At 68.2% G+C, this 53,910-nt stretch carries 60 protein-coding genes (2 of these 60 cut by a window edge); 33 read left to right on the forward strand and 27 right to left on the reverse strand.

From position 1 onward, the window contains the following. The 6 genes in view from panD to DELCS14_RS23775 are tightly spaced (at most 31 nt apart) and all read left to right on the forward strand, a layout consistent with a single transcriptional unit that may run on beyond the window. Window positions 1-264, forward strand: partial view of an aspartate 1-decarboxylase gene (gene panD / locus DELCS14_RS23750; protein ID WP_012203760.1) — the 3' portion only. It extends 117 nt beyond the left edge of the window; 264 of the gene's 381 nt are visible here — the last part of the coding sequence; its start codon lies beyond the left edge, outside the window; its stop codon occupies window positions 262-264. Between the two features lie 27 nt (window positions 265-291). Continuing rightward, complete coding sequence (gene bioA / locus DELCS14_RS23755) at window positions 292-1,614, forward strand: adenosylmethionine--8-amino-7-oxononanoate transaminase (RefSeq protein ID WP_013803909.1); 1,323 nt, start codon at window positions 292-294, stop codon at window positions 1,612-1,614. Continuing rightward, complete coding sequence (gene bioD, locus DELCS14_RS23760) at window positions 1,611-2,312, forward strand: dethiobiotin synthase (RefSeq protein WP_013803910.1); 702 nt, start codon at window positions 1,611-1,613, stop codon at window positions 2,310-2,312. Before bioA ends, bioD begins: the two co-directional genes overlap by 4 nt. Then, complete coding sequence (gene bioF / locus DELCS14_RS23765; RefSeq protein ID WP_013803911.1) at window positions 2,309-3,526, forward strand: 8-amino-7-oxononanoate synthase; 1,218 nt, start codon at window positions 2,309-2,311, stop codon at window positions 3,524-3,526. Before bioD ends, bioF begins: the two co-directional genes overlap by 4 nt. A gap of 31 nt (window positions 3,527-3,557) precedes the next feature. Beyond that, the gene (locus DELCS14_RS23770) at window positions 3,558-3,917 is read left to right on the forward strand and encodes a 5-carboxymethyl-2-hydroxymuconate Delta-isomerase (RefSeq protein WP_012203756.1); all 360 of its coding nucleotides are present in this window, start codon (window positions 3,558-3,560) and stop codon (window positions 3,915-3,917) included. A 15-nt stretch (window positions 3,918-3,932) separates the two neighbouring features. Next, window positions 3,933-4,571: a tRNA-uridine aminocarboxypropyltransferase gene (locus DELCS14_RS23775; RefSeq protein ID WP_013803912.1), complete on the forward strand. Its 639-nt coding sequence runs from the start codon at window positions 3,933-3,935 to the stop codon at window positions 4,569-4,571. 48 nt (window positions 4,572-4,619) lie between these two features. Here the strand turns inward: DELCS14_RS23775 and DELCS14_RS23780 are convergent, their stop codons facing one another. The 5 genes from DELCS14_RS23780 to DELCS14_RS23800 form a co-directional block, all read right to left on the reverse strand. After that, complete coding sequence (locus DELCS14_RS23780; protein ID WP_013803913.1) at window positions 4,620-5,603, reverse strand: tripartite tricarboxylate transporter substrate binding protein; 984 nt, start codon at window positions 5,601-5,603, stop codon at window positions 4,620-4,622. A 138-nt stretch (window positions 5,604-5,741) separates the two neighbouring features. Next, window positions 5,742-6,377, reverse strand: a complete 636-nt coding sequence (locus DELCS14_RS23785) for an aminotransferase class IV (RefSeq protein WP_013803914.1) — start codon at window positions 6,375-6,377, stop codon at window positions 5,742-5,744. A gap of 14 nt (window positions 6,378-6,391) precedes the next feature. Continuing rightward, on the reverse strand, window positions 6,392-7,561 hold the full coding sequence (gene pabB / locus DELCS14_RS23790) for an aminodeoxychorismate synthase component I (RefSeq protein ID WP_013803915.1): 1,170 nt from the start codon (window positions 7,559-7,561) through the stop codon (window positions 6,392-6,394). Window positions 7,562-7,750: 189 nt separating this feature from the next. Further along, the gene (locus DELCS14_RS23795; protein WP_013803916.1) at window positions 7,751-8,062 is read right to left on the reverse strand and encodes a DUF4148 domain-containing protein; all 312 of its coding nucleotides are present in this window, start codon (window positions 8,060-8,062) and stop codon (window positions 7,751-7,753) included. A gap of 222 nt (window positions 8,063-8,284) precedes the next feature. Then, entirely contained in the window at window positions 8,285-9,010 is a 726-nt protein-coding gene (locus tag DELCS14_RS23800) for a Crp/Fnr family transcriptional regulator (protein WP_013803917.1), read from the reverse strand. Window positions 9,011-9,175: 165 nt separating this feature from the next. On the opposite strand from DELCS14_RS23800, the gene DELCS14_RS23805 reads away from it, so the two are divergent. From DELCS14_RS23805 to DELCS14_RS23825, 5 genes are all read left to right on the forward strand, one after another. Continuing rightward, window positions 9,176-10,405, forward strand: a complete 1,230-nt coding sequence (locus tag DELCS14_RS23805) for an ABC transporter ATP-binding protein (protein ID WP_013803918.1) — start codon at window positions 9,176-9,178, stop codon at window positions 10,403-10,405. Window positions 10,406-10,408: 3 nt separating this feature from the next. Then, window positions 10,409-11,971: a hypothetical protein gene (locus DELCS14_RS23810; protein ID WP_013803919.1), complete on the forward strand. Its 1,563-nt coding sequence runs from the start codon at window positions 10,409-10,411 to the stop codon at window positions 11,969-11,971. Window positions 11,972-12,058: 87 nt separating this feature from the next. Then, entirely contained in the window at window positions 12,059-12,940 is an 882-nt protein-coding gene (gene panB, locus DELCS14_RS23815) for a 3-methyl-2-oxobutanoate hydroxymethyltransferase (protein ID WP_012203749.1), read from the forward strand. Between the two features lie 65 nt (window positions 12,941-13,005). After that, window positions 13,006-13,857, forward strand: coding sequence for a pantoate--beta-alanine ligase (gene panC / locus DELCS14_RS23820; protein WP_012203748.1), 852 nt, complete (start codon window positions 13,006-13,008; stop codon window positions 13,855-13,857). A 45-nt stretch (window positions 13,858-13,902) separates the two neighbouring features. Next, window positions 13,903-14,115 (forward strand): DUF3079 domain-containing protein, encoded by a 213-nt coding sequence (locus DELCS14_RS23825; RefSeq protein ID WP_013803920.1) that lies wholly within the window; start codon window positions 13,903-13,905, stop codon window positions 14,113-14,115. Window positions 14,116-14,137: 22 nt separating this feature from the next. On the opposite strand, the gene DELCS14_RS23830 is transcribed toward DELCS14_RS23825, so the two are convergent. Next, window positions 14,138-15,067 carry a LysR family transcriptional regulator gene (locus DELCS14_RS23830; RefSeq protein WP_013803921.1) on the reverse strand — a complete coding sequence of 310 codons (930 nt, stop codon included), beginning with the start codon at window positions 15,065-15,067 and terminating at the stop codon, window positions 14,138-14,140. Between the two features lie 102 nt (window positions 15,068-15,169). Here DELCS14_RS23830 and lysA point away from each other — a divergent pair, with 102 nt between their 5' ends. Next, a complete protein-coding gene (lysA, locus tag DELCS14_RS23835; protein WP_013803922.1) occupies window positions 15,170-16,423 on the forward strand; it encodes a diaminopimelate decarboxylase in 1,254 nt (417 codons plus the stop codon). 178 nt (window positions 16,424-16,601) lie between these two features. Here lysA and DELCS14_RS23840 read toward each other — a convergent pair whose 3' ends face one another. From DELCS14_RS23840 to DELCS14_RS23855, 4 genes are all read right to left on the reverse strand, one after another. Continuing rightward, window positions 16,602-17,612, reverse strand: coding sequence for an NAD(P)H-dependent glycerol-3-phosphate dehydrogenase (locus tag DELCS14_RS23840; protein ID WP_013803923.1), 1,011 nt, complete (start codon window positions 17,610-17,612; stop codon window positions 16,602-16,604). A 120-nt stretch (window positions 17,613-17,732) separates the two neighbouring features. After that, on the reverse strand, window positions 17,733-18,188 hold the full coding sequence (gene secB / locus DELCS14_RS23845; RefSeq protein ID WP_013803924.1) for a protein-export chaperone SecB: 456 nt from the start codon (window positions 18,186-18,188) through the stop codon (window positions 17,733-17,735). A gap of 129 nt (window positions 18,189-18,317) precedes the next feature. Beyond that, a complete protein-coding gene (grxC, locus tag DELCS14_RS23850) occupies window positions 18,318-18,575 on the reverse strand; it encodes a glutaredoxin 3 (protein ID WP_013803925.1) in 258 nt (85 codons plus the stop codon). Between the two features lie 88 nt (window positions 18,576-18,663). Beyond that, the gene (locus DELCS14_RS23855) at window positions 18,664-19,071 is read right to left on the reverse strand and encodes a rhodanese-like domain-containing protein (RefSeq protein ID WP_013803926.1); all 408 of its coding nucleotides are present in this window, start codon (window positions 19,069-19,071) and stop codon (window positions 18,664-18,666) included. 98 nt (window positions 19,072-19,169) lie between these two features. Between DELCS14_RS23855 and gpmA the strand changes: the two genes are divergently transcribed. The 4 genes from gpmA to DELCS14_RS23875 all read left to right on the forward strand — a co-directional run bounded on the left by gpmA (window position 19,170) and on the right by DELCS14_RS23875 (window position 22,818). Next, a complete protein-coding gene (gene gpmA / locus DELCS14_RS23860; RefSeq protein ID WP_012203740.1) occupies window positions 19,170-19,913 on the forward strand; it encodes a 2,3-diphosphoglycerate-dependent phosphoglycerate mutase in 744 nt (247 codons plus the stop codon). A gap of 121 nt (window positions 19,914-20,034) precedes the next feature. Continuing rightward, on the forward strand, window positions 20,035-21,471 hold the full coding sequence (locus tag DELCS14_RS23865; protein ID WP_013803927.1) for a S41 family peptidase: 1,437 nt from the start codon (window positions 20,035-20,037) through the stop codon (window positions 21,469-21,471). Between the two features lie 76 nt (window positions 21,472-21,547). Next, entirely contained in the window at window positions 21,548-22,300 is a 753-nt protein-coding gene (locus DELCS14_RS23870) for a HesA/MoeB/ThiF family protein (RefSeq protein ID WP_012203738.1), read from the forward strand. A gap of 119 nt (window positions 22,301-22,419) precedes the next feature. After that, the gene (locus tag DELCS14_RS23875) at window positions 22,420-22,818 is read left to right on the forward strand and encodes a response regulator (protein WP_013803928.1); all 399 of its coding nucleotides are present in this window, start codon (window positions 22,420-22,422) and stop codon (window positions 22,816-22,818) included. An 88-nt stretch (window positions 22,819-22,906) separates the two neighbouring features. On the opposite strand, the gene DELCS14_RS23880 is transcribed toward DELCS14_RS23875, so the two are convergent. Continuing rightward, window positions 22,907-23,539 (reverse strand): response regulator transcription factor, encoded by a 633-nt coding sequence (locus DELCS14_RS23880; protein WP_012203736.1) that lies wholly within the window; start codon window positions 23,537-23,539, stop codon window positions 22,907-22,909. Window positions 23,540-23,682: 143 nt separating this feature from the next. Here DELCS14_RS23880 and DELCS14_RS23885 point away from each other — a divergent pair, with 143 nt between their 5' ends. The 5 genes from DELCS14_RS23885 (at window position 23,683) to DELCS14_RS23905 (ending at window position 27,772) form a co-directional block, all read left to right on the forward strand. Further along, on the forward strand, window positions 23,683-25,062 hold the full coding sequence (locus tag DELCS14_RS23885) for a CHASE3 domain-containing protein (RefSeq protein ID WP_013803929.1): 1,380 nt from the start codon (window positions 23,683-23,685) through the stop codon (window positions 25,060-25,062). Between the two features lie 360 nt (window positions 25,063-25,422). Continuing rightward, window positions 25,423-25,584, forward strand: a complete 162-nt coding sequence (locus tag DELCS14_RS30220; RefSeq protein ID WP_013803930.1) for a DUF1328 domain-containing protein — start codon at window positions 25,423-25,425, stop codon at window positions 25,582-25,584. A 111-nt stretch (window positions 25,585-25,695) separates the two neighbouring features. Then, the gene (locus DELCS14_RS23895) at window positions 25,696-26,085 is read left to right on the forward strand and encodes a hypothetical protein (protein WP_013803931.1); all 390 of its coding nucleotides are present in this window, start codon (window positions 25,696-25,698) and stop codon (window positions 26,083-26,085) included. Between the two features lie 72 nt (window positions 26,086-26,157). Then, window positions 26,158-26,478 carry a BON domain-containing protein gene (locus tag DELCS14_RS23900; RefSeq protein WP_013803932.1) on the forward strand — a complete coding sequence of 107 codons (321 nt, stop codon included), beginning with the start codon at window positions 26,158-26,160 and terminating at the stop codon, window positions 26,476-26,478. Between the two features lie 172 nt (window positions 26,479-26,650). Then, window positions 26,651-27,772 carry a putative zinc-binding peptidase gene (locus DELCS14_RS23905; protein ID WP_013803933.1) on the forward strand — a complete coding sequence of 374 codons (1,122 nt, stop codon included), beginning with the start codon at window positions 26,651-26,653 and terminating at the stop codon, window positions 27,770-27,772. Between the two features lie 117 nt (window positions 27,773-27,889). On the opposite strand, the gene coaD is transcribed toward DELCS14_RS23905, so the two are convergent. From coaD to DELCS14_RS23925, 4 genes are all read right to left on the reverse strand, one after another. Continuing rightward, on the reverse strand, window positions 27,890-28,390 hold the full coding sequence (gene coaD / locus DELCS14_RS23910; RefSeq protein ID WP_013803934.1) for a pantetheine-phosphate adenylyltransferase: 501 nt from the start codon (window positions 28,388-28,390) through the stop codon (window positions 27,890-27,892). Window positions 28,391-28,521: 131 nt separating this feature from the next. Beyond that, window positions 28,522-29,232, reverse strand: a complete 711-nt coding sequence (rsmD, locus tag DELCS14_RS23915) for a 16S rRNA (guanine(966)-N(2))-methyltransferase RsmD (protein WP_012203729.1) — start codon at window positions 29,230-29,232, stop codon at window positions 28,522-28,524. After that, complete coding sequence (locus DELCS14_RS23920; protein ID WP_013803935.1) at window positions 29,229-30,590, reverse strand: pitrilysin family protein; 1,362 nt, start codon at window positions 30,588-30,590, stop codon at window positions 29,229-29,231. Before DELCS14_RS23920 ends, rsmD begins: the two co-directional genes overlap by 4 nt. 26 nt (window positions 30,591-30,616) lie before the next feature. Further along, the gene (locus DELCS14_RS23925) at window positions 30,617-32,095 is read right to left on the reverse strand and encodes a pitrilysin family protein (protein WP_013803936.1); all 1,479 of its coding nucleotides are present in this window, start codon (window positions 32,093-32,095) and stop codon (window positions 30,617-30,619) included. A 28-nt stretch (window positions 32,096-32,123) separates the two neighbouring features. Here DELCS14_RS23925 and ftsY point away from each other — a divergent pair, with 28 nt between their 5' ends. Both ftsY and DELCS14_RS23935 read left to right on the forward strand, forming a co-directional pair. Next, window positions 32,124-33,344, forward strand: a complete 1,221-nt coding sequence (gene ftsY / locus DELCS14_RS23930) for a signal recognition particle-docking protein FtsY (RefSeq protein WP_013803937.1) — start codon at window positions 32,124-32,126, stop codon at window positions 33,342-33,344. Window positions 33,345-33,580: 236 nt separating this feature from the next. Continuing rightward, window positions 33,581-34,570, forward strand: a complete 990-nt coding sequence (locus tag DELCS14_RS23935; protein WP_013803938.1) for a tripartite tricarboxylate transporter substrate binding protein — start codon at window positions 33,581-33,583, stop codon at window positions 34,568-34,570. Here DELCS14_RS23935 and cutA read toward each other — a convergent pair. The 8 genes from cutA to DELCS14_RS23975 form a co-directional block, all read right to left on the reverse strand. Continuing rightward, window positions 34,557-34,955: a divalent-cation tolerance protein CutA gene (gene cutA / locus DELCS14_RS23940; RefSeq protein WP_013803939.1), complete on the reverse strand. Its 399-nt coding sequence runs from the start codon at window positions 34,953-34,955 to the stop codon at window positions 34,557-34,559. The two genes, DELCS14_RS23935 and cutA, sit on opposite strands and share 14 nt — an antisense overlap. Window positions 34,956-35,007: 52 nt before the next feature. Next, window positions 35,008-36,033 carry a 2-dehydropantoate 2-reductase gene (locus tag DELCS14_RS23945; protein WP_013803940.1) on the reverse strand — a complete coding sequence of 342 codons (1,026 nt, stop codon included), beginning with the start codon at window positions 36,031-36,033 and terminating at the stop codon, window positions 35,008-35,010. An 18-nt stretch (window positions 36,034-36,051) separates the two neighbouring features. After that, complete coding sequence (locus tag DELCS14_RS23950; protein WP_267233498.1) at window positions 36,052-36,891, reverse strand: class II aldolase/adducin family protein; 840 nt, start codon at window positions 36,889-36,891, stop codon at window positions 36,052-36,054. Continuing rightward, window positions 36,884-37,417 (reverse strand): MarR family winged helix-turn-helix transcriptional regulator, encoded by a 534-nt coding sequence (locus DELCS14_RS23955; RefSeq protein WP_013803942.1) that lies wholly within the window; start codon window positions 37,415-37,417, stop codon window positions 36,884-36,886. Before DELCS14_RS23955 ends, DELCS14_RS23950 begins: the two co-directional genes overlap by 8 nt. A gap of 150 nt (window positions 37,418-37,567) precedes the next feature. Further along, a complete protein-coding gene (locus DELCS14_RS23960; protein ID WP_013803943.1) occupies window positions 37,568-38,803 on the reverse strand; it encodes a dienelactone hydrolase family protein in 1,236 nt (411 codons plus the stop codon). Between the two features lie 59 nt (window positions 38,804-38,862). After that, window positions 38,863-39,390, reverse strand: a complete 528-nt coding sequence (locus DELCS14_RS23965) for a flavin reductase family protein (RefSeq protein ID WP_013803944.1) — start codon at window positions 39,388-39,390, stop codon at window positions 38,863-38,865. Window positions 39,391-39,404: 14 nt separating this feature from the next. Then, the gene (locus DELCS14_RS23970; protein ID WP_013803945.1) at window positions 39,405-40,688 is read right to left on the reverse strand and encodes a styrene monooxygenase/indole monooxygenase family protein; all 1,284 of its coding nucleotides are present in this window, start codon (window positions 40,686-40,688) and stop codon (window positions 39,405-39,407) included. 36 nt (window positions 40,689-40,724) lie between these two features. Next, window positions 40,725-41,516 carry an SDR family oxidoreductase gene (locus tag DELCS14_RS23975; RefSeq protein ID WP_012203717.1) on the reverse strand — a complete coding sequence of 264 codons (792 nt, stop codon included), beginning with the start codon at window positions 41,514-41,516 and terminating at the stop codon, window positions 40,725-40,727. A 192-nt stretch (window positions 41,517-41,708) separates the two neighbouring features. On the opposite strand from DELCS14_RS23975, the gene DELCS14_RS23980 reads away from it, so the two are divergent. After that, window positions 41,709-42,716, forward strand: a complete 1,008-nt coding sequence (locus tag DELCS14_RS23980) for an AraC family transcriptional regulator (RefSeq protein ID WP_013803946.1) — start codon at window positions 41,709-41,711, stop codon at window positions 42,714-42,716. Between the two features lie 18 nt (window positions 42,717-42,734). Here the strand turns inward: DELCS14_RS23980 and DELCS14_RS23985 are convergent, their stop codons facing one another. From DELCS14_RS23985 to DELCS14_RS24000, 4 genes are all read right to left on the reverse strand, one after another. After that, on the reverse strand, window positions 42,735-43,505 hold the full coding sequence (locus tag DELCS14_RS23985) for an SDR family oxidoreductase (RefSeq protein WP_013803947.1): 771 nt from the start codon (window positions 43,503-43,505) through the stop codon (window positions 42,735-42,737). Window positions 43,506-43,643: 138 nt separating this feature from the next. Next, complete coding sequence (hpaH, locus tag DELCS14_RS23990; RefSeq protein ID WP_013803948.1) at window positions 43,644-44,447, reverse strand: 2-oxo-hept-4-ene-1,7-dioate hydratase; 804 nt, start codon at window positions 44,445-44,447, stop codon at window positions 43,644-43,646. Window positions 44,448-44,457: 10 nt separating this feature from the next. After that, on the reverse strand, window positions 44,458-45,144 hold the full coding sequence (locus DELCS14_RS23995) for a flavin reductase family protein (RefSeq protein WP_013803949.1): 687 nt from the start codon (window positions 45,142-45,144) through the stop codon (window positions 44,458-44,460). A 39-nt stretch (window positions 45,145-45,183) separates the two neighbouring features. Further along, a complete protein-coding gene (locus DELCS14_RS24000) occupies window positions 45,184-45,642 on the reverse strand; it encodes a VOC family protein (RefSeq protein ID WP_013803950.1) in 459 nt (152 codons plus the stop codon). Window positions 45,643-45,805: 163 nt separating this feature from the next. Between DELCS14_RS24000 and DELCS14_RS24005 the strand changes: the two genes are divergently transcribed. The 9 genes from DELCS14_RS24005 to DELCS14_RS24045 form a co-directional block, all read left to right on the forward strand. After that, window positions 45,806-46,378 carry a MarR family transcriptional regulator gene (locus DELCS14_RS24005; RefSeq protein WP_013803951.1) on the forward strand — a complete coding sequence of 191 codons (573 nt, stop codon included), beginning with the start codon at window positions 45,806-45,808 and terminating at the stop codon, window positions 46,376-46,378. Between the two features lie 267 nt (window positions 46,379-46,645). Continuing rightward, window positions 46,646-47,461: a MetQ/NlpA family ABC transporter substrate-binding protein gene (locus DELCS14_RS24010; protein WP_013803952.1), complete on the forward strand. Its 816-nt coding sequence runs from the start codon at window positions 46,646-46,648 to the stop codon at window positions 47,459-47,461. Window positions 47,462-47,508: 47 nt separating this feature from the next. Then, window positions 47,509-48,315 carry a MetQ/NlpA family ABC transporter substrate-binding protein gene (locus DELCS14_RS24015; RefSeq protein WP_013803953.1) on the forward strand — a complete coding sequence of 269 codons (807 nt, stop codon included), beginning with the start codon at window positions 47,509-47,511 and terminating at the stop codon, window positions 48,313-48,315. Between the two features lie 23 nt (window positions 48,316-48,338). Continuing rightward, window positions 48,339-49,529: an ATP-binding cassette domain-containing protein gene (locus tag DELCS14_RS24020; RefSeq protein WP_013803954.1), complete on the forward strand. Its 1,191-nt coding sequence runs from the start codon at window positions 48,339-48,341 to the stop codon at window positions 49,527-49,529. Further along, a complete protein-coding gene (locus DELCS14_RS24025; protein WP_012203707.1) occupies window positions 49,501-50,163 on the forward strand; it encodes a methionine ABC transporter permease in 663 nt (220 codons plus the stop codon). Before DELCS14_RS24020 ends, DELCS14_RS24025 begins: the two co-directional genes overlap by 29 nt. Window positions 50,164-50,246: 83 nt before the next feature. After that, a complete protein-coding gene (locus tag DELCS14_RS24030) occupies window positions 50,247-51,539 on the forward strand; it encodes an SfnB family sulfur acquisition oxidoreductase (protein WP_013803955.1) in 1,293 nt (430 codons plus the stop codon). A 5-nt stretch (window positions 51,540-51,544) separates the two neighbouring features. Next, on the forward strand, window positions 51,545-52,822 hold the full coding sequence (locus DELCS14_RS24035; RefSeq protein ID WP_013803956.1) for an SfnB family sulfur acquisition oxidoreductase: 1,278 nt from the start codon (window positions 51,545-51,547) through the stop codon (window positions 52,820-52,822). A 25-nt stretch (window positions 52,823-52,847) separates the two neighbouring features. Beyond that, complete coding sequence (locus DELCS14_RS24040) at window positions 52,848-53,672, forward strand: MetQ/NlpA family ABC transporter substrate-binding protein (RefSeq protein WP_012203704.1); 825 nt, start codon at window positions 52,848-52,850, stop codon at window positions 53,670-53,672. Between the two features lie 25 nt (window positions 53,673-53,697). Further along, on the forward strand, window positions 53,698-53,910 hold the start of the coding sequence (locus DELCS14_RS24045) for an LLM class flavin-dependent oxidoreductase (protein WP_013803957.1). The gene runs 1,152 nt beyond the window's last position; the window shows 213 of its 1,365 coding nt (coding positions 1-213); its start codon is at window positions 53,698-53,700; the stop codon falls past the right edge of the window.

A 53,910-nucleotide genomic window follows, 5' to 3' on the forward strand; every position in this document is an offset into this window, starting at 1 on the left:
GAGAACGAGCAGGTCCACATCTGGAACATCGACAACGGCGAGCGCTTCGTCACCTATGCCATCAAGGGCCAGCGCGGCAGCGGCATGATCTCGGTCAACGGCTCGGCCGCGCGCCGTGCTGCCGTGGGAGACCTGCTGATCATTGCCTCCTTCGCCCAGGTGCATGAGACCGACGTGGCCACGCACCAGCCGCAGTTGGTCTTCGTGGACGATGCCAACCGCCAGGTCGAACTGCGCCACCACGTTCCCACGCAGCAGCTGTGAGCTGCGCTGCGGTGTGACAATCGCGCGATGACTCAATCGCTTGCCGCCCGCAGCCTTGCGGCTGTGTGGCACCCCTGCACCCAGATGAAGCGGCACGAGGCCGCACCCCCCATCGCCATCGCCCGCGCCCAGGGGCCCTGGCTCCACGACACCGAAGGGCGCCGCTACCTGGATGGCGTCAGCTCCTGGTGGGTCAACCTCTTCGGCCACAGCCATCCGCACATCCAGGCCGCGCTCACCGACCAGCTCGCCAGGCTGGACCATGTGATGCTGGCCGGCTTCACGCACGCGCCCGTGGTGGAGCTGTCCGAACGGCTGGCCACGCTCACCGGCCTGGGCCATGCCTTCTACGGCAGCGACGGCGCATCGGCCACCGAGATCGCCCTCAAGATGAGCGCCCATTACTGGCGCAACCTGGGCCGCCCCGCCAAGAGCCGCTTTGCCGGCCTGGCCGGCGGCTACCACGGCGAAACCGTGGGCGCGCTGGCCGTGACCGATATTCCCATCTTCCGCGAAGCCTATGCGCCCCTGGTGCGCCTGGCCGACACCGTGCCCAGCCCCGATGCACGCGGCGCGCAAGGCGGCGAAAGCCCGGCCGATGTGGCACGGCGCGCCGCCGAAGGCCTGCGCCAGTGGCTGGAGCAGCACCACGAGACGACGGCCGCCCTCATCGTCGAGCCGCTGGTGCAGTGCGCGGCCGGCATGGCCATGCACGACCCCGAATACCTGCGCCTGGCGCGCGCCCTGTGCGACCGCTACGAGGTGCACCTGGTGGTGGACGAGATCGCCGTGGGCTTCGGCCGCACGGGCAGCATGTTCGCCCACCAGCAGGCCGGCATACGGCCGGACTTCATCTGCCTGTCCAAGGGCCTGACGGGCGGCACGCTGGCCCTGTCGGCCGTGCTGACCACCGAGACCGTCTACGCCGCCTTCTACGACGATTCCGTGGCGCGCGGCTTCCTGCACTCGCACTCGTACACCGGCAACCCGCTGGCCTGCCGCGCGGCCCTGGCCACGCTGGAGCTGTTCGAGCAGACCGATGCCATCAACGCCAACCTCGCGCTGGCGCAAAGGCTTGACGGCGCCTTCGCCCCTTTGAACCAGCACGCCCGCGTGCGCCACGCACGGCGCCAGGGAATGATCTGGGCCTGGGATGTGCAGACCTCGCTGCCCGACTTCTCGCGCCGCTACAGCGCAGCCGCACTGGAGCGCGGGCTGCTGCTGCGCCCTATCAGCAACACCCTCTACGCCATGCCTCCCTATTTGCTGGACGAAGAGGCCGTGCAGCACCTGGCCGCCAGCGCGCTGGCCGCCCTTGAAGACACCCTGGCCCAGGAGAACCGTTCGTGAACGCCCACCGCACCATTGGCTGCTTTGTCACCGGCACCGACACGGGCGTGGGCAAGACCCTGGCCTCCTGCGGGCTGCTGCATGCGCTGGCCCGCCACCATGCCCGCGTGGTGGGCATGAAGGCCGTGGCCGCAGGCGCCGAGCCCGACGGCCAGGGCGGCTGGGCCAACGAGGACACGCTGGCGCTGCGCGCCGCCTCCACCCTGACCGTGCCGCCCGAACTGGACAACCCCGTGCTGCTGCCCGATCCCATGTCGCCGCACATCGCCGCGCAGCGCGCCGGCCGCTCCATAGAGATCGCACACATCGTGGACAGCTACCGGCGCCTGGCCGAACAGGCCGACGCCGTGGTGGTGGAAGGCGCGGGCGGCTTTCTCGTGCCGCTGTCCGACCAGCTCTCGGGCGCCGACCTGGCCTGCGCGCTGGACCTGCCCGTGGTCATGGTCGTGGGCCTGCGGCTGGGCTGCCTGAACCACGCCGCCCTCACGGCCGAGGCCATCCGCGCGCGCGGCCTGCGCCTGGCCGGCTGGATTGCCAGCCGCGTGGACCCCGCCATGCTGGTGCCCGAGGAAAACATGGCCTGGCTGCGCCAGCACCTGGACCGGCAACTGCAGGCACCGCTGCTGGCCGACATCCCCTTCCAGCAGCACCCCGACCCGCGCGCCACCACCTACACCCTGCCGGAGCAATGGCAATGAGCGGCTCCTGGCTGGACGACATCCCCGCGCGCATCGCCGAGCTCGACGCGGCCCACCTGCGCCGGCGCCGCCGCGCCACGGCGCCGCTGCAGGGCGCCGCCAGCGGCGCCCACATGGAGGTGGACGGCCACCCCATGCTGGCCTTTTGCAGCAACGACTACCTGGGCCTGGCCGGCCACCCCACCCTGGTGCGCGCCGCCTGCGCGGGCGCCCAGGCCTTTGGCGTGGGCTCGGGCGGCTCGCCCCTGGTCAGCGGCCACAGCACGGCCAACGCCGCGCTGGAGGAACAGCTGGCGCACTTCGTGCAACTGCCGCGCGCGCTCTACTTCTATGCGGGCTACGCCACCAATGCCGGCATCGTGCCGGCCCTGGTGGGTGCTGGCGATGCCCTGTTCTCCGATGCGCTCAACCACGCCTGCCTGATCGACGGCGCCCGCCTGTCGCGCGCCCAGGTCCACCGCTATGCCCATGCCGACCTGACCGATCTGGCCGCGCAACTGGCCGCCAGCACGGCCCGGCGCAAGCTGGTCATCAGCGATGCCGTGTTCAGCATGGACGGCAACGTGGCCGACATCCGCGGCCTGCTGGCGCTGTGCGAGCAGTACGACGCGCTGCTGCTGCTCGACGACGCGCATGGCTTCGGCGTGCTCGGCCCACAAGGCCGGGGCAGCCTGGCCGAGGCGGGACTGACGGGCGCAAACGCCTCGCCGCGCGTGCTCTACATGGCCACGCTGGGCAAGGCCGCTGGCGTGGCCGGTGCCTTTGTCGCGGGCAGCGACATGCTGGTCGAATGGCTGCTGCAAAAGACGCGCAGCTACATCTTCGCAACCGCCGCGCCGCCCATGCTGGCCAGCGCGCTGCAGGCCAGCGTGGCCCTGATCGAGGCCGAGGACGAGCGCCGCGAGGCCCTGGCCGAACGCATTGCAGAGCTGCGCGCCGGCCTCACGCCGCTGCTGGCGCGCACGGGCTGGCAGCTGCTGCCTTCGCGCACCGCCGTGCAGGCCCTGGTCATAGGCTCCAACGCCACGGCCCTGGCCGTGATGGAAGGCTTGCGCGAGCGCGGCCTGTGGGTGCCCGCCATCCGCCCGCCCACCGTGCCCGAAGGCACGGCGCGGCTGCGCATTGCGCTGTCTGCCTCCCACACGCGCATCGACGTGCAGCTGCTGCTGACGGCGCTGGACGAGGTCTCGCGCCTGGCCCCACCCCTCCCCTGAATCCCTCTTCACCACCGGAACGGAGACATCCATGCCCCATCTCTACGTCGAATACACCGACAACCTCGCCGGCCTGCCCGGCCAGCAACTGCTGACCGAACTCAATGCCTTCGTCTGCGGCCACCCCAGCATCCTGGACGAGGCCGACGTCAAGGCCCGCCTGCTGCCGGTCAGCCAGTTCGAGATCGGCTCGGCACCCGCCAACCGCGGCTTCGTCCACGTGCAGCTGCGCCTGCTGGCGGGCCGTACCGACACGGCCAAGAAGGAACTGTCCGAAGGCATTGCCGCGGTGCTGCGCCGCCTCACGCCCCAGCCGGCCGGCATGATGGTCCAGCTCAGCGTGGAAATCGCCGACATGGACAAGCCCAGCTACTACAAGGGTCGCCTGTAAGGCAGGCGCCGGGCCTTGTCCGCCGTGAGCACCCGCGCACGCTGCGCGCAATGCCTGCGCCCTGAGCGCACCTGCCTGTGCCCCCTGGTGCAGCCGGTGCCGCATGCGGTGCAGCTGCTGGTGCTCCAGCATCCCGAGGAAGAACTGCAGGCCAAGGGCACGGGCCGGCTGCTGCACCTGTGCCTGCCCGCCAGCCGCCTGGCGGTGGGCGAGGCCTTCGAGCCAGCGCAGTTGCAGGCACTGCTGCACGCGCCCTGGCAGGCCGGCGACGCCCCGAAACAGGCCGTACTGCTCTATCCGGAAACGCCGCACGGCGACCAGCTGGGCCTGGCCAGGCAAGCGCCCTGGCCGCAGCCCGCGCCATGCCCCGAGGACCTGCGCCTGGTGGTGCTGGACGCCACCTGGCGCAAGAGCCGCAAGATGCTCTACCTCAACCCCGGCCTGCAGGCCCTGCCGCGCCTGGCACTGCAGGGCGACCTTCCCGCCTCGCGCTACGGCGCCCTGCGCAAGGCCCATGCGCCGGGCCAGCTGTCCACACTGGAGGCAGCGGCCTGCGCGCTGCAACGGCTGGCGCCTGCCGGCCCGTCGCTGCAGCCGCTGCGCGATGCGTTCGAGGGGCTGCTGTCCCTGCATGCCCTGCACAGGCCCGAATGAAAAAACGCCTCGGGAAACGAGGCGTTTTTCATGGCGGCGGGCCGTGCTTCAGTTTTCCGGCGTGATCTTGGCGAACTTGACCAGTTCGGCGTACTTGCCCATGTCGGTACGGATGATCTGGGCCAGGTTTTCGTCGCCCGTGGGGGCAATGATGCCCGCCCCTTCCAGGCGCGCGCGCATCGCCGGATCGGCCAGGCCCGCCTTCAAGGCCTTCTGCAGGCTGGCCACCACATCGGCAGGCAGGTCCTTGGGTCCCGCCAGCCCGAACCAGCCGCTCAGCGCGTAGCCCTTGAGCGCTGCGTTCTCGCCCAGTGCGGGCACGTCCTTCATCATGGCGATGCGGTGGGCCGTGGTCACGCCCAGGGCCTTGATCTTGCCGCTCTGGATGAACGGAGCCGCCACCGAGGGAGAGACGATGGCGAAATCCAGGTTGCCGCCGGCCAGGTCGCTGGTCATCGCGGCCGATCCCTTGTAGGGCACATGGACGATGTCCACCCCGGCAATCTTCTTGATCAGCTCGCCCGAGAAATGCGGCGTGGACCCGATGCCCGGGCTGCCGTAGCTGTACTTGCCGGGATGGGCCTTGGCCAGGGCGATGAACTCGTCGATGGTCCTGGCCGGCATCTTGGTGCCGGCCACCCACAGGTTGGGCAGCACGCCGGTCAGCGCGATGCCGGTCAGGTCCGTGGCCGGGTCGTACTTCTGCGCGGCGTTGACGAACTTCGTGCCCGCCAATTCGTTGCTGGAGCCTGCGAGCAGGGTATAGCCGTCGGCCTTGGCACCGACCACGCGCTGCGCGGCCACCACGCCGGCGGCACCGGGCACGTTGTCGACCACGACGGTCGCATTGAGGTGCTTGGCCAGGATGTCACCCACCACGCGCCCCACCAGGTCGACCGAGCCGCCTGCCGCGTAGCCGACGACGACGCGAATGGGCTTGTTGGGATAGGTGGTCTGGGCGCACAGCGGGCCCGCCGCCAGGACAGCCGCGGCGCTGATCAGCGCGCGGCGGGAAATACGGAATTCATGCATGGATCGATCTCAGGGGAGACAGGTATCAGCCAACAATCAAAATGATATTGCTCAACAATATTCACCGATTGTCTGACATTGCCTTGTGGAATCCATCCCTGAAAACCATGAGTTCCGCCCGTGGCCCTAGCCTGCTATTCAGCGCAGAACCGCCGGCAGCCAGCCGCGCAGGCTGTTGACGAAGGCCCAGCCCTGCACGCGCGGCAGATCGTCCAGCCGCACCGGGTGCTCCACCACGCGGCCCTCGTCCAGCGCCACCGCGCGGCCCACGCCGGGCAGCAGGCCGCTGGACAGCGGCGGGGTCACCCAGCGGCCCGCCAGCAGCACGGCGATGTTGCCGCGCGTGCCCTCGGTGATCTCGCCGTCCTCGTTGTGGAGCACGGTGTCGAACACCGAGGCATCGGTGGGCTGCAGGCTGTCGTAGTGCGCGCGGCGCGAGGTCTTGAAGCGCACCCAGTCGCCATGCGCCACCGCATTGGCGATGGGCCGGCCGGCCAGCGCCAGCCGAACAGGCGTGGCGGAAGGCGGCAGCGGCGCCGCCTGGGTCTGTATCCGCCCCGTGGCATCCAGCGCCAGGCGCACGCGCCAGTGGCCGCTGGCGTGCGCCTGGCGCAGCTGCTGCAATGCCTGCTCCAGCACGGCATCCGTGCAGGGACGGCCGAAATGCCGCGCCGCGTCCTGCATGCGCGTCACATGGCGCTGCAGGTGGATGAAACCGCCATCCCGCAGGGCCAGGGTTTCCAGAATGTCGAAATCGAAGTCCGTATCCGCCATGGCTGCACGCCCTTTCACACCTTGTCCAGAAAAGCCCTCTTGTGGCGCCATTCCTGCCATTCGGCAGGCGCCTCGGCGCCCGAGGTGATGCCGCTGCCGATGCCGCAGCGCAGTTCCGTGCCACGCGCCACCACCGTGCGTATGGGCACATTGAAGGTGGCGTGCACGCGCCCCGCGGCGATGCCGGGCCGCACCACGCCCACGGCGCCGCAGTACACGCCGCGCGGACCCGATTCCAGTTCGTGGATGAGCCGCATGGCCTGGCGCTTGGGCGCGCCCGTGATGGAGCCGCAGGGAAACAGTGCCGCAAACACGTCCGCCAGGCCGGTGTCGGGCCGCGTGCGCGCCTGCACGTCGGACGTCATCTGCCACACGGTGGGCAGGGGTTCGGCATGGAACAGGCGCGGCACCTGGACGCTGAAAGGCTCGGCAATGCGCGAGACATCGTTGCGCAGCAGGTCCACGATCATCACGTTCTCGGCCCGCTCCTTGGGCGAGGACCGCATGGCCTGGACATTCGCCTCGTCCTGGGCAGGCGTGACGCCACGGGGCGCCGTGCCCTTCATGGGGCGCGTGAGGATGCGCTCGCCATCCCAGTCGAAGAACAGCTCGGGCGAGACGGACAGCACCTGCTCGTCCCCGCTGTCCATGCAGGCCACGTAGCCACCGGGCTGCGCGCGGCGCAGCGCGGCGAACAGCGATGGAATGTCGCCCAGCAGCCGGCCCATGAACTGGGCCGTGTAATTGATCTGATAGCAGTCACCGGCCGCAATCGCCTCGTGGATGCGCGCGATGGCGGCATCGAAATCGGCGCGCTCCAGGCCGGGCTGCCATTGCACCTGAGATTGCACCTGAGATTGCACCTGAGGGCCGGTATCGACTGCGTCCGCGTCTTCAGGCCAGGGCCGGGGGCCGTCGAAGACGGCAAACCAGGCCAGCGGCTCGCCTGGCGGCGTGGCATGCAAGGCGCCCGCGTAGGCCGCGTCAAAGGCCGCCGCCGCCTCGTAGCGCACCCAGCCCAGGCACCACAGGCCGGCCTGGGCGGCCTGCTGCACGGCGTCAAGCACACCGCGCACCTGCTCGGGCGCATGGGCTGCCAGGCTGCGCAGCGGCGGCCCGAAGCCATGGCGCAGCCGGGCGGCCGAACCGTCATGGGGGTTGGGAAAATCGATCAGAAACTTCACAAAACGGCCGTCAACGCATGCTGTACTTGCATCAGCAGCTTCGCTATCGATAGCAGCCACTGACACGGGGCCGCCCAGTGTAGAGCGAGGGAAACAAAAAAGCGCCCCGAAGGGCGCCAAACCAAGCGTCCCGAAAGGACGCTTTCCACCAACAGGCCCGGCACCATGCCGGACCCATATCCATTCACATCACTTCTGCGTGACGGTGTGCTGGCCTTCCAGGCGGGCCACGGCCTCGCGGTAGGCGGGGCCGCTGCGCAGTTGCTGGTAACGGGCCAGGCCGCGCTGGTATTCGGCCGAGTTGTAGCTGATGTCGCGGTCAGCCGAAGGCGAGGGCAGGTAGGTCATGCCCGCCTGGTGCCACATTTCGAGGTCGGCCAGCACTTCGGCACGGCTCAGGCCTGCGGTGGCGGAGGACGAGGGGGAAACGGCTTCTTGGGCCATTGCAGTGCCGGCGAGGCCCAGGGTCAGGGCGGCCAGTGCAGCGGAGAGGGTACGCATGTCAGATCCTTTCAAAAGGCCGCTCGGCATTCATTTCCTCACGGCATGGACGTACTATGCGGCGCTGCAGCATTCTTCGTCTGTGCGTTTTCTCACGTGTTTTCGCATCCGGGCTGGCCAACGTGCCGCCTTTTCCCCCGTGTTCCCCTCGACAGAAGGCCAATTCACGCGTTCTAGAAACAGTGTTTTTCGCGGCTTGAAACAGCCGCGGCAGGCAAAGGCTCAGCGCGCTTCCTCGAGCAGCACGCGCAGGCCTTCGACATGGCAGATGCGCAGGTTGCGGCCTTCGCGCCGCAGCAGGCCCAGGCGCACCAGGCGCGACATCTCGCGCGCCACTTCCTCGCGGCTGGAGCCCAGCATCAGGGCCAGGTCGGTCTGCCGGGGTGCGGGCGCCAGCAGGGCCTGCCCCTGGTCGATGCCCGCGCGCTCGGCACGTTCCAGCAACTGGGTATGCAGGCGGCTGCGCACCGACAGCGTTCCCAGATCCACCATGCGGCGCGCCAGCGCCACGGCCAGGTCGCTGAGCCGGCCGATGAAGGCGCGCAGGACCTGGGGCTCGTTCATGAGCAGGGCTTCCACATCCTCATGGGCCAGCGAGGCAATCAGGCTGGGGACGCCTGCCTCGACCACCAGGGGCATTGCCGTGCAACCCACCTGCTGCTGCGGCAGGCCGCCGAAGAACACGCCCTGGGCAATCTCGCCCAGCGTGAGCCCGCGCCCGTTGGGGGCATAGCTGCTGACGCGCAAGCCGCCCTGCACGAGCATGTAGAGACGCTGATCGGTGTACGCGCCCTCCAGCGTCTGGTGCAGCGCCAGATGCTGCCAGCGGCACTGCGCCGCCAGTTCGGCCAGTCGCTCGTCGGACAGGCTTTGCAGCACATGGACCTGGCGCAGGCCCTGCCAGGCCACGGCGGGAAGGAGCGGAGATGTCTGTAAGGAACCGGACATGGGGCAACACCGTTGAAGCGCATCCGCAGGGCCTGTACGGGCCCTGTCGTCCGTCGCGGGAAGTACAGCATAGCGGGATCGCATAGACTCGTCGCGCGCCGGGAATCGCACCGTCCGGCTCCCCGGATGGCCGCACCGCGCAGCACAGAAAAAAGGGAGGGCTTCATGGAATCGAGCATCGAATCGGCACGACCACCCGCGCGCCCGCAGGCCACCGTGGCGGCCTGGGCGCAATCCGTGGAACAGGCGATCGCCAGCCAGCAATGGCATGGCGCGTGGCGTGCACTCATAGACGCCGCCCTGCCGGCCGAAACCGCCGTGCAGCAGAGCCTGCTGACTGCGCTGGACGCCTGGGATGGCCTCGCTGCCGATTCCGGCGCAGAGCCCCGCCGTGCGCTGGTGCAGCAGGCCTTCGATGCCCTGCATGCCGCCCATGCTCCGGGCCAGGCGCTGCAGGCCGATTCCGCACCTTCCCGCGCGCACCGTGCGCACCGCGCGTACCGTGTACAGGGACGGCAACTGGTCAAGCGCTACCGGCGCGGCGGCTTTGCGCTGGGGCCGGTGGATGTGGCCGTGGAGCCCGGCACCATCCTGGGACTGGTGGGCGAGAACGGCAACGGCAAGACCACCTTGCTGCGCCTGCTGGCCGCCGATCTGGCGCCCGACGCAGGGCAGCTGGACTGGGGCGTTCCCGCCGCCGATGCCTACCTGCTGCGCACCCAGCTCGCCTATATCCCCCAGCGCCCGGCCGTCTGGGGCGGGCGCCTGATGGACCATCTGCAATTCGCCGCGCGCAGCCATGGCGCCGTGGGCCAACGCAACATCTGCCTGGTACAGCTGGTCATCGCGCAGCTGGGGCTGCGCGCCTTCCGGGGCCACCAGTGGAAACAGCTGTCCTCGGGCTACAAGATGCGCTTCGAGCTGGCGCGCGCCCTGCTCTGCCGGCCGCGCGTGCTGCTGCTGGACGAGCCGCTGGCCAATCTGGACATCAACGCCCAGCAGACCCTGCTGACCGATCTGCAGTCGCTGGCGCGCTCGCCCTGGCAACCCATGGCCCTGGTGCTGAGTTCACAGCAGCTGTACGAGGTGGAAAAGGTGGCCGACCAGGTGCTGTTCCTGGAGCAAGGCCAGCCGCGCAGCGTCCAGCAGAGCTTTGCCGCCATGGAAGGCTGTGCCATCGAGTTCGAGACCGGCTGGGCCATGGCGCAACTGAAACCCTGGCTGGACCGGCTGCCATCCCATACGCACCAGCTCAGCGGCCAGACCCACATCGTGAGCTTTCACGTGCCGTTCACGGCAGCGCAGTTCCTGGCGCAGGCCGTGCAGGCAGAGATGCCCGTGCGCTATTTCCGCGACATCACCGCATCCACCCGCCGCCTGTTCGTGAGGGACTGAGCCATGCCACGTTTTTCCGATATGACGAACCGCTGGGACCAATGGGTGCTGATGCGCTGCCCCCTGCTGTGGCAGCTGCGCCTGCACTGGTATCTGCCGCTGGCGCTGCTGTGGTGCGTGCTGGTGCTGGGCATCTGGATGCAATGGATGGCCGAACCCGCGCGCTGGATCGGCTCCCTGCCCGGCGTTGCGTCCACGGCCCGGCAAACGCCCGAGCAATTGGCACTGGACATCGGCTTCGTCGTGGCCTGGATCGTGGCGATCGGCCTGGCGCTGTGGTGGTTGCTGCGCGTGCGCATCCACAACCGCTGGCGCGAACACGCCCCCGTGGGCCGCTGGGGCCTGTGGTGGGAGTACCTGTGGGGAGCCTTGTTCCTATCGCTATTGTTCGCGCCTGCGATCGCCTTTTCGCCCATCTATGAAATGCGGATTCAGCGCCAATGGTCGGACACGGATGTCAGTGCACAGATCCAGACTGTCGAGCAAGTCGCCGCCCTGGAGGCGCTTGTCGCGCCACGCCAGGCGGCCATGCTCGTGGAATGGATACGTGTGCTGCGCGAGGAAGAGGTCGATCCGGCGAAGTACCCGAGCATCCAGGCCCTGGTCTGGTTGATGCGCGCAGACCAGGCCGCGATTGCCGCGACACTCGAGCGCTACGGCCAGCCATTGCAGGCCAGAGGCTATGTGCGCCAGTCTGCCAGCTCCGCCCAGGACGAGGCGGAGCACCTGCTGGCCAGCTACCGCAGCGCGCTGCAATCCCCCCTGGCCGAGGAATGGCGCGCCTACCTGGCCGCGAACCCGCAACCAGGGAATGGCGAGAGGGTATCCAGAGCGCAGAACTCCAACTGCAAACCAGCCCTGGGTCGCAGCAGGCCTTTGGATCTGGAGCCGGATCCGCGCAAATGCTTCGGTACCTATCTGGCCCAGAGCAACCGTGAGTGGCTCATGCTGCTGGAGATGTTCGGCAGCCGGTGGAGCCCGATGCAGCATGTGCAATGGAAGCACGCGCGCTACGGCCTCGCCCTGCCGGCCTACCAGGAAAGCCATCTGCGGCGCGCTGACAGGTCCCGCGACGACGAATGGCCAAGGATGTCCCAGTTGCTGGCGGCCGCCAGCGCTGGCTTTTTCCTCGCCTTGGCCCTGGTGCTGGTGCGCCTGATGCCTGCCATGCAGCTGGTGGCCTGGGGCGCATGCCTGGTCCTGACCATGCTTGGCAGCGTGCTGGCCGGGATGCTGGGAATCACCAACCTCTATGTGCTGGGGCTGTTTCCAGCCGCGCTGATATCGGTCGCCTGGCTGCGCATCCGTGTGCTCAAGCGCCCCTGGGCCGGCGCGGTCCTGCTGGCCCTGGGCATGTCGCTGGCCCTGATATGGCTCGCCGCCGCCTGGTCCAAGTGGTCCGCACTGCTGTTGCCCCAACCCGCCGGCAGCGCAGGCCCTTGGACGGATACCCAGCACTGGCTGGACCTGCTGATGGGCGCGCCTGCCGTGGCAGCCAGCACGGCCATGCTCGTGGCCCTGCTGTCTCCGCTGTGGCGCCGATGGCGTGGCCTGCCCGAAAGGTGACGGAAAAGCAAAGGACAGCTCAGGGACAGGTGCCCCCCGCGCGCATCGCATAGACTCGCGGCAATTCCATCCCCCTCCGAGCGCCCCATGACCCAAGCACCCGTCACCGCCGGCACGCCCTACGGCACCATCCCTCCCGCCTCGCCGCTGCCCCAGCGCCGCCCCGTGAGCCTTCCGCGCCTGGCGCAGATGCGCGAGGCCGGCGAGAAGATCACCATGGTCACCGCCTATGACGCCACCTTCGCGGCCGTGGCCGATGCGGCCGGCGTGGAGTGCATTTTGGTGGGCGATTCGCTGGGCATGGTCTGCCAGGGCCTGCACAGCACCGTGGGCGTGTCGCTGCAGGACATGTGCTACCACACCGCCAGCGTGGCGCGCGGCCTGCACCGCGTGCAGGGCACGGCCTGGCTGATCGCCGACATGCCCTATGGCAGCTACGCCGAAAGCCGCGAGCAGGCCATGCGCAGCGCCTGCGAGCTGATGCAGGCCGGCGCCCACATGGTCAAGCTCGAGGGCGGCGGCTGGACCGCGCCCACCGTGCAGTTCCTGGTGGAGCGCGGCGTGCCCGTCTGCGCCCACCTGGGCCTGACGCCGCAGACCGTGCATGCGCTGGGCGGCTACCGCGTCCAGGGCAAGAGCGACGAGGGCGCGGCCACGCTGCGCCGCCATGCGCTGGAGCTGCAGGATGCAGGCGCCTCCATGCTGGTGCTGGAGATGGTGCCGGCACAGCTGTCGCGCGAACTCACGGCCGAGCTGCCGCACTGCCACACCATCGGCATCGGCGCGGGCAGCGGCACGGCCGGCCAGGTCCTGGTGCTGCACGACATGCTGGGCGTGAACCTGGGCAAGATGGCCCGCTTCGTGCACAACTTCATGGCGGATGCGGGCAGCGTCAAGGGCGCCTTCGAGGCCTATGTGCATGCCGTGAAGAACGGCAGCTTCCCCGACGACAGCAAGCACGCCTGGTAGTCCGGCAGGCTGCACGATCCGTTTTTCCGCTTTCCGCTTCCCGCTTCCCGTTCCCCCGTTTTCCCATGCAAATCGTCCACTCCATCGCCGACCTGCGCGCCATCCTGTCGAGCAAGGGCCGCCCCGCCTTCGTGCCCACCATGGGCAATCTGCACGACGGCCACCTGTCCCTGGTGCGCGCCGCGCGCCAGCACGGCGACATTGCCGTGGCCAGCATCTTCGTGAACCGCCTGCAGTTCCTGCCGCACGAGGATTTCGACAGCTATCCGCGCACCTGGGAGGCCGACTGCGCCAAGCTGGAGGCCGAAGGCTGCGACCTGCTGTTCGCCCCGCGCGAAGCCGATCTCTACCCCGAGCCGCAGACCTTCAAGATCCAGCCCGATGCGCAGCTGGCCGACATCCTCGAAGGCCATTTCCGCCCCGGCTTCTTCACGGGCGTGTGCACCGTGGTGATGAAGCTGTTCTCGGCCGTATTCTTCGCCAGCGGCGGCGGAACGGCCGTGTTCGGCAAAAAGGACTACCAGCAGTTGATGGTGATCCGCCGCATGGTCGAGCAGTTCGCCCTGCCCGTGAACATCGTGGCCGGCGACACGGCGCGCGCCGACGACGGCCTGGCGCTGAGTTCGCGCAACGGCTACCTGAGCGACGACGAGCGGCAGCAGGCCATGGCGCTGTCGCTGGCGCTCAAGCAACTGGCCGATGCCGCGCGTGCGGGCCAGGCGCCGCTGGCCGAACTGGAAGCCTGGGCCATGCAATCCCTGGCCGCCCAGGGCTGGGAGCCCGACTACCTGACCGTGCGCCTGCGCCGTGACCTGCAGCCGCCCGCCGAGGGCGCGCAACTGGCCGGTGCACCACTGGTGGCCCTGGGCGCCGCGCGCCTGGGCAAGACGCGCCTGATCGACAACCTGGAGTTCTGATCCAGCGCAAAACCCTGGCGGCCATGGCGGTCCAAGCTGGATGCCATGGCCAAGAAATTCCCCATCCACCCCGCCCATCCCGAGCGCACCTGCTGGGGTTGCGACCGCTACTGCGCCCGCGACGAGCTGGCCTGCGGCAACGGATCGGACCGCACACAGCACCCGGTGGAGATCTTTGGCGACGACTGGATGGAGTGGGGCCTGCCGCCCGAGCCCGCTGCAGACAAGGCTCCCGGCCTGGACAGCGCGGCGCGCTGAGACCGCACCCCGCCCTCTGCCTTCAGCCGACCGCGGCCACCTCGGCGGCGAGCGCGTCCACCAGCCACTGCACCTCGGCCACGGCTGGCCGGTGCAGCGGCAGCAGCGCATGGACCTGGAAGGGAATGGAAAACGCCAGCGGCCGCACCACCAGCTGCGGCCCCGCGCAGGCACGCGCCGTCAGCGGATTGACGATGGCCACGCCCAGGCCATGCTGGACCATGGCGCAGACCGCCACGGCGCTGTGGGTCTCCAGGTGCAGCTGGCGCTGCACGCCGGCCTGCTCGAACACGGCATCGATCTGCTGGCGATAGGGATCGTCGCGCGCCAGGCTGACAAAGCTTTCCCCGGCAAAGTCAGCCACCTCCAGCACCGGCCTTGCGGCCAGCGCATGGCCTGCGGGCAGCACGGCCACCTCGTCCATGGCGGGCAGCGCAAGGGCACGCGTGCCCGGAGGCGCCTCGGCCAGCTCGGCCAGGCCTAGGTCGTAGCGCTGGGCGGCCATCCACTCCTGCAGCAGCGGAGCCTCCTGCGTGGCCACGCTGACGGCCACGGGGCCATGCTCCGCATGCAGGCGCGCCAGCGCTGCGGGCAGCAGCGCATGGCTGAGGGCGGGCAGGCACAGCACGTTGATGCGCGCCTGGTGCGGCCGGCCCAGGGCCAGCGCATGCTCGACCACGCGGTCCAGACCCTGCCAGCTGCGCTGCACCTCGGCCCACAGCGAGAGGGCGCGTGCCGTGGGCCGCAGCCGGCCCTGGGCGCGCTCGAACAGCGCATAGCCCAGCAGGCTCTCCATCCGCGCCAGTTCGCGGCTGACGGTGGGCTGGGAGCTGAACAGCATCTGCGCCGCCGCCGTGGCGCTGCCGCTGAGCATGAGCGCGCGAAACACCTCCAGGTGGCGGTGGGAGATGCGGGGCTCGGGGGACGTGTGCGGCAGCGCGGGGTCTTGCATGGCCAAAGCATATCCAAATCAAATAGACACCATAAGAACAAGCATTGGACTGAATGACTCCCATCCGCCATCATGCGCGGCAGTTCCCCTGAAAGAGACACCATGTCCAATCCCTTCTCGCCCGCCCAGCTCTGGGCCCTGGCCGACCAGCACGGCACGCCGCTGTGGGTCTATGACGCCGCCACCATCCGCGCACGCATCGCCCAGCTCAAGGCCTTCGACACCATCCGCTTTGCACAGAAGGCCTGCTCCAACATCCACATCCTGCGGCTGATGCGCGAGCAGGGCGTGAAGGTGGACGCCGTCTCGCGCGGCGAAATCCTGCGCGCGCTGGCCGCCGGCTACGCGGCCGGCCATGGCGACGACCTGCACAGCGACATCGTGTTCACCGCCGACGTGATGGACGAGGCCACGCTTGCCTGCGTGGCCGAGCACAAGGTGCCCGTGAACGCCGGCTCCATCGACATGCTGCACCAGCTGGCCCATGCCTCGCCCGGCCATCCCGTGTGGCTGCGCATCAACCCCGGCTTCGGCCACGGCCACAGCAACAAGACCAACACGGGTGGCGAGCACAGCAAGCACGGCATCTGGCACAGCGACCTGCTGGCGGCGCTGCAGGCCATCCGCGACGGCGGCCTGAAGCTGGCCGGCCTGCACATGCACATCGGCTCGGGCGTGGACTACGGCCACCTGCAGCAGGTCTGCGGCGCCATGGTCGAGCTGGTGCGCGCCACCCGCCAGGCAGGCCATGACCTGCAGGCCATCTCGGCCGGCGGCGGCCTGTCCATCCCCTACCGCGATGGCGACGCCACCATCGACACCGCCCACTACCACGGCCTGTGGGATGCGGCACGCAAGGACGCCGAGGCCATCGTGGGCCATGCGCTGGGCCTGGAGATCGAGCCGGGCCGCTTCCTGGTGGCCGAGTCGGGCGTGCTGCTGGGCCAGGTGCGCGCCACCAAGAACGCGGGCAGCAACCATTTCGTGCTGGTCGACACGGGCTTCAACGAGCTGATGCGCCCTTCCATGTACGGCAGCTGGCACGGCATGGAAGTGCTGCGCCGCGACGGCCAGGCCATGCCCCTGCGCGATGCCGTGGTCGCCGGCCCTCTGTGCGAATCGGGCGACGTGTTCACCCAGGGCGACGGCGGCGTGGTGCTGCCGCGCGCGCTGGCAGGCGCCTCGGTGGGCGACCTGCTGGTCATCCATGACACGGGGGCCTATGGCAGCTCCATGTCCAGCAACTACAACACGCGCCCGCTGGCCGCCGAGGTGCTGGTCGATGGCGACAGCGCGCGCCTGATCCGCCGCCGCCAGACGGTGGAAGAACTGCTGGGTCTGGAGCTGGGCCTGTAACTGGGCATGTAGCGCGCCAGGCGCCAGGATTTCTGACGCAAAAAAGCCCCGGGGCCTTCCAGCTCCGGGGCTTTTTCATCGCCGGGCCGCCCCAAGATGAAAAGCGGCCCCCTCGGGGGGCAGTGGACCTTGCGCAGCAAGGGAAGCGTGTGGGCCATTTTTCATGGACACCGAAGAATCACTCGCCGCGTGGATCGCGCGCCATCAGGTGCTGCACGGCCTCGGCCGCCTGCAGCCGGCCGTCCAGCAGCTCGACCACGGTTTCGGTGATCGGCATCTCCACATTCAGCAGCCGCGCGCGCGCCAGCACGGTGCGCGCGCTGTACACGCCCTCGGCCACATGGCCCAGCGAGGCCACGGCCTGCTCCAGCGTGCGGCCCTGGGCCAGCAGCAGGCCCACCTTGCGATTGCGCGACAGGTCGCCCGTGGCCGTCAGCACCAGATCGCCCAGGCCGGACAGGCCCATGAAGGTCTCGGTGCGCGCGCCCAGGGCCAGGCCCAGTCGCGTCATCTCGGCCAGGCCGCGCGTGATCAGCGCAGCGCGGGCGTTCAGGCCCAGCTGCAGGCCGTCGCACAGGCCGGTGGCAATGGCCAGCACGTTCTTCACGGCGCCGCCCACTTCCACGCCCACGATGTCGGCGTTGGCATAGACGCGCATGGCGCCGCCGTGGAAGGCGGCCACCAGGGCGTCATTGACCTGGGCATGGCGGCTGGCCGCCACCAGGGCCGTGGGCTGGTGGCGTGCCACCTCGGCCGCGAAGCTGGGGCCGCTGAGCACGCCGCACAGCAGATCGGGCGCCACCTCGGCGCAGACCTCGTGCGCCATCAGTCCATGGGCGGCGGCCGAAGCGCCTGCGGGCACGGCCTCGAAGCCCTTGCACAGCCAGGCCACAGGTGCGGGCACATGCTGCAGCCGGCCCAGCCATTCGCGCAGGGCAGCCATGGGCGTGCCGATCACGATCAGGTCGGCGGCCGCCAGATGGCCGTCGATCTCGCCATGCACCACCTGCAGCGCGGCAGGCAGCGCCACGCCCGGCAGGTAGCGTGCGTTCTCGCCGCTGCCGTGCATGGCCTGCGCCTGGGCGGCGTCGCGCGCCCAAAGGGTCACGACACGCCCGTCACCGCGCGAGGCCGCGCTCATCGCCAGCGCCGTGCCCCAGGCGCCTGCGCCAATCACCACAATGTTCATATCTGCTCGACGTTGAAGAAGCGACGTTGATGAAAAAAAGAGGCCCTCGGGCCTCCTTTCTTGTACCACAGCGATGCGATGCGCCTGGGCGCAAATCACATCGTCCGGGAATGGACCGGCTTACTGCGGCAGCGAGTTGCCGTCCGCCTGGGCGGCTGCCTGCTGCTGCTCGTACATGGCCTGGAAGTTGATCTCGGCCAGGTGCACGGGCGGGAAGCCGGCGCGGGTGACCACGTCAGCCACGTTGCCGCGCAGGTAGGGATAGATGATCTGGGGGCAGGCAATGCCGATCACGCCACCCATCTGGTCTTCGGGCACGTTGCGGATCTCGAAGATGCCGGCCTGCTTGGCCTCGACCAGGAAAACGGTCTTGTCCTGGATCTTGGTCTGCACGGTGGCGGTCACGGCCACTTCGTAGATGCCTTCGGCCACGGGAGTCGCCTCGACGCCAAGCTGGATGTCCACGCTGGGCTGCTCCTGCTCCAGCAGGATGGCGGGCGAATTGGGCTGCTCCAGCGACAGGTCCTTGAGGTAGACGCGCTGGATCTGGAAGACGGGAGTGTCCTGTTCGGCCATGGAATCAGTCTTTCTGGGCAAAAAACCCTGGTGCGGTGACCAGGGCATCAAAAAAATCACCAACAAAATGCCCGCTGCCAAGAGCTTGCGCAGCGGGCACCTGGGCCAGCATTATGCAGTGCCCGTGTTTCAGCTTTGCAGCAGAGGCACCAGACCGCCGTCGGCGTCCAGCGCCATCAGGTCGTCGCAGCCGCCCACATGGCGGTCGCCGATGAAGATCTGGGGCACCGTGCGGCGGCCCGTGCTCTGCATCATCACGTCGCGCGCGGCCGGATCGGTGTCGATGCGGATCTCTTCGATCTGCTCCACGCCCTTGGACTTGAGGATCTGCTTGGCCCGGATGCAATAGGGGCAGACAGCGGTGGTGTACATCTTCACGGCTTGCATGTGCGTCTTTCTTCGAGTTTGCGGCGTGCCGCCGGCTGGCGCCCGGGGCGCGGAGCAGCGGCTTCCATCGCCATCAAATGGGGGCGCCTCAGGCCTTTTCAACCGGCATGCCGGCATCGCGCCAGGCCTTCAGGCCACCGGCCAGGGCCTGGGCCTTTTCGTAGCCCAGCTTCTTCGCAATGCCTTCGGCACGGGAGGCGCGGTTGCCCTTGGTGCAGATCAGCACCAGCGGCAGCGCCTTGTTCTTCACGGTGGTGGGCAGCTTTTCCTCGAACTGGCTCAGCGGCACATTCTTGGCGCCGTTGGCATGGGCGGCCGCGTACTCTTCGGGCTCGCAGACATCGATGACCACGGCCTTTTGGCGGTTGATCAGTTGCACGGCCTGCGCCGCCGTCAGCGAGCCGCCGCCTGCGCCGCGCACCAGGGGCAGCAGCAGCATCACGCCGGAAGCCAGCGCGATCAGGATCAAATACCAGTTATCGATGATGAATTTCACGTCATTCCTTGGGTTGGCAAACCTGTCAATTCTAGAATGCTGGCTTTTGCCCCCGCGACAGCCCAGCTTTGTCGCATCGAGAGACTTAGAAAGCCGCCATGTACAAGCTCGTGCTGATCCGCCACGGTGAATCCACCTGGAACCTCGAAAACCGCTTCACCGGCTGGACCGATGTGGACCTGACCGCCACCGGCGTCGAACAGGCCAAGAACGCCGGCCGCCTGCTCAAGGCCGAGGGCTATGACTTCGACCTGGCCTACACCAGCGTGCTCAAGCGCGCCACGCGCACGCTGTGGCACACGCTGGACGAAATGGACCGCACCTGGCTGCCCGTGCAGCACAGCTGGCGCCTGAACGAGCGCCACTACGGTGGCCTGCAGGGCCTGAACAAGGCGGACATGGCCAAGCAATACGGCGACGCCCAGGTGCTGGTGTGGCGCCGCAGCTACGACACGCCCCCGCCGGCCCTGGAGCCGCAAGACCCGCGCAGCGAGCGCAGCGACGTGCGCTACGCCCAGCTGGACCCCAGCCAGGTGCCGCTGACCGAATGCCTGAAGGACACGGTGGCCCGCGTGCTGCCGTTCTGGAACGAGTCCATCGCGCCCGCCATCCTGTCCGGCAAGCGCGTCGTGGTCGCGGCCCACGGCAACTCCATCCGCGCGCTGATCAAGTACCTGGACGGCATCTCGGATGACGCCATCGTCGGCGTCAACGTGCCCAATGGCATTCCGCTGGTCTATGAGCTGGATGCCAATCTCAAGCCCATTCGCCACTATTACCTGGGCGATGCAGAAGCTGCCGCCAAGGCTGCAGCCGCCGTGGCCGCACAGGGCAAGGCCTGAGCCGGGCCCGCTTGAGGTGAGCGCCTGCTGCGGAAATTGCGCTTGCTGCGCCGTTTTTAGGGAACCACGCGGGCGCTTGCCTTTCCAAGCGGGTGTATATTGACGCGGTTAAAGGGGTGATATGGGCCAGAAAATCAAAATTGCCGGCTGGGTTTCCGTAGGCGTAATCGCCGGAGCACTGACCACGGTTTCCTTGCAGACCGTGGCCCGCGGTGCCATGACCCCGCTGCCGCTGGAGGAAATCCAGCAGCTGTCCGCCGTCTTCGGCCTGATCAAGACCGACTATGTCGAGTCGGTCGATGACAAGAAGTTGATCACCGATGCCATCTCCGGCATGGTGTCCAGCCTCGATCCGCATTCGCAGTACTTCGACAAGAAGTCCTACAAGGAATTCCGCGAGGGCACCTCGGGCCGCTTCGTCGGCGTGGGCATCGAGATCACGCAGGAAGACGGCCTGATCAAGGTCGTCTCGCCCATCGAAGGCTCCCCCGCCTTCCGCGCCGGCCTCAAGACAGGCGACCTGATCACCAAGATCGACGACACGGCCGTCAAGGGCCTGTCGCTCAACGACGCCGTCAAGCGCATGCGCGGCGAGCCCAACACCAAGGTGCAGCTGACCATCCTGCGCAAGGATGAAAGCCGCAGCTTCCCCGTGACCATCACGCGCGAGGAAATCAAGACGCAGTCCGTCAAGGGCAAGGTGATCGAGCCAGGCTACGGCTGGATCCGCCTGAGCCAGTTCCAGGAACGCACGGTGGACGACTTCGTGCGCAAGGTCGAGGAACTGTACAAGCAGGACCCCAACATGAAGGGCCTGGTGCTGGACCTGCGCAACGACCCGGGCGGCCTGCTGGACGCTGCCGTCGCCATCTCGGCAGCCTTCCTGCCGCCGGATGTGACCGTGGTCTCCACCAACGGCCAACTGGCCGAGAGCAAGGAAACCTACAAGGCATCGCCCAGCTTCTATGCCCGCCGCGGCATGGGAGACCCGCTGCAGCGCCTGCCCGCCTCGCTCAAGAAGCTGCCGCTGGTGGTCCTGGTCAACGAAGGCTCGGCCTCGGCCAGCGAGATCGTGGCCGGCGCACTGCAGGACCACAAGCGCGCCATCATCATGGGCAGCCAGACCTTCGGCAAGGGCTCCGTGCAGACCGTGCGCCCCCTGGGCCCCGATACGGGCCTGAAGCTGACCACGGCGCGCTACTACACGCCCAGCGGCAAGTCCATCCAGGCCAAGGGCATCGTGCCCGACGTGATGGTGGATGAGACGCCCGAAGGTGACCTGTTCGCCGCCCTGCGCATGCGTGAGGCCGACCTGGAAAAGCACCTGTCCAGCGGACAGGGTGCCGAGGTCAAGGACGAGGTGCGCGAGAAGGCCCGCGAGGAAGCCCGCAAGCGCCTGGAAGAGGAAGCCAAGAAGCCGCCGGCCGAGCGCCGCCTGCCCGAGTTCGGCACCGAAAAGGACTTCCAGCTGCAGCAGGCTCTCAACCGCCTCAAGGGCCAGCCCGTCATGGTCAGCAAGACCCTGACCGAGCGCGAGCCCGAGAAGAAGGAAAACTGACAGCGCGGCGCGGACCGGGTCCGCGCCTGCACCAAGCCGGGCCTTGCGCCCGGCTTTTTCACGTCTGGAGACGCGAATGAACGACGATCAACTGCTGCGCTACTCGCGCCACATCCTTCTCGACGAAATCGGCATCGAAGGCCAGGAGCGCATCCTGGCGGCGCATGTGCTCATCATCGGCGCAGGCGGCCTGGGCGCGCCCGCCGCGCTGTACCTGGGCTCGGCCGGCATAGGCCGCATCACCCTGGTGGACGACGATGCGGTGGACATGACCAACCTGCAGCGCCAGATCGCCCACACCACGGATCGCGTGGGCCAGCCCAAGGTGGAATCCATACGCACGGCCGTGCACGCCATCAACCCCGGCATCCGCATCGACTGCCGCCAGCAGCGCGCCGACGACGCGCTGCTCGACGAGCTCGTGCCGCAGGCCAGCCTGGTGCTGGACTGCACGGACAACTACCGCACGCGCCACATGATCAACGCGGCCTGCGTGCGGCACAAGGTGCCCCTGGTGGCGGGGGCGGCCATCCGGCTGGACGGCCAGCTCATGGTTATGGACCCGCGCGACGAGAACTGCGCCTGCTATGCCTGCGTGTTCCCGCCCGATGCGCAGTTCGAGGAAGTGCAGTGCTCGACCATGGGCGTCTTCGCGCCCGTGGTGGGCGTCATGGGCACGCTGCAGGCGGCGGAAGCCCTCAAGCTGATCGCGGGATTTGGCACGCCTGCAACAAACCGCCTGACCATGTTCGACAGCCGCAGCCTGGATTGGAGTAGCATGCAAACCACTCGTGTACCGGAATGTCCCGTTTGCGGTAACAAGGCGTAGGAATCGGCTGACCTCCACGCCGATCCCTCACTGGCACAATCGCCCGCTGTCGCGCAGGACAATGGAGGCCGGGCTCCACCGGACTCCGATTGCCATCCGCGTCCCTATTGGATACAGCCGTGAAATTGCGCACCTATCTTGTTGAAGACAACCCTACGATCCGCGAGAACCTGATCGCCACGCTCGAAGAACTGGCCGATGTCGAGGCCGTGGGCATCGCGGAGACGGAGAGCGCGGGGACGGACTGGCTTCAGCAGAACCCCGACGCATGGGATCTCGCCATCGTCGACCTGTTCCTGCGCCAGGGCAGCGGCCTGGGTGTGCTCACCGCCTGCCGCGAGCGCCAGCCGCACCAGAAGATCGTGGTGCTCAGCAACTACGCCACACCAGACATCCGCAGCCGCTGTGCCCAGCTCGGCGTGGATGCAGTCTTCGACAAGTCCAATGAAATCGACGCACTCATGGACTATTGCATGAATATCGATGCGGCGTCACTCAACCAACTCAAAACAGCCTGAACCCAAAGCACTGCATTTGATTTTTCACCAAAGAAAAAGGCTGCACGACTTGATAATCGTGCAGCCCGTATTTTCTATTGACTGAAAATCAATCGATCAGCCTGTTCTTCAGTGCGTAATACGTCAGATCGCTGTTGGAAGACAATCCCATTTTCTCCATGAGTCGCGTGCGATAGGTGCTGACCGTCTTTACGCTCAGTGAAAGCGACTTTGCAATATCACCTGCGGTTTCGCCACGCGCGAGCTTGAGGAAGACCTGGAACTCACGCTCGGACAGCTGTTCATGGGCTGGCGCGTCATCCTTGCGGTTGAGCTGCTGGGCAAGCAGGTCGGCCACGGCGGGCGTCAGGTAGCGGCGGCCCAGGGCCACGGTGCGGATCGCTTCGGCAATCTCCTGGGGATCGCATTCCTTGTTCAGGTAGCCGCTGGCGCCTTGGCGGATCAGGTTGATCGCGTAGTGCTCCTCGGGATAGCCGCTCAGGATCAGGATGCCCATGTCCGGCGCCTTGGCGCGCAGCATGGCCAGCGCGTCGATACCGCTTTGGCCCGGCATGGACAGGTCCATCAACAGCACGTCGATCTCGTGGGCACGCACCAGATCGATGGCCTCGCGGCCATTGGCGGCCTCACCGACTACACGCAGGTCCACGTGTTCCGAGAGAAACTGACGCAGGCCCGAGCGCACAATTGCATGGTCGTCCACAATGCCAATTCTGATCATGAATACCTCTTTTTCGGGGGACCAGCGGGATCGCTGGTCGTGCAAACAATATATGGTAACGGCCGGCGCAGGAACTGCCCCGGCAGCCGATAACACGAATTATGCAGAATATCGGCGAAGATCTTGTAGGTGAGAGGATGCTTATGCGTTGGATAAATTTCCGAAGAATTGCGATCAGCCTGGCATTCGCCATCGTCGCGGCCGTGCTGCTGGTGAGCATTAACGAGGCCAGCTACAAGCGCTCCACCAAGGCGCTGGAGGCCATGACCCAGACCCAGAACACCCGCTCGGAGATCAGCCAGCTGCTGCGGCTGATGCTGGATGCGGAGACCGGCCTGCGCGGCTACCTGCTCACGGGCGAGGAGCGCTACCTGGAGCCCTACAGCAAGGCGATCACGGCCATCAACTACAACATGGACGAGCTGCGCCAGATCTTCATCTACGACCCGCAGGAGCTGGCGATCTTCACGCCGCTGGCGCGCCAGGTCGAACGCAAGATGAGCGAGATGGAACTCAGCCTGCGCCTGTACCGCCAGGGCAACGAGGAGGCCTGGCGCTTCGTCATGTTCACCGACGTGGGCATGGAGAACATGGACGCCATCCGCGACTACACGGGCAAGCTGCTGTCAGGCATAGACCAGCGCTCGGCCAAGAACCTGCAGGACATCGAGCACACGCTGTCGCTGTCACGCATAGGCATCGCCACGGTCACGGCCCTGGGCGTGCTGGGCTTTTTCATGTACCTGCGCCAGGCCCACGCGCTGCAGCAGGCCCACCAGCGCGAGCAGGAGATCCAGCGCGACGAGCGCAACCGCCTCGAAGCCCTGGTGCGCGAGCGCACGGCCACGCTGACGGAGCTGGCCAACCACTTGCAGCAGGTGCGCGAGGACGAGCGCGGACACCTGGCGCGCGAACTGCACGACGAGCTGGGCTCGCTGCTGACGGCGGCCAAGCTCGACGTGGCGCGCCTCAAATCCAAGATCGACCTCAGCGCGCCGGACGTGGGCGAACGCGTCAGCCATCTGGTGGAGACGCTCAACAGCGGCATCGCCCTCAAGCGCCGCATCATCGAGGACCTGCGCCCCTCCTCCCTGTCCAACCTGGGCCTGACGACGGCGCTGGAAATCCTGGCGCGCGAGTTCGGCGAGCGTAGCGGCATCGAAGTCACGGCCAACCTGGAGCAGGTGGAGCTGCCGGAATCCACCCAACTCACGGTCTACCGCATCGTCCAGGAGTCGCTGACCAACATCGGCAAATATGCCAAGGCCAGCCATGTCCTGGTCTCCGTGCACAACTATCCGACCTATGTGACGGTGCAGATCCAGGACGACGGCGAAGGCTTCGAGACCTCGGCCATGCGCCCCAACTCCCACGGGCTGGCCGGCATGCGCCACCGCGTGGAGGCCGCAGGCGGCCGTCTGACCGTCTCGTCCGAATTGGGCAAGGGCACGGCAATCTCCGCCGTCATCCCGCTGGCGCCGATCTCCACGGACAAAAGCGCCGGTACGGTCGCCACCGCCTGAAGCGGCAGCACCCGCCATGCAAAAGCCCCTGCGCGCCCACGCGCCAGGGGCTTTTTTCATCGCCGGGTCGCCCCAAGATGAAAAGCATCCCCCTCGAGGGGCAGCGGACCTTGCGCAGCAAGGGTAGCGTGGGGGCCATTTTCCATGCGCGCCGCCGAATGGCCGCAGCCGGCGGTGGCTGCAAGCCCTGTGCAGCCGGAGCATTCCTACACTGCCCCCCCGCCTAACCCTGACGCCATGCCACGCCGGCCACCGTCAGATACACCTTTGGCGGCTCAGTACAGTCGAACCCATGCAAACAGCACTTGGCCCATCCGCCCCGTGCCGTTTCTTGGAAACGAACAACCCAAGGAGTTTTACATGCTGCACTACGCCATCGTGTTCTTCGTCATCGCCCTGGTAGCCGCCATATTCGGTTTTGGTGGTATTGCGGCAGGTGCTGTAGGCATCGCCAAGATCCTGTTCTATATTTTCGTGATCATGGCTGTCGTCACCTTTGTGATGAGCCTGATCAAGAAGTAGCGGCGGCGCCGCCTTCAGCCCCCTGCCAGCCCAAGCCCGCTTCCTGCGGGCAGCCAGCCCGGCAGCCCGACCGCCTTTCGCATTCATGCCAGTTTTGAGGAGATAGAACCAATGAGCCAAGCCGAGAAAGCCGTGAACAAAGCCGCCGATACCGCCAAGGACGTTGCCCAGGATGTCGCGGATGCCGCCAAGGAAGCCGTCAACACGACACGCCGCACTGCAGCGAATGCGCTGGACAAGGCCGAGGAAGGTGTCCAGTCCATCGAGCGTGAACTGAACCCCGTCATCGATGACCTCGCAGCACGTGCCCAGGAACTGGCCACACGCGGCATCAACTTCTGCGCCGACAGCTCCGACCGCGCCCGCCGCCAGCTGCAATCGGCCACGGAAGCCACCACGCGCTACGTCATCGAACAGCCTGGCCGCTCCATCCTGCTGGCTGCAGCCACGGGCGCTGCCCTGGCCACCGCGTTCTTCATGAGTTCCCGCTCGCGCAAGTGAGCTGCCGCCGAGTCCCCTGAGTTCCCTCGAGTCCCGTTACTCTCAATCTTCTTGTCCAGGAAAGAACTGATCATGCAAAAGTACACCCGTGCCATCGCTTTCGCTCTCGTCGCCGGTGCCACCGTGCTCGGTACCACCGCCTGCTCCGTCGCCCGCGACCAGCAGTCCGTGGGTTCGTATGTGGATGACGCCGGCATCACCACGGCCGTGAAGGCCAAGATGGCAGAAGACAAGAGTGTCTCGGCCACTTCCATCAGCGTCGAGACCCTGAACGGCACGGTGCAGCTGTCGGGCTTTGCCAAGTCCGAATCGGAAAAGGCGCGCGCCGCCGAGATCGCCCGCACCACCAAGAACGTGCGTGAAGTGCGCAACAGCATCGTGGTTCGTCCCTGATGCAGGCCCCTGCGGGGGCTGATCCAAGTACAAGGCCGGAGACTTCCGGCCTTTTTTCATCCAGGGCTCCAACTGCCGCACGGTCCGCCGCGAGGATTGCCGACCATTGCAGCCGACGGCAGGTACGACCCCTTTCCACCGTGCGCCGGACATACGGCGTAAAGTGACCGACATGCGAGTCTTCAACTGCGATGCCTGTGGCCACCCGGTCTTCTTCGACAGCGTTCAATGCGTGCACTGCGGCGCCACCCTGGCCTTCCTGCCCGAGCGACTGCATGTGGCCTGCCTGCGCCCGGTTTCCGGCACGCGGGACAGCGTGCTGTGGGAGAGCCTGTCCTCGCTGACGAGCGGCAAGCCACCAGGCCGGCTCTACAAGATGTGCAGCCACCGGGGTCCCGTGGGACAGTGCAACTTCGCCCTGCCCGCAGACGATCCCCATGCGCTGTGCGAGTCCTGCCGCCAGACACGCTGGCTGCCCGATCTGTCAGACCCGTCCAATGCGCTGCGCTGGACCCGGATCGAGGCCGCCAAGCGCCAGCTGTTCTACACGCTGGCCCGCCTGGGCCTGAGTCCCCGGCCTGGAGAGGATGGGCCGCGCTTCGAGCTGCTGGCCGACCTGCCGGGGCAGGCGCCCGTGATGACCGGCCATGCCAACGGCACCATCACGCTGAACGTGGTGGAGGCCGACGATGCCGAGCGTGCCCGGCGCCGCCAGGCCCTGCACGAGCCCTACCGGACGCTGGTGGGCCATCTGCGCCATGAATCTGGCCACTTCTTCTGGGACAGGCTGGTGGTGGGCGCGGGCCGTATCGAGGAATTCCGCCGCCTGTTCGGCGACGAGCGCCAGGACTATGGCCAGGCCCTGCAGAACTACTATGCGCGCAACCCGATGGATGAGCAGTGGCGCGACAACTTCGTCAGCGCCTATGCCACCTCCCACCCGTGGGAAGACTGGGCCGAAAGCTGGGCCCATTACCTGCACATGGTGGATCTGCTGGAGACTGCGGCCAGCTATGGCACCTGCATCACCATGCCTGGAGGCTCAGGGACAAGTGCAGGCTCGGTCACGCAGCCCGCGCTGTGCGTGCAGGACCCTTTCGCGGTCCATGCACAGCCGGACTTCGGCACCATGCTGGACCAGTGGGTGCCGCTGACGCTGCTGACCAACAGCCTCAACCGCAGCCTGGGCCATGGCGATGCCTATCCGTTCGCCCTTTCGGCCGGGGCCAGGCGCAAGCTGGAATTCGTGCACGCCGCCGTGAATGCGAGCGCCACGCGGCAGGCTGCCTTCTAAGAAGGAACTGCGAGAGGGCCCTGGCCGCCCTTGCAGGGCCTCAGGACAGCCAGGCGGTCAGGGCATCAGGAAGCGGGATCAAGGCGTGCGACCAGGTCGTGCGATCAGGTGGTGCGATCACGACCCACGATTGGCCTGCACCTTCTGCAGAAGGCGGGTACGCACGCTGGGAGAGACGAACTTGTCGATCTCGCCATCCAGCGTGGCGATCTCGCGCACGAAGGTGCTGCTGATGAACTGGTAGCGGTCGCTGGGCGTGAGGAAGACGGTCTCCACCTCGGGCATCAGCGTGCGGTTCATGCCGGCGAGCTGGAACTCGTAGTCGAAGTCGGTGACCGCACGCAGGCCGCGCACCATGGCCTTGCCGCCGCGCTCCACCACGAAGTCGCGCAGCAGGCCATGAAAGCTCTCGACCTGGACATGGGGATAGATGGACACGGCCTCGCGCACCATCTGCATGCGCTCCTCAAGATTGAACATGGTCTTCTTGTGGTGGCCCGCCGCCACGGCGACGATGACGTGGCTGAACAGCTGGGTCGCGCGGCGCACCACGTCTTCATGACCCAGCGTGATCGGATCGAAAGTTCCGGGATAGACGGCAATCACGTCGTGGCTCATGGCGGTCGCTTTCATTGGCTGCGCGTGCCCTGTCCGGCACGGATGGCGCATTATGCATTGCGCTGCAGCATGGCCGGTCGGCTGTGCGACAGCCGCGCTCCTGCCAGGGAACGCGGCCGCCGCAGCGCCCTTTACTCGTCCTGCGGTGCCTTGCGCAGCAGATGGGCGTGGACGGCGCCCGCCTTCAGATGGCGGAACAGTTGCAGGCCACCGGCCTCGGCCAGTTGCTCCTCGGTCCAGGCCTGGGGCGCCTCCAGATAGACATAGCCCGTGGCGGACACCGCCTGCGCGGCGGCCTTCAGCGCAGGCTCGAACAGATCGGCATGGTCGAAGGGCGGATCGATCAGCACCAGGTCCAGCGTGCCCGGCGCCACCTGGCGCAGGCAGCCGATGCCATCGCCGCGCAGCACGCGCACGGACTGGGCGTCCAGGCGCTCGCGCAGGCGCTGCAACTGCTGGACCAGGGTAGCGTCCTGCTCGTTCATCAGCACATTGGTCGCGCCACGCGATGCGGCCTCGAAGCCCAGCGCGCCAGTGCCCGCGAAGGCATCCAGGCAATGCCAGCCCGTCAGGTCCTGGCCCAGCCAGTTGAACAGGGTCTCGCGCACGCGATCCGGCGTGGGCCGCAGGCCCGGGTGCTGCGCCACGGGCAGCCGCGTGCGGCGCCATTGGCCGCCGATGATGCGGACCTCGCCTGCGCCCACCGGCGCCGGCCGTCCGGCTTTCGCCTTGGCGGCAGCAGGCGCTGCGGCAGCTGCCTTGGGTGCTGCGGCCTCGGCCGTGGCCTTTTCCAGCCAGCGCTTGCCGGCAGGGGTATGAATTTTGATGCTGTTGCGGCTCATTGTTTGCCTCCCACGACGACGGTCACCATGCGCTCGGGCTGCAGCATGCGCTGCATGGCCTCGCGCACATCACGCACGGTGAGCGCCTGCACGCGCTCGGTCCAGTGCTCCAGGTAGTCCAGCGGCAAGCCGTTCCAGGCGATGTTGGACACATTGCCCAGCAGCTTGCGGTTGCTGTCGATGCGCAGCGCAAAGCCGCCGATCAGATTGTCCTTTGCGGCCTTGAGCTCCTTCTCGGTCGGGCCTTCGGCCACGAAGCGGCGCAGCGTGTCCTGCGACACCTTCAGGGCCTCGGCTGCCTGGTCGGGGCGCGTCTGCAGGGCGATCGTGAAGGCGCCTGCGTCCAGACCCGGCGAGAAATCGCTGTAGACGCTGTAGCTCAGGCCGCGCTTTTCGCGCACTTCCTCGGTCAGCCGCGAGGTGAAGCCGCCGCCACCCAGGATGTGATTGCCCACCAGCACGGCCATGAAGTCCGGGCTGTTGCGTGCAATGCCGGGCTGGGCGATCAGCACCTGCGCCTGGGCCGAGGCGAAGGGGATGTTCTCGTTGACTGGCGCCTTGAGCGCCTGCACCTTGGGCACGTCGGGCAGGGGCGCGCAGGCACTGGCGTCCTGGCCCTGCGCCGCCTGCAGCGGAGCCAGCAGTTGCTGCACCAGCTGGTCGGCCTGCTCGCGGCTGACCGCACCGACGATGCTGACCTTGGCGCGGCAGGCCGCGATCAGGCGGCGGTGGAAGGACTGCATGTCGGACAGGTCGATGTGCGCGAGGCTCTCGCCCGTGGCGCGTGCGCCGTAGGGATGGGTGCCGAACACGCCCTGGCTCAGGGCCTTGCCGGCCACCGTGCCGGGGCGCGTGTCCGATTCCTTGATGGCCGCAGTCCAGCGCTCACGCTCGCGCAGCCACACGTCCTGCGGCCAGCTGGGGTTGGCGATCTGGCGCGCCGCCAGCGCCACGGCGCGCTGCAGCAGCGCAGGCTCGGTCAGGGAGCGCAGCCCGTAGCTGAAGCTGTCGCGGCCCGCCTGCGCGCCAAAGCTGGCACCCAGATCGGCCCAGGCCTGGCCCAGGCCGTTCTCGTCCAGCGCAGGCGCATCGCCCTGGGCGGTCACACCCTTGGAGGCCATCAGCGCCACGGCGCTGGCCAGGCCGACCTGGCTGGCGGGATCGCGCCGGCTGCCGGCATCGAAGTCCATCTGCACATCGACCATGGGAATGCCCGGGCTGTCCACCAGCCAGACCTGCGCCCCGCTGGGCTGGGTCCAGTGCTGGATGGGCAGCAGGGCCCATGCGGACGTGGCACCAAAGCCCAGGCCCACGCCTGCCAGCACCGTGCTGGCCACCATTTTTTTCATGTTCTTCATCTTCACTCCAGCGTGCTTCGGGGGCATCAATGCAGGGGTCCGCCGATGCCGGCACCCGCATCGGGGCGACGGGGCTTGCCGCCTTCGGGCAGGGGTTGCGGCACCAGGGTGCCCACCGTGAGCTGGTCATCGCCAAAGTACTTGGCAGCCACACGCTTGACGTCATCGGGCGTGATGGTGCGCAGCTGGGTCAGCAGCTGGTCTTCCGCATCCAGCGGCATGCCCTGTATCCAGTAATTGCCCAGGCTCTGGGCCTGGCCCATGACCGAATCGCGCTCGTAGACATTGGAGGCCATCCACTGCGTCTTCACGCGCTCCAGCTCGGCGGGCTCCACACCATCCTTGGCGACCTTGGCCACTTCGGCGCGCAATGCCGCCTCGACCTCGGCGGCAGTCTTGCCCGTGGCGGGCACGCCCGTCAGCATGAACAGGCCGGGGCCGCGGCCCATGAGGGACATGGAGCTGCCCGCGCCGTCGGCCACGCGGCCTTCGCCCTGCACCAGGGCGCGCTCCAGGCGGGCGCCGTCATAGCCGTCCAGCACGGCCGACAGAACCAGCAGCGCCAGCGCATCGCGGTCGTCGGCCTGCAGGTCGCTGACGCGCGTCAGCGAGGGCGCGCGGAAGGCCAGGGCCACCAGGGCCTGCTCGGCCGGCTGCTTGACCTCGATGCGGCGGATGCCGATCTGCGCGGGCTCGGTGCGCGGCTTGCGCACCGGCAGGGCGCGTGCGGGAATGCTGCCGTAGTACTTCTCTGCCCAGGCGCGGACCTTGGCCACGTCCACATCGCCGGCAATGACGATGGTGGCATTGCCGGGCACATACCAGCGGCCATGGAAGTCGCGCACGTCGCCGGGCGTCAGCGCGTCCAGGTCGCTCATCCAGCCGATCACGGGGCGGTGGTAGGGCGAGGCCACGAAGGTCGCCGCCATCAACTGCTCCATGAGCACGGCGCGCGGCTGGTCCTCGGTGCGCATGCGGCGCTCTTCCTTGATGACCTCGATCTCTTTCTTGAACTCGCTGTCGGGCCAGTGGTTGTTGGCGAAGCGGTCGGATTCGAGCTTCATCACGTCTTCCAGGCGGCTGGACGGAATCTGCTGGTAGTAGCCCGTGTAGTCGCGGCTGGTGAAGGCGTTTTCCTGGCCGCCCAGCGCTGCCACGCGGCGCGAGAACTCGCCGGGAGCCACCTTGCGCGAGCCCTTGAACATCATGTGTTCGAGCGCGTGGGCCACGCCCGAGGTGCCATCGACCTCGTCCACGGAGCCCACGCGCACCCAGACCATGTGCACGGCCGTGGGCGCGCGCCGGTCGGGCTGCACGATGAGCTGCATGCCGTTCTTCAAGGTGAATTGCTGTGCCGAAGTGGCGGTGCGCGTGCCGCCGGCGGCCTGGCTGGCCACCGTCTGCAGCAGCGATGAAGGGATGGAAGAGGATGCATCCGGGGCTGCCAAAGCAGCCCCGGTGCCCATGCAGGCCATTAAGCCCAGGAGGGTGAGTGCATGTTTCATAGAATGCTGTGATTCTAAGAACCTGCCGATGTTCAGTTTTTTCAAGAAAAAGCCCACCCCCTCCGCCGCCGAGATTTCCCCGACGGACAGCAGCGCCGCGCCTGAAAAGGCCGGCATTCCCGCAACCCCACCGCAGGACAGCCCCCCTGCCCTGCCACCGGCCGCGCCAGCGGCGCCGGCCGCCGACACCGGCAGTGCCTGGTGGCGCAAGCCCTTTGGCGGCGGCAAGGGCGATGCCGCGCCCCCCGAGACCCCGCCTGCCCCAGCTGCTGCACCCGCGTCCACCATCGCGCCTGCGGACTTCATTGCCGCGCCCGAGCCCACGGCCAAGCCCGAGGCCGAAGGTGCCAGCCGCCAGAACTGGATGCAGCGCCTCAAGACCGGCCTGCGCAAGACCGGCAGCAGCATTGCCACGGTCTTCACGGGCACGCAGATCAACGATGCGCTGTACGAGGAACTGGAAGACGCCCTGCTGATGGCCGACACCGGCGTCAAGGCCACCGAGCACCTGCTCGCCGACCTGCGCCGCCGCGTCAAGGAGGCCAAGGCCACCGACCCCGCCGCCGTCAAGGCGCTGCTGGCCGATGCCCTGGCCGACCTGCTGCGCCCGCTGGAAAAGCCGCTGGTCATCGGCGAGCACCAGCCTACCGTGATCATGGTGGCTGGCGTCAACGGCGCGGGCAAGACCACCTCCATCGGCAAGCTGACCCGTCACCTGGCCGACGAAGGCCAGAGCGTGCTGCTGGCCGCCGCCGACACCTTCCGCGCCGCCGCGCGCGAGCAGCTTGGCGTCTGGGCCAACCGCAACACGGTGGAGATCGTCAGCCAGGAAGGGGGCGATCCTGCGGCCGTGAGCTTTGACGCCGTCACCGCCGGCCGCGCGCGCAAGAAGGATGTGGTGTTGGTGGACACGGCAGGCCGCCTGCCCACCCAGCTGCACCTGATGGAAGAGCTGCGCAAGATCCGCCGCGTGGTCAGCAAGGCCGACGCCACGGCACCCCATGAGGTGCTGCTGGTCATCGACGGCAACACCGGCCAGAACGCGCTGGCCCAGGTGCGCGCCTTTGACGATGCGCTGCAGCTCACGGGCCTGATCGTCACCAAGCTTGACGGCACGGCCAAGGGCGGCGTGCTGGCCGCCATTGCCCAGGAACGGCCGATCCCCGTGTACTTCATCGGCGTGGGCGAAAAGGTCGAGGACCTGGAAACCTTCAACGCCCGGGAATTCGCGCAGGCGCTGCTGTCCTGAGGCCACCCGGCACACCACCATCCGAAGGAGCGCGCTGCGCTCCTTTTTTCATGGGCATGCGAGCAGCGAAGGCCCAGGCATGCAGGCAAGGGTTTTCCCTTGATTCGAATCAAGCCGCAGGTTTTATGCTTTGCATTGATTTATAAGAAGAACGTTGTTTTATACAAGAAACAACCGATAGCCCTCAGGCATTTCTTTTGCTTGTACCTGCCTTGCCTTGTTCCCCGGAGTTCCCCATGAAAGCCCCCACCTTGCTCGGCGCTGCCGCCCTGCTAGCCGCAGCCGCATGCCAGAGCGCCCTGGCCCAGGATGCCGCCGCCCAGCAGCAGCTGGCCGCCAAGCCTTTCACCATCGTCGCGCCCTTTCCGCCCGGAGGCCCGGTCGATGCGCTGGCCCGCCTGCTGTCCACGGGATTGGCCGAGCGCTACAAGCAGACCTCGGTGGTGGAGAACAAGCCCGGGGCCAACGGCAATATCGGCATCGACATGGTCAAGCGCGCCGCACCGGACGGCCATACGCTGCTGGTCGTGCCCCAGGGCAACCTGACCATCAATCCCACGCTGCTGGCCAGGCCCGGCTACAGCGTGGAGGCGGACTTTGCGCCCGTGGCCTCGCTGGCCAAGGCGGCCAATGTGATCGCCGTGCACCCTGGCGTGCCCGCCAAAACGGTGCAGGAGCTGGTGGCCCTGTCCAAGGCCAGGCCGTCCACCATCAGCTATGCCTCGCCCGGCGTGGGCTCCAGCCTGCATCTGGCCGGCGAGCTGTTCAAGCAGCAGACCGGCGCCGACATCCTGCACGTGGCCTACAAGGGCACGGCGCCCGGCCTCAACGATGTGCTGGGCGGCACGGTGCCAATGATCGTGGGCAATGTGCCCGCGCTGCTGCCGCATGTGCAGTCGGGCAAGCTGCGTGCGCTGGCCGTGACCGACCCGGCCCGCAGCAAGTACCTGCCTGATGTGCCCACGCTGGCCCAGGCGGGCGTGCCGGGCATTGCCATCTCGTCCTGGTACGGCGTGATGGCGCCAAAGAAGACGCCGCCGGCCGTGCTCAAGCAGCTGGAAAAGGATATTCAGGAGATCTTCAACACGCCGGCCGTGGTCAGGCAGCTGGACCTGCAGGGGATCGAGCCCTGGGTGGTCACGGGCAGCGCCTTCGGCGAGCTGATCCGCAAGGAGACAGCGACCTGGGTGCCCGTGATCAAGGCCGCCAACGTCACGCCGCAGTGATGCGGGGCGCGGCGGCCATGTCTGCAGTGTCCGCCACGTCCCGGGTCGAGACCTGGGAGCGCAGCCACTGCGCATAGTCGGCCATGCAGCGCTCGGTGCGCATGGTGATCTGCGGCACGCTGTAGCTGTGCCCGGCGCGCAGCAGCCGGGCCAGGCGCTCCAGCACGTCGGGCAGGGTCTTGCAGACCAGCCGCCACTCGGGCGTGGCGTGCATCTCGCCCTCCCACACATAGTGCGAGGTGATGGGCTCCACCTGCACGCAGGCCGCGGCCTGCTGCTGCACCAGGCTGCGCGCCAGATGGGCGGCCTCCTCGGCGCTGGGGACGGTGGTGGCCACCACGCACAGCGTGGACCAGGGCGAGGCGGGGTTCTTGGCGGAAGTCATGGAGGCGTAGTCTACGGTTGCGCGCTGCAGGCCGGTACGGGCCTTTGCGGCGTCAGGCCATCAGCCCCTTTTGCCGTGCCTGCAGCCGTGCCAGGCCCAGCAGCGCATCCGTGAAGGGCGTGTCCACGCCGCACAGCTGGCCCATTTCGCGCACCGCGCCCACCAGGGCGTCGAGTTCCACGGGCTTGCCCGCTTCCACGTCCTGCAGCATGGAGGTCTTGAAGGCGCCCAGCTTGAGCGTGACCGCATGGCGGTCTTCGGGCGATTCGTTGATGGGCAGGCCGATGCGCGCGCCGATCTCCTTGGCCTCCAGCATCACGCGCGTGATCAGGCCGCGCACCAGGTCGTCGCCCAGGATGCGGTCCGAGGTGGCGCCCGTCAGCGCGCTGACGGGGTTGACGGTCATGTTGCCCCAGAGCTTGTACCAGGCGTCGCGCTGGATGTTGTCGGAGACCTTGGCCTCGATGCCGCCACGCTGCAGCAGTTGGGCCAGTGCCGCCAGGCGCGGCGTGGGCGGCTGGCCGGGCCCTGTGGCCAGGGGCTCGCCCAGGATGAGGCTGTTGCCGAAGTGCCGGCGCACCACGCCGGGCGCATCGTTGGAGCAGCTGGCATGGACCACGGAGCCCAGCACCTGGCCCAGCGGGATGGCTTGCGCAATGCGGCCGTCGGGGTCCACGGCTTTCAGCTGCCTGCCGCGCACGCTGGCATCGACACCGCCTTGCAGGAACCACCAGGGCACGCCGTTCATGGCCGTGAGCACCACGGTCTGCGGGCCGATCAGCGGGGCGATGCGCTCGGCCACATCGGGCATGCCCGGCGCCTTGACGGAGATGATGACCAGGTCCTGCACGCCCAGGGCGGCCGGGTCCTGTTCGGCGCGCAGCGCGAAGTGCTCGCGCTGCTCGCCGTGCACCAGGGTCAGGCCCTGGGTGCGCAGGGCCTGCAGCGCGGCGCCGCGCGCCACGGCGCTGAGCTGGCAGCCGGCGCGGGCCAGGGCCGCGCCCATCCAGCCGCCGATGGCACCGGCGCCGAAGATGCAGGCCTTGTCGAATGAAATGCTTGTCTGTTCCATGGTCATGCGCGGGAAGCTCCGGGTTCAAAGATCGAGATAGCTGCTGTCGCGCCGGTTCACGCGGCGCACCAGGTGGTCGAACACATCGCGGGCACCGCCGTGGCTGGCGTTGAAGGTCAGCGAGTCCTCGTTGCAGCGCCGAGCCATGGCGTCGGAGACCATGCGCGGCGCACCCATGGACAGGGTGGCCATCTGCACGTCGCAGGCACGCTGCAGCGTCCACAGCACCACGAAGGCCTGGGGCAGGTCGCTGCCCCAGCTGAGCAGGCCGTGGTTGCGCAGGATCACGGCCTTGCGGTGGCCGATGCTGGCCAGCAGGCGCGGCCCTTCGTCGGCATGGATGGTGATGCCCTCGAAGTCATGGTAGGCCACCATGCCGTGCAGTTGGGCGCTGTAGAAGTTGCTTTGCGACAGGCCCTGCTCCAGGCAGGCCACGCCCATGCCCGAGGTGGTGTGCGTGTGCATCACGCAGTGCGCGCCCGGCAGTCCGTCGTGGATGGCCGCATGCACCACGAAGCCGGCCGGGTTGACCGGATGCCGCGAGCCGTCCAGCACCTCGCCGCGCACGTTGATGCGTACCAGGTTGCTGGCCGTGACCTCTTCGTAGTGCAGGCCGAAGGGGTTGATCAGGAACTGCTTTTCACCGCCCGTCACGCTGTCGGGCAGGCGCACCGTGATGTGGTTGTAGATCAGTTCGTCCCAGCCCAGCATGGCGAAGACGCGGTAGCAGGCGGCCAGTTCGATGCGGGCGGCCCGCTCATCAGGGTGCATGGAGCAATTCATGGTGTGGCTCGTGGGGTGGGTTCTGAGGTGGGTCTTGAGGTGGGTTGTGCAGTGGCTTGTGCTTGTGGGGAAATCAGGCATCCAGCCCCTGGTCCAGCGCCTGGGAGGCACGGCCCAGCTTGTCCAGGATGCGGTCCAGCATGGCGCGCTCATCGGCCGTCAGGGCATTGAGCAGGGCCGCCTGGTAGGGGCGTGCGCGGGACAGCACCTCGTCGAAGAGCGCCTGCCCTGCTTCGCTCAGCTGCAGCAGGTGGCGCCGCGCGTGCTGCGGGTCGGCGCGGCGCAGCACCCAGCCCCGGTCGATCAGCGGCTGCAGCGCGCGGCTGATCTGGGCCTTGTCCATCAGGCTCAGGCGTGACAGCGCGCTGGCGTGCAGCTCGCCGTGGCGCTGGATCTGGCCCATGAGCCGCCACTCGGTCAGCCCCACGGGCGATGCCGGTGCGATGTAGTGGCGCGTCACCTGGGTCTGCAGCGCATTGGACAGCGCGCCCAGGCGGAAGGTGATGAAGTCCTCCAGCGCCAGCGTCTGGCTGCAGACCTGCGTGTCCGGTGCAGGGCCGGTGGCGGCATCGGCGGCAGGGATCGTGGATGTGCGTGGGCGGGGCATTGGGCGGAGGGAACCGGGCGGCGATGGCGATTGCGATGGCCGCATGATCCACCAATGTTGACATATCAACATTGGTGGCAACCCTGAGAGCCCTGGCGGCCTGCAGGCCGCCATCGGGCGCAGGGTGAAACCCATGCGCCCGCGCCGCGCTCAACGCTTGAGCAGTTCGTTGGAAGGCAGTGTCTCATCCAGCAGCTTGCGGGCCGTCTCCACGCCCGCCACGGGCAGCAGCGCCGGGTCCAGCAGGCCCACCTGCACCAGCACGCTGGCCTGGTCCCAGTAGATGTGCTCGTGGTAGAGCTTGTCGCCCCGGAACTTGACCACGGCCAGCAGCGGGATCTCCACGCGCCGCCCCGTGGGCCGCACGCCGGGCAGCATCCACGGGATCTCGGTGGTGTGCGTGAAGCAGAACAGCATCTCGTCCACCACCTGCGAGGCCCCCACCGTGCGTGAAATCGGCGTCAGCGACGTGTCGGGCGGATTGCTGTTGACGAAGTGGTTCGTATAGAACGCGTGCAGGTTGCTGAAGCCCACGCCGCCGGTCATGGTGGGGATGTGGTTCACATAGGGCTCGGCCACCATGGTGGCCATGGTGTCGTCCACGTTGCGCGTGGCGAACTCGTACTCGCAGTGCTTGTCCCACAGCGCGGCCAGGTCGAAATGCGGGCCGATGGCGGACTTGAGCGTGGCAATGCTGCGTTCGTGCGCCATCAGGGCCGAGGCGCGGTGGAAATGGTCGCCGCCCTTGCGCGCGAAGGCATGGTCCACGCCCGGATAGACATGCACGGCCACGCCGGGACGCCCGCCCAGCGCCTGGACGATGCGCTGGCGCGCCTCGGGCGGGCAGAAGGCGTCGAGCTCGGCCACATGCAGGGTGAGCGGGCAGCGGATGCGCTCGGCCTCGTCCAGCGCCGCCTCGATGCCCACGCCGTAGTAGCCGACCACCGCATCGGCATCGGTGCGGCAGGCGGCCAGGTAGGCCAGCTTGCCGCCCAGGCAAAAGCCCAGCACGCCGGCCTTGCCGTCCGTGACCTCGGGGCGCTGGCGCAGGGCGTTCAGGCAGGCCTGGATGTCCTGCACGCCCAGGGCCTCGTCGAATCCCTTATAGAGGCCGAAGGCGCGCTCCCAGTCCGCCGGCGTGTAGCCCAGCTCCACATCGGGCTGCTGGCGCCAGAACAGGTCGGGCACCAGCACCACGTAACCTTCTTCGGCGTAGTAGTCGGCCACCTCGCGCATGGTGGCGTTGACGCCGAAGATCTCCTGCGCCAGCACCAGGCCGGGGCCGCTGCCCGAGGCCGGCACGGCCAGGTAGGCGTTGAAGCTGCCGCTGCCGTCCAGCGCGTTGATGCGCACATGGCGGCTTGCCGGGGGTTCTTTCTGCTGCATGGGGTTGTCTCCGTTTCAAAGGGTGGGGAAAGCTGCGGTGCCGCTTTTTTCATGGCCCGTCATACGCATTCGGGGTGCCGCACCGTCACCTGATAGTAGCCCGCGTGAAAGGCCAGGGGCTCGCCGTCGAAGCGTTCGCAGCGCTCGACCTGGCCGATGAAGATGAGGTGGTCGCCGCCATCGTATTGCCGGACGTTGCGGCAGACGAAGCGGGCCAGCACGCCATCGATCAGGGGCACGCCGGCCGGGCCTTCCGCGCACTCCAGGCCGCCGAACTTGTCTTGCTGCGGCGTGGAAAAGCGCCGTGACAGCGGATGCTGGCCCGCAGCCAGCACGTGGATGGCGAAATGGCTGGCTCCCTGGAAATCGCAGACGCTGGGCGCCTGGCGCGCCAGGCTCCACAGCACCAGCGGCGGGTCCAGCGAGACCGAGGAGAACGAGTTGGCCGTCATGCCCACGCGCCGCCCGTCCGGCGCGCGCGTGGTGATGACGGTCACGCCCGTGGTGAACTGGCCGAATGCCTTGCGCAGCTCGCGCGGATCGAAGGAGCAGGCCGGGGCGGCGGCCGGGGTTTCGCATGTGCTCATGGCGGCCTCTGCGGCTAGGCGGGGACGGCTGCCATGGCGGCGATGGCCGCGCAGCTGTCGATGTAGTGATCCGCCTCGCCCGCATCCGCGAACCAGGGGAAGAAGGTGCGCGGGTCATCGAAGCCGTTGGCAAAGGCGCTGGCCAGCGGTGCCAGCGTGCCCGCGCTGGCCAGCAGCTTGAGCACATGGGGTGGCGGTGGTGCCAGCAGCATGTTGGTCCACTGCGTGACCCATTGCGCATAGCCGAACCAGTAGCGGTCGAAGGTCTGCTGCATCCAGGCGGCGTCGAATGCGCCATTGCCGTCGCCATTGCCGCGCGCCAGGATGCTGCGCAGATAGGTGTCGGCGCACTTGGCCGCGTTGTTGGAGCCCTGGCCCGTGATGGGGTCGTTGAGCACCACCACGTCGCCCATGCCCAGCACCTTGCGCCCCGACGGCAGCGTGGCCACGGGCTTGCGCACCGTGGGGGCGAAGCGGCCCGCGAGGATGCCGTTGTCATCGGTCAGCGCAATGTCGCGGCAGCGCTCGGCCTCCCAGGGCACGAAGGTGTCGAGGATCCAGCGGCTGCGCTCCAGGTGCTGCTCCGGTGTCTTCACATCGCCCCAGCAGTCCATGGGGCCGCCGGGCACGCCCTCGAACACCATGATCTCGCAGGGGCCCGTGGTCGTCAGCGCAGGGAACACGAAATACTCGCCCACGCCCGGCAGCAGGTTGAAGGACACGGCGGAGAACGGCTCGCGCGGCTTCATGCCCGTCACATAGGTCAGCGCCAGCGCGCGCTGGGGCTGGTCGAAGCGCGAGCGATGGGCATCGCGCTCGAACAGCCTCGATATCTCGCCCTTGCCGCTGGCGACCAGGGTCAGGTCATGGCTGCGCGTGCATTCCTCCAGCTCGGCGATGCCCGCGTCCTTGAGCACCAGCTCGCCGCCCTGGCGGCGGAAGTCGTCCATCCATGCGGGGATCTTCAGGCGCTGGTCCACGGACTGCGCGCCCGCGTTCAGCCGCGCCGCCCAGTCGATGGCCTTGTCGACCGATTTCCCGCCGTGCTGCGCCGGATGCGGCACGCACAGGCCGATGCCCTCGACCACCGGGCATTCGCGCGACCAGTGATCCAGGCCCAGGCCGCGCTCTATCTGCAGCGCGCTGTCGAACATGCACTGGCTGGACATGACCCGGCCCTGGGCGATGTCCTGCGCCGTGCGGTTGCTCAGTATCGTGACCTGATGGCCCGCGGCCAGCAGGCCCAGGCCCAGTTGCAGGCCCGACTGGCCGGCTCCGACGATGGCGATTTTCTTCATGGCTGTCTCCTTGCGGCTCCGTGTCCGTACTGCGTGCTAGTCCATCAATTGGGGAATGGCGGCCACGGCGCGCTCGGGCCCCATGGCGCCGTAGCCGCCGTCCACCGCGTAGTCGGCCCCCGTCACGAAGCTGGCATGGTCCGAGCACAGGAACAGCACCACCTGCGCCACCTCGTGCGGATCGCCCACGCGGCCCAGCAGGTGAAAGGGCGCGGCCACGCGGTCGGTCTTGGCGCGGTCGCCGCCACTGAGCCGGTCCATCACCGCTGACCAGGTCCAGCCCGGGCAGACGCTGTTGACGCGGATGCCATCGGCCGCCAGGTCCATGGCCATGCTGCGCGTGAGCTGCTTCATGGCCGCCTTGCTGGCCGGGTAGAGCCAGCGCCCCGTCTGCGCCGCTTCCGAAGAGATGCTGGTGAAATTCACCACGGCCCCGCCACCGGCGGCCACCATGTGCGGGTGCACGGCCTGCAGCATGGCGACGGCGCTGGCCACGTTCACGTTGAACGAGGCCAGCCAGTCGGCACGCGGCGACTGCAGGCCCTCATCCACATAGGAGCAGGCCAGGTTGACCAGGATGTGCACGCCGCCGTGCCGGCTGCACGCCTGCTGCACGCAGGCGGCGACCTGCGCGTCGTCGGTGATGTCGGTGCGCACGAAAAGCGCGCCCTCGCCCAGCGCATCGGCGAGCACCTGGCCGTTGTCGGCATCGATGTCGGCAATGACCACCTTTACGCCGGCCGCGTGCAGCGCACGCACCACGCCGGCGCCTATCAGGGTGGAGCCGCCGGTGACGATGGCGCTTTTGCCTTCGAGTCCCTTGAACATGACGCTTGTTCTCCCGTGTGGATGCCAGGCCGGGCTGGCCTGTGCAGCACACGTTACGGGGGGCCGGGCCGCGCAGGCATCCGGCAAGCGCAGGCACTGTCCCTGGCGCGCAGAAATTGGCTCCCGGGGAATGGTCCGAATTGTGGGAGCGGGTGGTTTTTGCTACGTTCTGCCCAGCCTATGGAACACGCCATGCACACACCGCTGCCGCTGCAGCGCTACCGGCTTTTCGAGAGCCACGACATGGACGAGGCCCGCGAAAGCGTGGCGCGCGTCTTCTGTCCGCATGGCCTGGGCATGCTGCGCCCGCGCGCCGAGCTGGACGCCTGCCACCACAGCGCGCCGCTTTCCCGCAACGTCAGCCTGAACTATGTGCAGTACGGTCCCGGCGTGCACATCGAGCCCGGCTACCTGCGGGACTTCTTCCTGCTGCAGATTCCCCTGCGCGGCAGTGCCGAGATCCGCTGCGGCGCGCAGCAGGTGGATGCCACGCCGCGCCTGGCCTCCCTGCCCTCGCCGACCGAGCCGCTGTCCATGCGCTGGGCCGACGACAGCCCGCACCTGATCGTGCGCATGGCCCGCCCGGCCCTGGTGGCGCGGCTGGAGGCGCTGCTGCAGGCGCCCGCAGGCCGGCCACTCGTGTTCGATCTGGGCGTGCCGCTGGACCAGCCGGCGCTGGCACCGCTGGTGCATTTCATCGACTGCCTGCGGCACACGCTGGATGCGGGCAACGCCCTGCAGGCCACGCAGGCACTGGCCCAGCATGCGGAGGAATACCTGCTGACCAGCCTGCTGATGTCGGCCACGCACAGCCACAGCCGCGCACTGGCCGGGGACAGCCGGCGCAGCCTGCTGCCGCGCGGCGTGCGCAAGGCCCAGGAGTACATGCAGGCCCATGCCGACCAGCCCCTGTCGCTGGCCGATGTCTGCCGCGAGGCCGGCTGCAGCGCGCGCACGCTGCAGGCCGCCTTCCGCCAGCACGCGGGCATGGGGCCCATGGATTTCCTGCGCCAGCTGCGGCTGGACCGGGTGCGCGCCGAACTCCAGGCAGCCAAGGGCCCGGGCGCCGCAGCCGGCTCCGGCGTGCGCGACGTGGCGCAGAAGTACGGCTTCCTGCACCTGGGACACTTCGCGGCCCAGTATCGCAGCCGCTTCGGCGAGCTCCCGTCCGAGACGGCGAGCCGCCGCGTGCAGGCCTGAAGACCTGACTTTGCCGGTTCAGCCCCGGCCCACGAAGGGCATCTTGGTGGCCATCACCGTGTGGAACAGCACATTGGCCTCCAGCGGCAGGCTGGCCATGTAGAGCACGGACTGGCCCACCACATCCGCGTCGATCAGCGGCTCCACCGCGATCTCGCCATTGGCCTGGGGCACGCCCTTGGCCATGCGCGATGCCAGCTCGGTCATGGCATTGCCGATGTCGATCTGGCCCACGGCGATGTCGTAGGCACGGCCGTCCAGCGCAGCGGTCTTGGTCAGGCCCATGACGGCATGCTTGGTGGCCGTGTAGGCGCTGGAATTGGGGCGCGGCGCATGCGCGGAGATGGAGCCGTTGTTGATGATGCGGCCGCCGCGCGGCGACTGGTCGCGCATGGTGCGAAACGCCTGCTGCAGGCAATAGAACATGCCGTTGAGGTTGACATCGACCACCTCGCGCCACTGCTCGGGCGTCCAGTCCAGGAAGGAGCCGGGCGGATTGCCCCGGCCCGCGTTGTTGAACAGCAGGTCCACGCGACCGAAGCGCTGCACCGTGCGCGCGAACAGCTGCTCCACGGCAGCCGGATCGCTGACATCGGTGGCAATGCCCAGCATGCGCTCGCCCGCGCCGTACTTTGCCTGGGCCTCGGCGCAGGTCTCATCCAGCGGCGCCTGGCGGCGGCCCGCCACCACCACCTGGTAGCCGGCGCCCGCCAGGGCCAGCGCCACGGCCTTGCCCACGCCGGTTCCTCCGCCCGTGACCACGGCCGTCTTTGCGTTCTTCATCTCCATTGCTTGTCCATCCTGTAGTGCATGTGTTGCAGCCGCCGCCCGCGCACCGGTGGCGGGCGGCGCCGCTGCATTGTCGGCGACGCGCCGGGCCTGCGGACTGTGCCGCAGGCGACACCATCGCCACACTGCGGACGAAGCTCAGGCAAAGCGCCAGGCAATGGAGCCCAGCGGCCCGTAGTCCACATGGAAGCTGTCGCCGGCCTGGGCCGTGACGGGCCGCGTGAACGAGCCTGCCAGCACCACCTGGCCTGCGTCCAGCTGCTCATCCCATTGCGCGAGCCGGTTGGCCAGCCAGGCCACGCCCGTGGCCGGATGGTTGAGCACGGCGGCCGCCACGCCGGACTCCTCGATCACGCCGTTGCGCTGCAGCAGCGCCGACACCCAGCGCAGGTCCACCGCGTCGGGGCGCACGGGCCGCCCGCCCATGACGATGCCGGCATTGGCCGCGTTGTCGGCGATGGTGTCGCGCACCGTGCGCATGGCCTGGGTATCGCGGTCCTTTTGCTCGATGCGGGCGTCGATGATTTCCACAGCGGGCACCACCCAGTCGGTGGCGGCCAGCACATCGCACAGGGTGACGCCAGGCCCCTTGAGCGTGCGGCCCAGCACGAAGGCCAGCTCCACCTCCACGCGCGGAGCGATGAAGCGCGCAAAGGGAATGTCGCCGCCGGGCTCGAAGAACATGTCGTCCAGCAGGGTGCCGTAGTCGGGCTCGGCGATCTGCACGGCCTGCTGCATGGCACGCGAGGTCAGGCCGATCTTGTGGCCCCTGACCGTGCGGCCCTCGGCGCGCTTGAGCCGCATCCAGGCGCGCGAGATGGCGTAGCCGTCCTGCACCGTCATGTCCGGATGGCGGCGGGAAAAGTGCCGGACCTGCACGCGGCTTTTTTCGCTGGCGTGCAGCTCGGCCGCCAGGCTGTCTATGGTGTGTTGCGCAAGCATGGGCGGCCCTTCAGCGCGCGGCCGTGCCATCGTCGGCCCAGGCCAGGTAGCCGTCGGACACGCCCTGGCGCTGCATGCCATCCCACTGCGCCACAGAGGGCGTGGGCATCTGGAAGGCATCGCCTACGCGGCCATACCAGCCGGGGTTCTGCAGCCGCGCGATCAGCTCCATGGGCGCGGGGTCGAAGTACATGAGCTCGCCATCGACCACGGCCGCGTCCATGACATGGGCGGCCAGCACGTCGGCCAGCACCAGGCTGCGCACGCCGTCGATATCGATGATCTGGCGCACGCGGCACTCGAAGGACGCAGGGCTGTCCACGATGCGCGGCGCCTTCACCCGCCGTGCATCGCCCAGGACCAGGCCGGCCTGCGCCGACTCGTCCACCTGCGGGCCGAACTCTATGGCCGTCACCGCCATGCGGCGCGCCAGCGGCTCGGACACCAGGTTCACCACGAACTCGCCCGTGGCCGCGATGTTGCGCGCCGTGTCCTTGAGCACGCCCTGGCGCGAGCCGATGCACACGCACAGCAGCGGCGGATCGCCCGACATGGCGTTGAAGAAGGAAAACGGCGCGACGTTGACCGTGCCGTCCCCGTCCACCGAGCTGATCCAGGCGATGGGACGGGGCAGAACCAGGGAGTGCAGGATGTTGCTGCGCTGCTCGCTGTTGAGCGATTGCATTTCAAAGTACATGGGATTCCGGAGGGAAAGGGAAAAAGGGAGGGCGTCGCGTCACTCGTTGCCGGCGCGCGCCGCGTCCTGCTCGGCCTGGGCGATGCCGGGGGCGCGCGCATTGGACTGGTGCAGTTCCACCAGGTTGCCGGCCGGGTCGCGCAGGAACAGCTGCTTGAGGCTGGGCGATGCCACGTTGTCCAGCGTGAAGTAATCGACGCCGCGCGCCTGCAGCTCCTGCTCGGCGCCGAGGATGTCGTCCACGGCCAGCGCGATGTGGTTGGACACGGGGTCCCTGCCCGGGCCCTGCGCATAGCGCGACGGCCCCTCGCTGCCGAGGATGTGCAACTGGCTGCCGTTGGGCAGGTTGATCCAGGAGCCGTAGATGCCGGGGATCTTCCAGCGCGCGGCGTCCTGGGGCAGGTTCAGCACTTCGCGGTAGAAGTCGAGCATGGCGTCGGCCTGGGCGTGGTTGACGCCGAATCCGACATGGTGGAGTTCCAGAACTTTGATGGGCATGGGATGTCCTTGCAGATTTGTGTGCCGCCAAATAATACGCTTAACGTACTATACACAAAGCGTAATATATGAAAGCCGTAAAATCAACCGCCCTTTCTTCTCCCGGCTTCAACCCGCCTTCAACCCGCCTTCAACCCGGTTTCACCCGCTTTCATCCACTCCCATGAGTCCGCGCAAGACCGCTGCCGCACCGGCCCCCGAATCCACCCCCCTCGCCAACGCCCCCGAAGCGCTGCGCCCGCACCTGGCCCTGATGGCCCAGACCGCGCAGCCCGGCACCGACACGCCGGCCGCCGGCCTGGGCCTGCTGCTGCTGTGGCTGGCCGATGATGTGGAGCAGCGCGCCAACGCATCGCTGCAGGCGTTCGGCCTGTCCGAGAGCAAGCTCGACGTGCTCATGATCTTCGGCCTGGCCGAGCGCGGGCTGCTGGGCGACACGGTGGTCACGCCCTCCTATATCGCCAGCTACGTCGGCGTGACGCGCTCGTCGGTGACGGGCCTGCTGGACTGGCTGGAAAAGCGCTCACTGCTGGCGCGCAGCCTCAGCCAGGAAGACCGCCGCAGCTTCGACCTGGCGCTCACCGACCAGGGCCGCGAGGTGCTGGCCCGCGCGCTGCCGGCCTTCTGGCGCATGTGCGAATCGCTGGTCGACTACCTGGACGAGGGCGAGCGTGCCAGCCTGCAGTCCATCCTCTTCAAGGCCTGGACGAGGATGAAGGCGCAGCAGGGCGTTTGATCCTGGGAGCGCGGCAGGCCGCCCTGGCTGCCGCAAGCCTGCGCAGCCGGCACGGTGCCATATTTCGCGCGGGCATAAGCTCAATCTTGCCTGTGCAAAATTTCCTTTGCGATCAATGCCTTGCGCCGCGCATGGCTCGCTATAAGGAAATGTGAATTCCGTCGTGGTGCGCGCCGGGGCCGGGTGTTGCAATGCCTTCAGAGGCCATGCCGGCAGGCGCCATGTGGGCGCCGGCGCCGGGCCTGGCCGAGCTGGAGGAACCACGCCTTGCCCACGCGCAGAAACACATTGCTCTGGTCGCTCGCCGCCACGCTGGCGCTGCCCGGCCTTGCGGCGGCCGCCGCGCTGAAGATAGGCGTCACGCCCGGCTCGCTGGCCGACTCCGTGGAGGTCGCCGCCAAGGAGGCGCGCGCCCAGGGGCTGGACGTGCAGGTCATCGAGTTCACCGACTGGACCACGCCCAACACGGCGCTGGCGGCCGGCGACATCGACCTCAACTACTTCCAGCACCAGGCCTTCCTGGACAACGCCATCCGCGAGCGCGGCTATGCCTTCACCAGCGTGGCCACGGGCCTGCTGCCCAACATCGGCCTGTACTCGCTCAAGACCCAGCGCTTTGCCGACCTGAAGGAGGGAGCGCGCGTGGGCGTGGCCAACGACCCCGTTAACCAGGGGCGCGGCCTGCTGCTGCTGGAGAAGGCCGGCCTGATCCAGCTGCGCGAAGGCAAGGGCCCGCATGCGGGGCTGGACGACATCGTGTCCAACCCGCGCAAGCTGCGCTTTGTCGAGATCGAAGGACCGCAGCTGGTGCGCGCGCTGGACGATGTGGACCTGGCCCAGGGCTACCCGGCCCACTTCGTCAACGCCGGGCGGCCGCAGGTGGCCGGCAATGCGCTGCTGTATTCGGGCATTGACGACCTGTACTACGCCATCCGCTTCGTCTCGCGCCAGGACAACGCCCGGGACCCGCGCATTGCGCAGTTCGTGCGCATCTACCAGACCTCGGGCGCCGTGCAGGCGCAGATCCACAAGTCATTCGCCGCCAACGACAGGCTGTACAGCCTGCCGTGGCGCAAGCCGTGACGCGGCCCCTTCCTGCCTTTTTCGAACCTTTTTTTCCGGAGATCCCGATGAAGCTTTCCCGTGCCCTGATCGCCCCGCTGGCCGCCCTGGCCCTGTTCTCCGCCCACGCTGCCGACAAGCTGCGCATCGGCGTGGTGCCCGGCGCCTACGCCGACTCGGTGGCCGTGGCCGCCAAGGAGGCCAAGGCCCAGGGCATCGATGTGCAGGTGGTGGAGTTCACCGACTGGACCACGCCCAACGTGGCCGTGGACTCGGGCGACCTGGACATCAACTACTTCCAGCACCAGCCCTTCCTGGACAACGCCATCCAGAAGAACGGCTACAAGCTGGCCAGCGCGGGCACGGGCATCCTGGCCAACGTGGGCCTGTACTCGCTCAAGCACAAGGCCATCGCCCAGGTGCCGCAGGGCGGCAAGGTGGGCATTGCCAACGACCCCGTGAACCAGGGGCGCGGCCTGCTCTTGCTGCAGAAGGTGGGGCTGATCAAGCTCAAGCCCGGCGTGGGCTACCTGGGCAGCCTGGACGACATCGTCGAGAACCCCAAGAAGCTCAGCTTCGTCGAGGTCGAGGGGCCGCAGCTGGTGCGCATCACGGGCGACGTGGACATCGCCCAGGGCTACCCGCACTTCATCGTGGCGGCCAAGGCCTTCGATCCGTCCAGCGGGCTCGCATATTCGGGCATCGAGGATGCGCGCTTTTCCATCCAGTTCGTGGTCAAGGCCAACCGCACGCAGGACCCCGTGGTGCAGAAGTTCATCCGCATCTACCAGAACTCCGATGCGGTGAAGGCCGAGGCCCAGCGCGCCTTCTCCAACGACAAGCGCCTGTACAACCTGGCCTGGGTCAAGCCCTGAGCGGCGCGGGGAGGACTTCAGCCATGTCAACCAGCATTGCAGCCAGGCAGCCCCTGGCGGACAGGCCGGCCCACGAGGCGGACAGGCCGGCCCATGACGCGGGCAGGCGCTCATCGGCAGCGGCCACCACGCGGGAATCCCTGCGTGGACCCGGCGCCGTGGCCTTCAGCGGCGTGGCCAAGACCTACCAGTCTTCGGCCGGTCCCGTACAGGCGCTGGACGCGATCAGCCTGGAAATCGCGCCGGGCAGCATCTTCGGCATCATCGGGCGCAGCGGCGCGGGCAAGTCCAGCCTGCTGCGCACCATCAACCGGCTGGAGCAGCCCAGCAGCGGCCAGGTGCGGGTCGACGGCGTGGACATCGGCACGCTGGACGAATCGCAGCTGGTGCAACTGCGCCGGCGCATCGGCATGATCTTCCAGCACTTCAACCTGCTGTCGGCCAAGACGGTGCATGACAACGTGGCCCTTCCGCTGCAGGTGGCGGGCCTGCCGCGCGCACGCATCAATGCGCGGGTCAATGAGCTGCTGGCCCTGGTGGGCCTGCAGGAGAAGGCAGACACCTATCCGAGCCGGCTGTCGGGCGGGCAAAAGCAGCGCGTGGGCATTGCCCGCGCCCTGGCCACCGACCCCGAGATCCTGCTGTGCGACGAGGCCACCTCCGCCCTGGACCCCGAGACCACGCAGTCCATCCTGGAGCTGCTGCGCACCATCAACCGCAAGCTGGGCATCACCATCGTCCTGATCACGCACGAGATGAGCGTGATCCGCGAGATCGCCGACCGCGTGCTGGTGCTGGAGCAGGGCCGCATCGCCGAGCTGGGCGAGGTCTGGAAGGTCTTCGGCAACCCGCAGCACCCGGCCACGCGCGCCCTGCTGGCACCGCTGCAGCACGGTCTGCCCGACGACCTGCGCCAGCGCCTGCTGAGCACCGCGCCCGCAGGCCGCCACGAACGCATCCTGCAGCTGACCTACCGCGGCGAGGACGGGCTGGAGCCCGACTTCCCGCGCATCGCCCAGGCCCTGGGCGGCCGGGTGCGCCTGCTGCATGGCGGCGTGGACCGCATCCAGGGCCATGCCCAGGGGCAGCTGCTGATCGCGCTGGGCGGCGGCACGGCCGCGCATGACTGGAACACATTGACGCAGGGCCCGGCGGCCATTGCGCATGACATCAAGGATCTCGGATATGTCGCTGAATCTGTCCATCCCCATTGAGCGCTACGGCAACGCGCTGGCCGACACGCTGATGATGGTCGGCGTCTCGGGCGGCATCGCGCTGGCGGCGGGCATTCCGCTGGCGGTGCTGCTCATCGTCACCGCGCCCGGCGGCTTCCTGGCCTCGCCGCGCACGCACCGCGCGCTGGGCAGCGTGATCAACGGCTTCCGTGCCACGCCCTTCATCGTGCTGCTGGTGGCGCTGATCCCGTTCACGCGGCTGGTGACGGGCACGACCATCGGCGTGTGGGCGGCCATCGTGCCGCTGGCCATCAGCGCCACGCCGTTCTTTGCGCGCATCGTCGAGGTCAGCCTGCGCGAGGTCGATCCCGGCCTCATCGAAGCCGCCCAGGCCATGGGCTGCCGCAAGTGGGACATCGTGCGCCACGTCTACCTGCCCGAGGCCCTGCCCGGCATCGTGGGCGGCTTCACCATCACCCTGGTGGCGCTGATCAGTTCCTCGGCCATGGCCGGCGCCGTGGGCGCGGGCGGCCTGGGCGACCTGGCCATCCGCTACGGCTACCAGCGCTTCGACACCCAGGTGATGCTGCTGGTGATTGCCGTGCTGATCGCGCTGGTCACCGTGGTCCAGGTGCTGGGCGACCGCTACGTGCGCCGGCTGCGCAGCCGCTGACGCTGAAAACAGGCACCACGCCTTTCCCTCCGGGGCCGCCGCCTGGCGGCCCTCTCCCCACCGACTCAGCAACGAGGCACGGAATGACCACACCGGATGCCCTGGGCGCAGCCTTGCCCGGCAACACACACCACACCCCGGGCGGGGCGCTGCGGCGCCTGCCCCTGCCGCCCTCCACCCCGCACCGCATCACCAGCGAGGCCGAGGCTCTGCAGGCCACCCAGGCCCTGGCCGATGAATGGCGCGTGGACGCAGCCGCCCGCGACCATGAGCGGCGCCTGCCCTGGCAGGAAATCGAGCGCCACACGGCCAGCGGGCTGGGCGCCATCACCGTGCCCCGCGCCTACGGCGGCCTGGGCGCCTCGTACGAGACGCTGGCCCAGGTCTTCGTCACGCTGTGCGCGGCCGACCCTTCGCTGGGCCAGATTCCGCAGAACCATTTCGCCGTGCTGCAGAACCTGCGGGACATGGGCAGCGAGTCCCAGAAGCGCCGCTGGTTCGCCGACGTGCTGGCCGGCCACCGCCTGGGCAATGCCGGGCCGGAGCGCAAGGGGCGCGCGGCCCATGTGCTGGAGGCCACGGCGCGCCTGTCGCGCGATGCCGATGGCGGCCTGCGCGTCAGCGGCACGCGCTTTTACTCCACGGGCTCGGCATTTGCGCACTGGGTGCCGTTTCGCGCCCAGGACGAGGAGGGCCGCATCGTGCAGGTCTGGGTGCGGCGCGATGCGCCAGGCGTGACCGTGTTCGACGACTGGGACTCCTTCGGCCAGCGCACCACGGCCAGCGGCAGCGTGCAGCTGGACCAGGTGCAGGTACAGCCCGAGGACGTGGTGCCTGCCTGGCAGTTCGAGGCCACGCCCTCGCTGTCCGGCCCGGTGTCGCAGCTGATCCAGGCCTCCATCGACGCGGGCATTGCCCAGGGCGCGCTGCGCGACGCGGTGGACTTCGTGCGCGACAAGAGCCGGCCCTGGATGGACTCCGGCGTGGCGCGTGCCAGCGACGATCCCCACCTCATCCACGAGGTCGGCCAGTTGCAGATCGAGGTGGATGCGGCCCATGCCGTGCTGCTGGAGGCCGCGCGCACGCTGGATGCGCTGGCTGCAGCGGCTGGTGGCGCGGTGGACGAGCAGGCCAGCGCCCAGGCCTCGGTGGCCGTGGCCGAGGCCAAGATCCTCACCACCGAGGCCGCGCTGCAGGCCGGCGAGCACCTGTTCGCGCTGGCCGGCTCCTCGGCCAGCCGCGCTGCCCACCGCCTGGACCGCCACTGGCGCAACGCCCGCGTGCACACGCTGCACGACCCCGTGCGCTGGAAATACCACCTGCTGGGCAACTACCTGCTCAACGGCGCCCTGCCGCGCCGCCACCAGTGGAACTGACCGCCATGACACAGACATCGACCCAAGAGCTGCAGGCCCTGGCCTCCACACCGGGCAGCCAGCCCGCTCCCGCAGCGCCTCCCGCCCGGCCCGCCCACATCATCGGCAGCGAGACCGAGGCCCTCGAAGCGGCCAGCCGCTTTGCCGCCCTCATCGCCCCCGGCGCGCTGGCGCGCGACCGCGACCGCCTGCTGCCCTGGCAGGAGGTGGAGCAGTTCAGCCAGAGCGGCCTGTGGGGCATCACCATTCCCCGGGAGTACGGCGGCGCGGGCGTGTCCACAGCCACGCTGGCGCGGGCCATTGCCCTGATTGCGGCGGCCGATGGCAACTTCGGCCACATTCCGCAGAACCACTACTACTCGCTGGAAGTGCTGCGCGTGGGCGGATCGCCCGCGCAAAAGGCCTTCTTCTATGACCGTGTGCTGCGCGGCGAGCGCCTGGGCAATGCGCTGGCCGAGATCGGCCACCGCGACTTCCAGCGCCGCACCCGGCTGCTGCGCGAGAGCGGCGGATGGTTCGTGCAGGGGCGCAAGTTCTATTGCACGGGCGCCCTGTTCGCGCACTGGATTCCCACCCTGGTCAGCGCGCAGGAAGAGGCGCCGGGGCAAGGCGAGCGCATGTATCTGGTCTTCATCCCGCGCGATGCGGCCGGCGTCACCGTCACCGACGACTGGGACGGCTTCGGCCAGCGCGTGACGGGCAGCGGCTCGGTGCAGTTCGACCGCGTGCGCGTGGAGCCCGAATGGGTGGTGCCCTTCACCAGCTCCTTCGAGCGGCCCACCACCATCGGCCCCTTCGCCCAGATCATCCATGCCGCCCTGGACGCGGGCATTGGCCACGGCGCGCTGCAGGCTGCCCTGCCCTTCATCCGCGAGCATGCGCGGCCCTGGGTGGACGCGGGCGTGGCCAGCGCCACGCAGGACCCGCTGCTGCTGCAGCAACTGGGCAATGTCCACGTGCGCCTGCGCGCCGCCGATGCCCTGGTGGCCCGCGCGGCCCTGGCCGTGGACGCCGCCCAGCGCGCGCCCACGGACGACAGCGTGGCCGCCGCCTCGGTGGCCGTGGCCCAGGCCAAGGCGCTGAGCACCAGCGCCAGCCTGCTGGCGGGCAGCAAGCTGTTCGAGCTGGCGGGCACGGCCTCCACCCTGGCGGGACAGGGCCTGGACCGCTTCTGGCGCAACGCGCGCACCCACACCCTGCACGACCCCGTGCGCTGGAAATACCACGCCGTGGGCAACTACGTGCTCAACGGCATACGCCCGCCGCGCCATGGCGCGCTCTGACCTTTATCAACGACACAGGAATGCAATGATGACAACGACCTCCCCCACCCTCTGGCCCCGGCTGGCCGCCTTCCTGGGCGCTGCCCTGCTCGCGGGCAGCGCCCTGGCCGCGCCCCTGAAGATCGGCGTGGTGCCAGGCATCTTCGCGGACTCGGTGGAAGCCGCCGCCAAGGAGGCCAAGAAGCAGGGCCTGGACGTGCAGGTGGTGGAATTCACCGATTGGGCCACGCCCAACGTGGCGCTGGACGCGGGCGACATCGACCTCAACTACTACCAGAACAGCAACTACCTGGCCAATGCAGCGCGCAGCAAGGGCTTCAAGTTCACCAGCGTGCAGGCGGGCATCCTGTCCTACCTGGGCCTGTACTCCACGCGCCACAAATCCCTGGCCGACCTGCCCACGGGCGCCAAGGTGGCCATTGCCAGCGACCCCGTCAACGTGGGCCGCGGCCTGCGCCTGCTGCAGCACGCCGGCCTGATCACGCTGCGCCCCGACACCGGGCTGCTGGGCACCCAGGCGGACATCGTCTCCAACCCCAGGAAGCTGCAGTTCGTGGAGATCGAGGGCCCGCAGCTGGCGCGCACCACGCCCGACGTGGACCTGGCCCAGGGCTTTCCGTATTTCATCATCGCCTCCAAGGCCTTCGATGCCAGCAAGGGCCTGGCCTACACCAGCTACGAGGACGACTCCTGGGCCATCCAGTTCGTGGCCCGCAGCGACCGCGCGGCCGACCCGCGCATCGCCCGCTTCCTGGACATCTACAAAAACTCCGACGTGGTGCGCAAGACCATCCACGCCTTCTACCTGAACGACCAGAAGCTCTACCGCCTGGCCTGGTTGAAGAACTGACGCAACGGACTGCAGGACCCGCCCCATGACGCAAGCCAAGCGCCACATCCACGTCAACGCCTTCAACATGAACTGCGTGGGCCACATACACCACGGCCTGTGGACCCATCCGCGCGACCGCTCCACCGAGTACGGCACGCTGGCCTACTGGACCCACATCGCCAGGGTGCTGGAGGAAGGCCTGTTCGACGGCATCTTCATCGCCGACGTGGTCGGCTACTACGACGTCTACCAGGGC

This window comes from Delftia sp. Cs1-4 (assembly GCF_000214395.1).
In the GTDB taxonomy this organism is placed as follows: domain Bacteria; phylum Pseudomonadota; class Gammaproteobacteria; order Burkholderiales; family Burkholderiaceae_C; genus Comamonas; species Comamonas acidovorans.

What these genes read in the sequence shown, in the direction of transcription:
- gpmA (WP_012203740.1), top strand. Translation starts at nt 19,170, where the DNA reads ATGTACAAGCTCGTGCTGATCCGCCACGGTGAATCCACCTGGAACCTC.
- panB (WP_012203749.1), top strand. Translation starts at nt 12,059, where the DNA reads ATGACCCAAGCACCCGTCACCGCCGGCACGCCCTACGGCACCATCCCT.
- coaD (WP_013803934.1), bottom strand. Translation starts at nt 28,390, where the DNA reads ATGAGCCACGACGTGATTGCCGTCTATCCCGGAACTTTCGATCCGATC.
- DELCS14_RS23905 (WP_013803933.1), top strand. Translation starts at nt 26,651, where the DNA reads ATGCGAGTCTTCAACTGCGATGCCTGTGGCCACCCGGTCTTCTTCGAC.
- DELCS14_RS23800 (WP_013803917.1), bottom strand. Translation starts at nt 9,010, where the DNA reads ATGTCCGGTTCCTTACAGACATCTCCGCTCCTTCCCGCCGTGGCCTGG.
- DELCS14_RS23830 (WP_013803921.1), bottom strand. Translation starts at nt 15,067, where the DNA reads ATGCAAGACCCCGCGCTGCCGCACACGTCCCCCGAGCCCCGCATCTCC.
- DELCS14_RS23795 (WP_013803916.1), bottom strand. Translation starts at nt 8,062, where the DNA reads ATGCGTACCCTCTCCGCTGCACTGGCCGCCCTGACCCTGGGCCTCGCC.
- DELCS14_RS23950 (WP_267233498.1), bottom strand. Translation starts at nt 36,891, where the DNA reads ATGCCTGATTTCCCCACAAGCACAAGCCACTGCACAACCCACCTCAAG.
- DELCS14_RS23960 (WP_013803943.1), bottom strand. Translation starts at nt 38,803, where the DNA reads ATGCAGCAGAAAGAACCCCCGGCAAGCCGCCATGTGCGCATCAACGCG.
- DELCS14_RS23770 (WP_012203756.1), top strand. Translation starts at nt 3,558, where the DNA reads ATGCCCCATCTCTACGTCGAATACACCGACAACCTCGCCGGCCTGCCC.
- DELCS14_RS24000 (WP_013803950.1), bottom strand. Translation starts at nt 45,642, where the DNA reads ATGCCCATCAAAGTTCTGGAACTCCACCATGTCGGATTCGGCGTCAAC.
- lysA (WP_013803922.1), top strand. Translation starts at nt 15,170, where the DNA reads ATGTCCAATCCCTTCTCGCCCGCCCAGCTCTGGGCCCTGGCCGACCAG.
- DELCS14_RS24005 (WP_013803951.1), top strand. Translation starts at nt 45,806, where the DNA reads ATGAGTCCGCGCAAGACCGCTGCCGCACCGGCCCCCGAATCCACCCCC.
- DELCS14_RS23885 (WP_013803929.1), top strand. Translation starts at nt 23,683, where the DNA reads ATGCGTTGGATAAATTTCCGAAGAATTGCGATCAGCCTGGCATTCGCC.
- DELCS14_RS23810 (WP_013803919.1), top strand. Translation starts at nt 10,409, where the DNA reads ATGCCACGTTTTTCCGATATGACGAACCGCTGGGACCAATGGGTGCTG.
- DELCS14_RS23870 (WP_012203738.1), top strand. Translation starts at nt 21,548, where the DNA reads ATGAACGACGATCAACTGCTGCGCTACTCGCGCCACATCCTTCTCGAC.
- DELCS14_RS23900 (WP_013803932.1), top strand. Translation starts at nt 26,158, where the DNA reads ATGCAAAAGTACACCCGTGCCATCGCTTTCGCTCTCGTCGCCGGTGCC.
- DELCS14_RS23920 (WP_013803935.1), bottom strand. Translation starts at nt 30,590, where the DNA reads ATGAAGAACATGAAAAAAATGGTGGCCAGCACGGTGCTGGCAGGCGTG.
- DELCS14_RS24015 (WP_013803953.1), top strand. Translation starts at nt 47,509, where the DNA reads ATGAAGCTTTCCCGTGCCCTGATCGCCCCGCTGGCCGCCCTGGCCCTG.
- DELCS14_RS23935 (WP_013803938.1), top strand. Translation starts at nt 33,581, where the DNA reads ATGAAAGCCCCCACCTTGCTCGGCGCTGCCGCCCTGCTAGCCGCAGCC.
- DELCS14_RS23975 (WP_012203717.1), bottom strand. Translation starts at nt 41,516, where the DNA reads ATGTTCAAGGGACTCGAAGGCAAAAGCGCCATCGTCACCGGCGGCTCC.
- DELCS14_RS23780 (WP_013803913.1), bottom strand. Translation starts at nt 5,603, where the DNA reads ATGCATGAATTCCGTATTTCCCGCCGCGCGCTGATCAGCGCCGCGGCT.
- cutA (WP_013803939.1), bottom strand. Translation starts at nt 34,955, where the DNA reads ATGACTTCCGCCAAGAACCCCGCCTCGCCCTGGTCCACGCTGTGCGTG.
- DELCS14_RS24020 (WP_013803954.1), top strand. Translation starts at nt 48,339, where the DNA reads ATGTCAACCAGCATTGCAGCCAGGCAGCCCCTGGCGGACAGGCCGGCC.
- DELCS14_RS23925 (WP_013803936.1), bottom strand. Translation starts at nt 32,095, where the DNA reads ATGAAACATGCACTCACCCTCCTGGGCTTAATGGCCTGCATGGGCACC.
- DELCS14_RS23825 (WP_013803920.1), top strand. Translation starts at nt 13,903, where the DNA reads ATGGCCAAGAAATTCCCCATCCACCCCGCCCATCCCGAGCGCACCTGC.
- DELCS14_RS23945 (WP_013803940.1), bottom strand. Translation starts at nt 36,033, where the DNA reads ATGACCATGGAACAGACAAGCATTTCATTCGACAAGGCCTGCATCTTC.
- rsmD (WP_012203729.1), bottom strand. Translation starts at nt 29,232, where the DNA reads ATGAGCCGCAACAGCATCAAAATTCATACCCCTGCCGGCAAGCGCTGG.
- DELCS14_RS23805 (WP_013803918.1), top strand. Translation starts at nt 9,176, where the DNA reads ATGGAATCGAGCATCGAATCGGCACGACCACCCGCGCGCCCGCAGGCC.
- hpaH (WP_013803948.1), bottom strand. Translation starts at nt 44,447, where the DNA reads ATGCTTGCGCAACACACCATAGACAGCCTGGCGGCCGAGCTGCACGCC.
- bioA (WP_013803909.1), top strand. Translation starts at nt 292, where the DNA reads ATGACTCAATCGCTTGCCGCCCGCAGCCTTGCGGCTGTGTGGCACCCC.
- ftsY (WP_013803937.1), top strand. Translation starts at nt 32,124, where the DNA reads ATGTTCAGTTTTTTCAAGAAAAAGCCCACCCCCTCCGCCGCCGAGATT.
- secB (WP_013803924.1), bottom strand. Translation starts at nt 18,188, where the DNA reads ATGGCCGAACAGGACACTCCCGTCTTCCAGATCCAGCGCGTCTACCTC.
- DELCS14_RS24030 (WP_013803955.1), top strand. Translation starts at nt 50,247, where the DNA reads ATGACCACACCGGATGCCCTGGGCGCAGCCTTGCCCGGCAACACACAC.
- DELCS14_RS23980 (WP_013803946.1), top strand. Translation starts at nt 41,709, where the DNA reads ATGCACACACCGCTGCCGCTGCAGCGCTACCGGCTTTTCGAGAGCCAC.
- DELCS14_RS23865 (WP_013803927.1), top strand. Translation starts at nt 20,035, where the DNA reads ATGGGCCAGAAAATCAAAATTGCCGGCTGGGTTTCCGTAGGCGTAATC.
- DELCS14_RS30220 (WP_013803930.1), top strand. Translation starts at nt 25,423, where the DNA reads ATGCTGCACTACGCCATCGTGTTCTTCGTCATCGCCCTGGTAGCCGCC.
- DELCS14_RS23965 (WP_013803944.1), bottom strand. Translation starts at nt 39,390, where the DNA reads ATGAGCACATGCGAAACCCCGGCCGCCGCCCCGGCCTGCTCCTTCGAT.
- panC (WP_012203748.1), top strand. Translation starts at nt 13,006, where the DNA reads ATGCAAATCGTCCACTCCATCGCCGACCTGCGCGCCATCCTGTCGAGC.
- grxC (WP_013803925.1), bottom strand. Translation starts at nt 18,575, where the DNA reads ATGCAAGCCGTGAAGATGTACACCACCGCTGTCTGCCCCTATTGCATC.
- DELCS14_RS23785 (WP_013803914.1), bottom strand. Translation starts at nt 6,377, where the DNA reads ATGGCGGATACGGACTTCGATTTCGACATTCTGGAAACCCTGGCCCTG.
- DELCS14_RS23955 (WP_013803942.1), bottom strand. Translation starts at nt 37,417, where the DNA reads ATGCCCCGCCCACGCACATCCACGATCCCTGCCGCCGATGCCGCCACC.
- bioF (WP_013803911.1), top strand. Translation starts at nt 2,309, where the DNA reads ATGAGCGGCTCCTGGCTGGACGACATCCCCGCGCGCATCGCCGAGCTC.
- DELCS14_RS24035 (WP_013803956.1), top strand. Translation starts at nt 51,545, where the DNA reads ATGACACAGACATCGACCCAAGAGCTGCAGGCCCTGGCCTCCACACCG.
- DELCS14_RS23970 (WP_013803945.1), bottom strand. Translation starts at nt 40,688, where the DNA reads ATGAAGAAAATCGCCATCGTCGGAGCCGGCCAGTCGGGCCTGCAACTG.
- DELCS14_RS23985 (WP_013803947.1), bottom strand. Translation starts at nt 43,505, where the DNA reads ATGGAGATGAAGAACGCAAAGACGGCCGTGGTCACGGGCGGAGGAACC.
- DELCS14_RS23995 (WP_013803949.1), bottom strand. Translation starts at nt 45,144, where the DNA reads ATGTACTTTGAAATGCAATCGCTCAACAGCGAGCAGCGCAGCAACATC.
- DELCS14_RS23840 (WP_013803923.1), bottom strand. Translation starts at nt 17,612, where the DNA reads ATGAACATTGTGGTGATTGGCGCAGGCGCCTGGGGCACGGCGCTGGCG.
- DELCS14_RS23880 (WP_012203736.1), bottom strand. Translation starts at nt 23,539, where the DNA reads ATGATCAGAATTGGCATTGTGGACGACCATGCAATTGTGCGCTCGGGC.
- DELCS14_RS24040 (WP_012203704.1), top strand. Translation starts at nt 52,848, where the DNA reads ATGATGACAACGACCTCCCCCACCCTCTGGCCCCGGCTGGCCGCCTTC.
- DELCS14_RS24025 (WP_012203707.1), top strand. Translation starts at nt 49,501, where the DNA reads ATGTCGCTGAATCTGTCCATCCCCATTGAGCGCTACGGCAACGCGCTG.
- DELCS14_RS23895 (WP_013803931.1), top strand. Translation starts at nt 25,696, where the DNA reads ATGAGCCAAGCCGAGAAAGCCGTGAACAAAGCCGCCGATACCGCCAAG.